The 57,671-nt window shown below is 61.1% G+C and carries 46 protein-coding genes (1 of these 46 running past the window's edge); 23 read left to right on the top strand and 23 right to left on the bottom strand.

Annotated elements, in window-relative coordinates:
• A protein-coding gene (locus ABD919_RS12055; protein WP_345236266.1) for a hypothetical protein crosses the window boundary here: on the bottom strand, window positions 1-393 show its 5' portion. 192 nt of this gene lie to the left of the window's left edge; 393 of the gene's 585 nt are visible here — the first part of the coding sequence; it begins with the start codon at window positions 391-393; its stop codon lies off the left edge, out of view.
• A gap of 103 nt (window positions 394-496) precedes the next feature.
• Here ABD919_RS12055 and ABD919_RS12050 point away from each other — a divergent pair, with 103 nt between their 5' ends.
• Together ABD919_RS12050 and ABD919_RS12045 are read left to right on the top strand one after the other, a co-directional pair.
• Window positions 497-970, top strand: coding sequence for a hypothetical protein (locus ABD919_RS12050; RefSeq protein WP_345236265.1), 474 nt, complete (start codon window positions 497-499; stop codon window positions 968-970).
• Between the two features lie 134 nt (window positions 971-1,104).
• Window positions 1,105-4,806, top strand: a complete 3,702-nt coding sequence (locus tag ABD919_RS12045) for an AAA domain-containing protein (protein WP_345236264.1) — start codon at window positions 1,105-1,107, stop codon at window positions 4,804-4,806.
• Window positions 4,807-4,960: 154 nt separating this feature from the next.
• Here the strand turns inward: ABD919_RS12045 and ABD919_RS12040 are convergent, their stop codons facing one another.
• Window positions 4,961-5,470 carry an FKBP-type peptidyl-prolyl cis-trans isomerase gene (locus tag ABD919_RS12040; protein WP_345236263.1) on the bottom strand — a complete coding sequence of 170 codons (510 nt, stop codon included), beginning with the start codon at window positions 5,468-5,470 and terminating at the stop codon, window positions 4,961-4,963.
• 114 nt (window positions 5,471-5,584) lie between these two features.
• Entirely contained in the window at window positions 5,585-7,864 is a 2,280-nt protein-coding gene (locus tag ABD919_RS12035) for an efflux RND transporter permease subunit (RefSeq protein ID WP_345236262.1), read from the bottom strand.
• Window positions 7,865-8,350: 486 nt separating this feature from the next.
• Between ABD919_RS12035 and ABD919_RS12030 the strand changes: the two genes are divergently transcribed.
• The 3 genes from ABD919_RS12030 (at window position 8,351) to ABD919_RS12020 (ending at window position 10,338) form a co-directional block, all read left to right on the top strand.
• Complete coding sequence (locus ABD919_RS12030) at window positions 8,351-8,752, top strand: ankyrin repeat domain-containing protein (protein WP_345236261.1); 402 nt, start codon at window positions 8,351-8,353, stop codon at window positions 8,750-8,752.
• Window positions 8,753-8,846: 94 nt separating this feature from the next.
• Window positions 8,847-9,104: a hypothetical protein gene (locus ABD919_RS12025; protein ID WP_345236260.1), complete on the top strand. Its 258-nt coding sequence runs from the start codon at window positions 8,847-8,849 to the stop codon at window positions 9,102-9,104.
• 118 nt (window positions 9,105-9,222) lie between these two features.
• Window positions 9,223-10,338: a type I restriction endonuclease gene (locus ABD919_RS12020; protein WP_345236259.1), complete on the top strand. Its 1,116-nt coding sequence runs from the start codon at window positions 9,223-9,225 to the stop codon at window positions 10,336-10,338.
• A 220-nt stretch (window positions 10,339-10,558) separates the two neighbouring features.
• Here the strand turns inward: ABD919_RS12020 and ABD919_RS23985 are convergent, their stop codons facing one another.
• Window positions 10,559-10,639: a PID-CTERM protein-sorting domain-containing protein gene (locus ABD919_RS23985; RefSeq protein ID WP_425556413.1), complete on the bottom strand. Its 81-nt coding sequence runs from the start codon at window positions 10,637-10,639 to the stop codon at window positions 10,559-10,561.
• Window positions 10,640-10,825: 186 nt separating this feature from the next.
• Entirely contained in the window at window positions 10,826-12,535 is a 1,710-nt protein-coding gene (locus ABD919_RS12015; protein ID WP_345236258.1) for a T9SS type A sorting domain-containing protein, read from the bottom strand.
• Window positions 12,536-13,295: 760 nt separating this feature from the next.
• Between ABD919_RS12015 and ABD919_RS12010 the strand changes: the two genes are divergently transcribed.
• Both ABD919_RS12010 and ABD919_RS12005 read left to right on the top strand, forming a co-directional pair.
• Complete coding sequence (locus tag ABD919_RS12010) at window positions 13,296-14,090, top strand: thymidylate synthase (protein ID WP_345236257.1); 795 nt, start codon at window positions 13,296-13,298, stop codon at window positions 14,088-14,090.
• 87 nt (window positions 14,091-14,177) lie between these two features.
• Window positions 14,178-14,822 carry an energy transducer TonB gene (locus ABD919_RS12005; protein WP_345236256.1) on the top strand — a complete coding sequence of 215 codons (645 nt, stop codon included), beginning with the start codon at window positions 14,178-14,180 and terminating at the stop codon, window positions 14,820-14,822.
• Here ABD919_RS12005 and ABD919_RS12000 read toward each other — a convergent pair.
• From ABD919_RS12000 to ABD919_RS11975, 6 genes are all read right to left on the bottom strand, one after another.
• A complete protein-coding gene (locus tag ABD919_RS12000; RefSeq protein WP_345236255.1) occupies window positions 14,788-15,606 on the bottom strand; it encodes an aminotransferase class IV in 819 nt (272 codons plus the stop codon). The two genes, ABD919_RS12005 and ABD919_RS12000, sit on opposite strands and share 35 nt — an antisense overlap.
• 93 nt (window positions 15,607-15,699) lie before the next feature.
• Window positions 15,700-18,078 carry a T9SS type A sorting domain-containing protein gene (locus tag ABD919_RS11995; RefSeq protein ID WP_345236254.1) on the bottom strand — a complete coding sequence of 793 codons (2,379 nt, stop codon included), beginning with the start codon at window positions 18,076-18,078 and terminating at the stop codon, window positions 15,700-15,702.
• 487 nt (window positions 18,079-18,565) lie between these two features.
• Window positions 18,566-19,465, bottom strand: coding sequence for a hypothetical protein (locus tag ABD919_RS11990; RefSeq protein WP_345236253.1), 900 nt, complete (start codon window positions 19,463-19,465; stop codon window positions 18,566-18,568).
• On the bottom strand, window positions 19,462-20,409 hold the full coding sequence (locus tag ABD919_RS11985) for a hypothetical protein (RefSeq protein ID WP_345236252.1): 948 nt from the start codon (window positions 20,407-20,409) through the stop codon (window positions 19,462-19,464). The genes ABD919_RS11990 and ABD919_RS11985 overlap by 4 nt, the downstream gene beginning before the upstream one ends.
• A 26-nt stretch (window positions 20,410-20,435) precedes the next feature.
• Complete coding sequence (gene dprA, locus ABD919_RS11980; RefSeq protein ID WP_345236251.1) at window positions 20,436-21,557, bottom strand: DNA-processing protein DprA; 1,122 nt, start codon at window positions 21,555-21,557, stop codon at window positions 20,436-20,438.
• Between the two features lie 149 nt (window positions 21,558-21,706).
• Window positions 21,707-22,069 carry a MerR family transcriptional regulator gene (locus ABD919_RS11975; RefSeq protein ID WP_345236250.1) on the bottom strand — a complete coding sequence of 121 codons (363 nt, stop codon included), beginning with the start codon at window positions 22,067-22,069 and terminating at the stop codon, window positions 21,707-21,709.
• 175 nt (window positions 22,070-22,244) lie between these two features.
• On the opposite strand from ABD919_RS11975, the gene ABD919_RS11970 reads away from it, so the two are divergent.
• The 6 genes from ABD919_RS11970 to ABD919_RS11945 all read left to right on the top strand — a co-directional run bounded on the left by ABD919_RS11970 (window position 22,245) and on the right by ABD919_RS11945 (window position 30,939).
• Window positions 22,245-22,880 (top strand): hypothetical protein, encoded by a 636-nt coding sequence (locus ABD919_RS11970; protein WP_345236249.1) that lies wholly within the window; start codon window positions 22,245-22,247, stop codon window positions 22,878-22,880.
• A 167-nt stretch (window positions 22,881-23,047) separates the two neighbouring features.
• The gene (gene alaS / locus ABD919_RS11965; protein WP_345236248.1) at window positions 23,048-25,732 is read left to right on the top strand and encodes an alanine--tRNA ligase; all 2,685 of its coding nucleotides are present in this window, start codon (window positions 23,048-23,050) and stop codon (window positions 25,730-25,732) included.
• A 63-nt stretch (window positions 25,733-25,795) separates the two neighbouring features.
• Window positions 25,796-26,503, top strand: coding sequence for a TonB family protein (locus ABD919_RS11960; protein ID WP_345236247.1), 708 nt, complete (start codon window positions 25,796-25,798; stop codon window positions 26,501-26,503).
• Between the two features lie 553 nt (window positions 26,504-27,056).
• Window positions 27,057-28,034 (top strand): LIC11966 family surface protein, encoded by a 978-nt coding sequence (locus tag ABD919_RS11955; RefSeq protein ID WP_345236246.1) that lies wholly within the window; start codon window positions 27,057-27,059, stop codon window positions 28,032-28,034.
• Between the two features lie 113 nt (window positions 28,035-28,147).
• The gene (gene gatB / locus ABD919_RS11950) at window positions 28,148-29,605 is read left to right on the top strand and encodes an Asp-tRNA(Asn)/Glu-tRNA(Gln) amidotransferase subunit GatB (protein WP_345236245.1); all 1,458 of its coding nucleotides are present in this window, start codon (window positions 28,148-28,150) and stop codon (window positions 29,603-29,605) included.
• A gap of 212 nt (window positions 29,606-29,817) precedes the next feature.
• Window positions 29,818-30,939 carry a redoxin domain-containing protein gene (locus tag ABD919_RS11945; protein WP_345236244.1) on the top strand — a complete coding sequence of 374 codons (1,122 nt, stop codon included), beginning with the start codon at window positions 29,818-29,820 and terminating at the stop codon, window positions 30,937-30,939.
• Between the two features lie 199 nt (window positions 30,940-31,138).
• On the opposite strand, the gene ABD919_RS11940 is transcribed toward ABD919_RS11945, so the two are convergent.
• The 6 genes from ABD919_RS11940 to ABD919_RS11915 form a co-directional block, all read right to left on the bottom strand.
• A complete protein-coding gene (locus ABD919_RS11940; RefSeq protein ID WP_345236243.1) occupies window positions 31,139-31,858 on the bottom strand; it encodes a hypothetical protein in 720 nt (239 codons plus the stop codon).
• Window positions 31,859-31,895: 37 nt separating this feature from the next.
• Window positions 31,896-32,639 carry a hypothetical protein gene (locus tag ABD919_RS11935; protein WP_345236242.1) on the bottom strand — a complete coding sequence of 248 codons (744 nt, stop codon included), beginning with the start codon at window positions 32,637-32,639 and terminating at the stop codon, window positions 31,896-31,898.
• A 56-nt stretch (window positions 32,640-32,695) separates the two neighbouring features.
• A complete protein-coding gene (locus ABD919_RS11930) occupies window positions 32,696-33,214 on the bottom strand; it encodes an acyl-CoA thioesterase (RefSeq protein WP_345236241.1) in 519 nt (172 codons plus the stop codon).
• A 159-nt stretch (window positions 33,215-33,373) separates the two neighbouring features.
• Entirely contained in the window at window positions 33,374-35,596 is a 2,223-nt protein-coding gene (locus ABD919_RS11925; RefSeq protein WP_345236240.1) for a M43 family zinc metalloprotease, read from the bottom strand.
• A 246-nt stretch (window positions 35,597-35,842) separates the two neighbouring features.
• The gene (locus ABD919_RS11920; protein ID WP_345236239.1) at window positions 35,843-38,041 is read right to left on the bottom strand and encodes a M43 family zinc metalloprotease; all 2,199 of its coding nucleotides are present in this window, start codon (window positions 38,039-38,041) and stop codon (window positions 35,843-35,845) included.
• A 101-nt stretch (window positions 38,042-38,142) separates the two neighbouring features.
• Window positions 38,143-38,802 (bottom strand): protein-L-isoaspartate(D-aspartate) O-methyltransferase, encoded by a 660-nt coding sequence (locus ABD919_RS11915; protein WP_345236238.1) that lies wholly within the window; start codon window positions 38,800-38,802, stop codon window positions 38,143-38,145.
• Window positions 38,803-38,962: 160 nt separating this feature from the next.
• On the opposite strand from ABD919_RS11915, the gene ABD919_RS11910 reads away from it, so the two are divergent.
• The 8 genes from ABD919_RS11910 to ABD919_RS11875 all read left to right on the top strand — a co-directional run bounded on the left by ABD919_RS11910 (window position 38,963) and on the right by ABD919_RS11875 (window position 47,150).
• Window positions 38,963-40,429: a sugar transferase gene (locus ABD919_RS11910; RefSeq protein WP_345236237.1), complete on the top strand. Its 1,467-nt coding sequence runs from the start codon at window positions 38,963-38,965 to the stop codon at window positions 40,427-40,429.
• Window positions 40,430-40,758: 329 nt separating this feature from the next.
• Window positions 40,759-41,931, top strand: coding sequence for a tRNA 2-thiouridine(34) synthase MnmA (mnmA, locus tag ABD919_RS11905; RefSeq protein WP_345236236.1), 1,173 nt, complete (start codon window positions 40,759-40,761; stop codon window positions 41,929-41,931).
• 198 nt (window positions 41,932-42,129) lie between these two features.
• Complete coding sequence (locus ABD919_RS11900) at window positions 42,130-42,900, top strand: hypothetical protein (RefSeq protein ID WP_345236235.1); 771 nt, start codon at window positions 42,130-42,132, stop codon at window positions 42,898-42,900.
• A gap of 130 nt (window positions 42,901-43,030) precedes the next feature.
• A complete protein-coding gene (locus ABD919_RS11895; protein WP_345236234.1) occupies window positions 43,031-44,710 on the top strand; it encodes a S8 family peptidase in 1,680 nt (559 codons plus the stop codon).
• 148 nt (window positions 44,711-44,858) lie between these two features.
• Window positions 44,859-45,191 (top strand): hypothetical protein, encoded by a 333-nt coding sequence (locus ABD919_RS11890; protein ID WP_345236233.1) that lies wholly within the window; start codon window positions 44,859-44,861, stop codon window positions 45,189-45,191.
• 167 nt (window positions 45,192-45,358) lie between these two features.
• The gene (locus ABD919_RS11885; protein WP_345236232.1) at window positions 45,359-45,949 is read left to right on the top strand and encodes a riboflavin synthase; all 591 of its coding nucleotides are present in this window, start codon (window positions 45,359-45,361) and stop codon (window positions 45,947-45,949) included.
• Between the two features lie 82 nt (window positions 45,950-46,031).
• Window positions 46,032-46,778: a hypothetical protein gene (locus tag ABD919_RS11880; protein WP_345236231.1), complete on the top strand. Its 747-nt coding sequence runs from the start codon at window positions 46,032-46,034 to the stop codon at window positions 46,776-46,778.
• Between the two features lie 177 nt (window positions 46,779-46,955).
• The gene (locus ABD919_RS11875) at window positions 46,956-47,150 is read left to right on the top strand and encodes a hypothetical protein (protein WP_345236230.1); all 195 of its coding nucleotides are present in this window, start codon (window positions 46,956-46,958) and stop codon (window positions 47,148-47,150) included.
• An 83-nt stretch (window positions 47,151-47,233) separates the two neighbouring features.
• Here ABD919_RS11875 and ABD919_RS11870 read toward each other — a convergent pair whose 3' ends face one another.
• Entirely contained in the window at window positions 47,234-47,833 is a 600-nt protein-coding gene (locus ABD919_RS11870) for a phosphatase PAP2 family protein (protein WP_345236229.1), read from the bottom strand.
• Between the two features lie 55 nt (window positions 47,834-47,888).
• Window positions 47,889-48,815 (bottom strand): oxygen-dependent coproporphyrinogen oxidase, encoded by a 927-nt coding sequence (gene hemF, locus ABD919_RS11865; protein WP_345236228.1) that lies wholly within the window; start codon window positions 48,813-48,815, stop codon window positions 47,889-47,891.
• Window positions 48,816-49,156: 341 nt separating this feature from the next.
• Between hemF and ABD919_RS11860 the strand changes: the two genes are divergently transcribed.
• On the top strand, window positions 49,157-51,292 hold the full coding sequence (locus ABD919_RS11860; protein ID WP_345236227.1) for an alpha-ketoacid dehydrogenase subunit alpha/beta: 2,136 nt from the start codon (window positions 49,157-49,159) through the stop codon (window positions 51,290-51,292).
• Between the two features lie 52 nt (window positions 51,293-51,344).
• On the opposite strand, the gene tamL is transcribed toward ABD919_RS11860, so the two are convergent.
• The gene (gene tamL, locus ABD919_RS11855) at window positions 51,345-53,990 is read right to left on the bottom strand and encodes a translocation and assembly module lipoprotein TamL (protein WP_345236226.1); all 2,646 of its coding nucleotides are present in this window, start codon (window positions 53,988-53,990) and stop codon (window positions 51,345-51,347) included.
• Between tamL and ABD919_RS11850 the strand changes: the two genes are divergently transcribed.
• Complete coding sequence (locus ABD919_RS11850) at window positions 53,981-54,739, top strand: TrmH family RNA methyltransferase (protein ID WP_425556410.1); 759 nt, start codon at window positions 53,981-53,983, stop codon at window positions 54,737-54,739. The genes tamL and ABD919_RS11850 overlap by 10 nt on opposite strands.
• Before the next feature lie 60 nt (window positions 54,740-54,799).
• On the opposite strand, the gene ABD919_RS11845 is transcribed toward ABD919_RS11850, so the two are convergent.
• Genes ABD919_RS11845 through ABD919_RS11835 form a run of 3 tightly spaced genes read right to left on the bottom strand, consistent with a single transcriptional unit; the run spans window position 54,800 to window position 57,498 of the window.
• Entirely contained in the window at window positions 54,800-55,939 is a 1,140-nt protein-coding gene (locus tag ABD919_RS11845; RefSeq protein WP_345236224.1) for a porin family protein, read from the bottom strand.
• Window positions 55,940-55,959: 20 nt separating this feature from the next.
• The gene (locus tag ABD919_RS11840) at window positions 55,960-56,946 is read right to left on the bottom strand and encodes a hypothetical protein (RefSeq protein ID WP_345236223.1); all 987 of its coding nucleotides are present in this window, start codon (window positions 56,944-56,946) and stop codon (window positions 55,960-55,962) included.
• 12 nt (window positions 56,947-56,958) lie between these two features.
• A complete protein-coding gene (locus ABD919_RS11835; protein ID WP_345236222.1) occupies window positions 56,959-57,498 on the bottom strand; it encodes an RNA polymerase sigma factor in 540 nt (179 codons plus the stop codon).
• Window positions 57,499-57,671: the final 173 nt, after the last annotated feature.

The following is a 57,671-nucleotide window of genomic DNA, read 5'->3' as shown; positions in this document are numbered from 1 at the left end:
TTTCACTTTCTGGTTGTTCAGGTCGTTCTGCACTTCGTAGAGGCGCTGGGCGGTCAGGTTGCGGTCGTCGCGGCTGCTGGCTTCCAGGTGGGTGGTTGTGGCCGCCAGCCGGGCCGAGGTGTACTGCGCTTCCTTGGCCGTGCGGTTGAGCACGTCCACGATTTCCTGGTCTTTGTCGACTATGCCCTGCAGGGCGTCCACCACTTCCTGGAGGTCTTTTTTTGAGGGCTTGTTGCCGAACAGGCTGTGGCGCTGGGCCCGGGCCTCGGCGTAGCGCTGGGTAAGTACTTTGCGCTGGGCCAGGAGCCGGGGCAGGGGCGAGTCGGGGGTGACCGCCGCTGCCTGGGCCAGGGCGGAGGTGGGGAGGAGTGGGGTTGCTGCCCAAAGCAGCATGCCCAGAAGTAACCGGACACAAGAAGGCATAAGCTTTTGCGTTCCCGATGTAGTCAATGTCGGCTGCGCTGGCATCCAAGAGGTACTAATGTTGATAAATGCCATGAAGAATAGCTTACTGTGTGCCTGGGGAGTTGTGGCCCTGCTTTGCGGCTGCGCCAGCCAGCGCCCGGCAGCCGCGCCGCCCTTGCTGGGTTCCACCTCACTTCCCGGTGCCTACTACGAAAATGCGCGGCAGACGGTGACGCCGTTCGTGCTGCAGGAAGTAAGCACTGACGAAACCTACGGCTACTCCCCGAAAAACCCGGTAAACGTGGGCGGCGTAGCCGAGTCGGGGGCCCGCAACCAGCAGCGCTACCTCAACGCCCTGCGTGGGCCCGAAGGACAGCCCGTGACCTACACCCGGCGCGGCAGCTGCTGCCCTTTCAAAACGCCTAATGGCTTTATCGACAACATTGGCATGCTCGATGCCTACAGCGTGAGCTGGGCAGGCCAGGACAAGCCCGTGGTGCTGTACCTGAACTTCTACGACGAGGGCTGGCTGAAGGCTCCCAAGGGCTTTACCCTGGCGAAGTAAGCCCGGTAGCGCGGAATTTCATTTCGCCGCCAAAGCCGGGAGGCCGCGCAGGCAAGAGTTGCCGGCAGCAGGCTGGAAGGGCAGGATTTGGGCAGAATAACTTACTTTTAAGTTGCGCTTACCTCTACCGCTTCATGTCTGCCCCATTCTTTGCCCGCCTTGCTGCCCTGGCCACCGACCCGGCCGCCACACCCGCCGACCAGCTGCCGCGCCTGCGCAAGCTGCTCGAAGCCATGCTCCGGGACGAGCACAAGCGCCGCGGCCTTGCCTTTGCCAACCTCAGCCAGGCCATCAGCCTTGTCGCCTACGACCGGCAGCTGACGCCCACCCTGCGCCGGCAGCTGCAGCAGCTGCGCCTCAACGCCAACCTGGTGCTGCACGAAAGCTACCACGGCACGGCCGCCGAGGTGGCCGCCGGATTCAGCGCCGTTCGCCAGCTGCTGGAGGTACTGAGCGGCCAGCGGTACGAGGGGCCTGCCTTGGAACTGCCGGGCACGGAAGCCGGCGAGCTGGGCTTTACCCAGCTGCCCACCCCTGCCGTCGCTGCTGCCGAGCCTGCTGAGCGCGTGCCTGCCAACGTGCCGGTCGGCGCAGCCCCGGAGGCCTGGCGGGTGAACGTGCTGCGGGCCAGCCCAGCCAGCGGGGAGCTGACCGTGGAGCTACACCAGCCGGCCGATGGGCGGCCCAATGGCCCGTTTGAAGTGCGTGTTCCCGAAGCATACCGCGACATCCTCCTGCTGGCCCAGGCCCTGCACCCGACACTGCACCTGATTGCGCCCACCGTGCTGGCCGACGGCCGCGTAACGGCCCGCCGCATCGTGCTGGAGCCCGACTACCTGGTGAGCGTGACTACCGTAGCGGAGTGCGCGCAAAAAGACGGCACCATCCCGGAATGGGCTCTGATTAATGCATTTCTGCCCGATGAGGTGTCGCGGCCGCTGGTACTGGGAAACCTGGTCAACATCCTGCTGGACGAGGAGGTAAGCCATGCAGCGCGGCATGAGGAATTAAAAATTAAAAATGAAAAATTAAAAATTAAGGCTGTTGATGCCGCGCCTGCTTTTTCGGAGCAGCACTCCGAAAGTGGTGCTGCGGGGTTATACTCCGTGTCGTTGAGCGAAGGAGTGAGAGCCGCCGCTTTTGCCGGTACCGCGGCAGGTGCTGCCGACACAGCAGTAGGGGGCCAGCAGCTAGTAACCCAGGATTTCGACCTGGAGCATTTTCTGCGCAAGCGCCTGTTCCGGCTGGCGCCGCTCTCGCTCAGTGCCCTGCCCGAGTTTCAAACCCGCAACGGCGTGCCCGAGCTGCTCGACGACCTGCGCCGCCACCACCGCACCCTGCGTGAAACCCAGCGCCGCGGCTTCGTGGCCGACAGCCGCACCGGTTACCAGCAGCAGCCCCTGCAGGTGGCCGACTGCTTTCTCGAACCTACCTTTCTCTCCGCAACCTACGGCCTGCAGGGCCGCCTCGACCTGCTGCACGAAAGCGCCACGGGCTACGACCTGGTGGAGCTTAAAAGCTCGAAGTCGGTGCCCGGCGGGCCGCCCTGGACCAACCACACGGCCCAGGCCCAGCTCTACCGCCTGCTGCTGGAGTCGGTGTACGGGGCCGATGGCGAAACTGCCGGGCGTGGCCGCACCAGCATCCTGTACTCCAACGCGGCCGTGGGGCAGGCTGCCGTGCGCCGCGTCGACCAGGACCCGGAAATGGTAGACCGGCTGCTGATGGCGCGCAACCAGCTGGTGGGCACCGAGCTGCTGCTGGCCCGCGCCAGCGGCCCCCGCCACGTAGAGCAGCTGCTGGCGCCGGTGCTCAAGCCCAACCTGGCCGGCCTGCCCAGCTTCGGCCGCGCCAAGGCCGAGCACGTGGCCAACGCCTGGGCCGCCGCCGACGCCTGCGAGCGGGCCTACTGCCTGGAGATTATCCGCTTTACCGCCCGTGAGATGCGCCTGACCCTGCTCGGCGACGAGTCGCGCCCCGGCGATGCCGCCGGGCAGGCCGGGCTGTGGCTGCTGCCCCAGGCCCGCAAGCACCAGAACTTCAGCCTGCTCGACGAGCTGGAGCTGGTAGAAGACCACAGCAATGCCGAAGACGAGTCCGGCGACGGGCTGGGGCCCCACTTGGTTTTCCAGCGCCCGCCCGGTGGGAGGGAAGTCAACTTCCGCGCCGGCGACACCTTGATTTTGTATCCCCGCCGCCGTAAAGCCCAAAACTTTACGGAAAAGGATGAAAACCCAAGTCCCCAAGCCCCCAAGTCTCTAAGTCCCCTAGACAGCCAGGTGGTGAAGGTGGTGCTGGCCGAAGACCTGGGCGCCGACGGCCGCGTGGTGCTCAGCGTGCGCAACCGGCGCATGGCCCCGCGCTACCTGCACGGGCACAGCCACTGGGCCCTGGAGCCCGACACCTACGACACTTTCCGCCGGGAATGGGCCGGCCTGTCGGCTTTCCTGGGCCTGAACCCCGAGCGCCGTAAGCGCCTGCTGGCCCGCATCGGCCCGCGGGAGCCGGAAGGGTGGACGCCGACTGCGGCGCCTGCGAACACGGCGCCGGAAGTGGTGGCCCGCGCCCTGGCGGCGCCCGACTGGTTTGTGCTCTGCGGCCCCCCCGGCACGGGCAAGACCCGGGCTGTGCTGCGCGAGCTGGCCGAGCGCCTGTACCGCGAAGACAAGCACACCCTGCTGGCGGCCTACACCAACCGCGCCGTGGATGAAATCTGCGAGCAGCTGGTAGCGGCGGGCCTGCCCTTTATCCGGGTGGGCTCGCGCCTGGGGACGGCCCCGATTTACCGCCCCTACCTGCTCGATAACATGCTGCGCGACTGCCCCACGCGGCAGGCCGTGCGCGACCGGCTCAAAACCTGTCCGTTCTACGTGGGCACCGTAGCCAGCTTGCTGGGCAAGCCGGAGCTGTTCACCCTCAAGCAGTTTGAGCTGGCCGTGGTGGACGAAGCCAGCCAGGTGCTGGAAGCGCCCATGCTGGCGCTGCTGGCCAAGGTGCGCAAGTTTATTCTCATCGGCGACCACCGCCAGCTGCCGGCCGTGGTGGCCCAGGAGCCCGAAGCCAGCGCCATTGCGCCCGAAGCCGCCGAACTGCTGCAGCAGGAGCTGGGCCTCACCAACCTGCGCAACTCCTACTTCGAGCGGCTTTTCAAGAAGGCGGAAGCCCAGTGGCCGCACGCCCACGGCACCCTGGCCGACCAGTACCGCATGCACCAGGAGCTGGCCGTGCTGGTGAACGAGCCGTTCTATCAGAACCAGCTGCGCTGCCCCCTGCCCTGGCAGCAGCAGCCCCTGGAGCGCCGCGGCTGGCCCACTTGCACCGATGCGCTGACCCAGGCCCTGAGCCAGCGCCGGGTGGTATTCGTGCCTACTCGCCGCCAGCCTGAAGACCTGTCCATGAAGGAGTCGGCCCAGGAGGCCGACCTGGCCGCCCGCGCTGCGGCTTACGTGGTGCAGGGCTACGGCGCCAGTTTCAACCCCGAAACCACCTTAGGCATTATTGCCAGCTACCGCAACCAGGCCGCCCTCATCCGGGCCCGCCTGGCCGGGCTGGCGGCCGAAATGGAACTGCCGGCCCTGGCTCAGGTTAGTGTGGATACCGTGGAGCGCTACCAGGGCTCGCAGCGCGACGTCATCATCGTGTCGTTCTGCTGCCACCACGAGCACCAGCTGGAGCTGATGGTGTCGCCCAACGAGGACGGCACCGTGGACCGCAAGCTGAATGTGGCGCTTACCCGGGCCCGTCAGCAATTATTGCTGCTCGGCAACGAAAGCATTTTGAGCCGGGCTCCGCACCATGCCGGGCTGCTCCAAAAAATAACCCCGGTAGTCTGCTGATTGCAGGCCACCGGGGAACAGAGTTGATTTTGAGTCTGGGTATGGAGTTAAAAGTTGAGAGTTAAAAAGCAGAACGTCCTTTTAACTTTTAACTCTCAACTTTTAACTTCTTCTAAATACAACCTGGAAAATGCTGTAGGTGAGGCAGGCCGACTTACTGCACATCAACCAGCTCCACTTCAAAGCGAAGCACGGCATTGGCTGGAATGGAAGGAGGGGAGCCGGGCTTGCCGTAGCCCAGGCCCGAGGGGATGAGTAATACTCCTCGCTCGCCTTTGCGCATGAGGGCAATGCCTTCGTCCCAGCCCTGAATCACCTGGCCGCGGCCGAGCATGAAGGAAAACGGGCGGTTGTTGCGGCGGGAAGTCGCATCGAACACCGTGCCGTCCATCAGCATGCCGGTGTAAAGCACTGACACGGTGCGGCCCGCCGTGGCCCGGGTGTTGTTGGGCAGGGTTGTAACCGGCACGTAGTACAGCCCGGAGGGCTGCTTCTGGGCGTTGGTAATCATGTTGTCGGCCAGGTATTTCTGGATAATGCTTTCGTCTACCTTGGCATAGTCGGTGGTGTCTTCTTTCTCGCAGGCGCTGCTGAACAGGCCGGCGGCCAAGAGCAGGGCCAGGGTAAATAAGCGGGTAAAGAATGGGGCGGGTATATTCATCATAAAAGGGGCTTTTGCTGTAAAAATACGCAGTGCCTTCGGCTCATCAGGGTTCGGGTGCCTTTCTTCTCCTTTTGGGAGGTTTGGGAGTGAAGCCGGCACCCATGCAATGGCTTACTACTCCACCAGCTCAGCGGGCTTGCGCTTGTAGAAGTACAGAATAAGCAGCGGCAGCAGGGTAAGCTCCGCTACCACCCCGAAAAGCAGGGTTAGCCCAATCAGGAAGCCCACGTAGAACGTGCCGTCGAATGAGGAGAAAAGCAGGGTGGAAAAGCCGCCCACCAAAATTAGGGAGGTGACGATGACGGCCTTGCCGGCCATGAGGTAGGTGCGGCGCACGGCCCGGAAGATGTTGGGCTCCTGGGCCAGCGTGAGCCGCAGCTTGCTGATGAAGTGAATGGTGTCGTCGACAGCAATACCAAAGGCGATGGTGAAGATGATGCTGGTGCTGACTTTCATGTTGACGCCGGCCAGTCCCATTACGCCAGCCACCACCAGAATAGGCACTAGGTTGGGAATGAGCACCACCACCACCATGCGGCCCGAGCGGAACAGCAGCAGCACAATCAGGGCCACCATGGCCACGTCTATGACCATGCCGGTAATCATGTTCAGGGTCAGGTCCTCGTTGTTTTTGTCGATGAGGTTGGACGAGCCCGTGAGCCGGGTGCGCAGCACGGTGGAATCGACGGAGCTGCGGATAAACTGTCGCAGGCCGGCATTGAGCTCCCCGGCCCGTATGCTGCCCACGTCGGCCATGCGGCCGGTGAGGCGGCCCGCCTGCCCGTCGGGCGTGGCCAGGGCCCGGAACTCGGCTTTTTTGCGAAACAGCTTGAGCTTGCTGCGCAGGCGGCGCAGCTCCAGGGTGTCGGCGGGCAGGCGGTATTCGGCCAGCCCGCCGCCGTTCAGGGCTTTGCGTACCGACTTCACCAGGGTAACCGGGGAGGCGGCAAAGCGCAGGCCGTAGGTGCTGCCCAGGTAGGTTTCGATGCGCTCGGTCTGGCGCAGCACCTGCAGGTCGTAGATGCTGCGCCCGCCCTGGGGCTGCAGCTCCAGCTCGAAGGGGCGCACGCCGGCGAACTGCTTCTCGAAAAACGCAAAGTCCAGGCGCACGGGGTCGTTTTTCGATAGGTCGTCGAGCAGGGCGGAGTTGATGCGTACCCGCGTGGAAAAGCCAATGGCCGCCAGAATAACCAGGGCGCTGACGGCAAACACTACCCGCCGCCGGCTCAGCACCGTGCGAAACAGGCGGCCCAGCACGCCGTCCCAGCTGTGGCCCTGCGCGCGCGGCACCCGCAGCTCGGGCTTGCGCAGCAGGAAGAGCAGGGCCGGCAGCAGGGTGAAGCTGAGCACAAAGGCCAGCAGCACGGCGATGCCCGTGAACAGCCCGAAGTTGAAAATTGGCCGGATGTTGCTCGTCATCAGCGTGAAGAAGCCCAGGCTGGTGGTGAGGGCCGACAGCCCCGAGCCGAAGCCCGACTCTTTGAGGGTGACCAGCAGGGCCTGCTTTTTACTGGCCCCGTAGCCCAGCTCGGTCACGTAGCGCGTGATGATGTGCACCGTGTCGGAAGTGCCCACCACGAACATCATCACCGGCAGCAGGGCCGTCATCAGGTCGATGCTGACGCCGCAGGCGCCCATCACGCCCAGGCCCCAGAGAATGGCGCCCAGCACCACCACCAGCGGCATCACCACGCCCCACCAGGTGCGAAACGTAAACCAGAGCAGGCCCGTGACCAGCAGCACCGACAAGCTCATGAACAGCGCCAGCTCAAACTGCAGGCGGTCGACAAACACCGACTGGGCCACGGCGCGGCCGGCGAAGTGGTAGCTGCCTTCGGGAAACTGCAGCCGGGCCAGGCCGCCGCGCAGCACGGCCAGCAGGGAGTCGCCGGGCGGCTTGCGCAGGTCGGGGGTGGTTTGAATAACCAGCGTCACGGCCCGCGCATCGGGGCTGAACACATTGCCCACCAGGCCGGGGGTGCGGTAAATCAGAACCGAGTCGGCGGCCCGACGCCCGGGCTCGTCGGGGTGCAGGTAGGGCAGGTTGAAAAAGCCCAGCCCCTCCACCACGGGGTTGGCGAGGGTAGTGGGTGACGTCACCGACACGACGTGCCGCTCCTGCCGGGCCAGCCGGGTAAGCGCATCCACCCGGCGCAGAAAGCCGGGGTCGAACACGGTGCGGCCGGCGGGGGCTTCCAGGCCCAGCAGCAGGTAGTCGTTGTCGTTGCCGAAGCGCCGGGTGTAGCCCTCGTAGTAGTCCAGGTCGGGGTCGCCGGCGGGGTAAAAGTCGTTGAAGTTGTAGTTGAAGCGCAGCTGCGCGACATAAAACACGCTCAGCAGCGATAGCAGGCCTAACGCAAGTAAGGTGAGATGAGCAAGGCGGCGAAGTGGCATGAGGGGCAGGCAACGAAGCCCGGGATTTTAGAGGCCGGGGGTGAAAGTCGACCCCACCGGCTGCCAGGCCACTGCAACAGCAGCGGCGCAGCTACCAGCAACGCCCTGATTTCGCCAATTGTTTCGGAAGCATCGACAGGAATCAGGAAGCAGGAGTGCCCCGGATGCTTTCGCTCCTCCATTCCCCAGCGCAAGGGCAGTGGCAGCAGCTGAAGGCTTGCGCCTGTGCGGCGCACGTCAGCGGAGCGCTTGCCTGGCAGGGGTGTAACAATAGCCTGGGTGGTTTCAGGCCCAAGCCTTATATGACAAAACGCTGCTGGCAGTAGTAATATGACTTTTAGAACAAGTACTTATACTTAGCTCAGCAATTGCGCAGCAGGTATGGGGAACAGCGCTTAGCCGGGTAATATTTGTGTTGAGATTCACTAAAAGGGACTTTTTTATACAATGAAGCGCATACTATTTTTTACGGTTACCCTCTTTTTTATGGGCCTATCCACCCAGGCCCAGGGCCTGTCGAAGGCTATGCTGAAAAACGATATTCCAGCTGCTGAAACCCTGCTGGCGGGGGGCGCCAACCCCAACGCCCCCATTGAGATTGTACCCGGCTTCCCCACTACCTGCCTTATCACCGCGGCTTCCAATAACAACATCGAACTGGTGAAGGTCCTGCTCAAGTACAAGGCCCAGGTAAACCAGCCCGACGGGTTCAAAGCCACCGCGCTAATGGCCGCCGCCGGCAAAGGCAGCAAAGCCATGGTGGAGCTGCTGCTGAGCAGCGGCGCCGATGCCAAAGCCAAGGACGAAGACGGCAAGGATGCCCTGGCCATGGCCAAGGAAAGCGGCAACAAGGAAGTGGTGGCCCTGCTGGAGCAAAAGCTGAAGTAGGCAGCTCCCGCTGCCCGACATAGGCCGTATTTGTGTATCTTAGGGCCTGCTAACGAAGCTTTCCCTCTTTTATCCCCTTCATTTCACCACCATCATGAAAAAGACCCTGCTCGCCCTCGCCCTGCTGGCTTTCACCGGCTCCGCTGCTTTCGCCCACGAAGGCCACGACAAAGAAGGAAAGAAAGGCAAGAAGAAAGAAGCCTGCTCGGCCGAAGCCAAGGCGCATTGCAGCAAGGAAGGCGCTGCAGCCTCTCTTGGGGCTACGCCCAGCTGCTGCGCCAAAAAAGCAGCTAAGGCCGAAGCCGCTGTTACGCCGGCTCCCGCTGCTGCTCCGGCTAGCAAGACGATGTAGTTCCTGCAACTCTAAGAATCAAAATAGCCGCCCTGCAAGGGGTGGCTTTTTGTTTTATTAGTTATTACTCCTACTTTGCATATCATTGTCTATCAACTTTTTTCTAATAGTTTTTCTCATGGAAATAATTGACCAATTAAGCAACTTAGCTTCAAGAGCGCAGAAGCAGGTGTCTTTCATTCAAACAGAAGAGGCAACGAAGACGGCCTTGGTTATGCCGTTTATCAACTCTCTGGGTTATAATGTGTTCGACCCAACCGAAGTAGTACCAGAGTTTATATGTGATATTGGTACAAAAAAGGGTGAGAAAATAGACTATGCCATCATGCGCGACGGCAAACCAATTATCTTGATTGAATGTAAGCATGTTGGAGCAGAGTTAAATGTCAATCATGCAAGCCAGCTGTTTCGCTATTTTCATGTAACTGAGGCAAGGGTGGCCATCCTAACCAATGGCATTGTTTACCGTTTGTTTACTGATTTAGAACAGCCCAATAAGATGGATGAGCGGCCATTTTTGGAGTTTGACTTACTGAGTTTTAACGAACATGATGTTGCTGAAATCAAGAAGCTTAGCAAGCCTTTCTTCAACATAGATGACCTGCTTTTTGCCGCATATAACCTTAAGTATATGCGGGCCTTCAAGAAGTATTTTGATGAGCAGTTCACTCAGCCCTCAGCTGATTTTGTTCATTTTATATCCAAACAGGTTTACGATGGAGTGTTGACTACGAAGCTTAAGGAACAGTTCAGTGCCTTGGTTCATCGGTCATTTCATCAGTTTCTGAATGATAAAATAACCATGCGCCTTCGGTCAGCAATGATTGATACAACCGGACAAGGCCCTTTAGTTGCTGAAGTACCCGTTCATTCAAGACCTGAAACTTTGGTAAGTACGGATTCTGAAGTGAGGGATAAGGACATAGAAACGACAGTCGAAGAAACAGAAGGCTTCATGATTGTCCGGGCTATTCTTCGTAAAACAGTTGCTGTGAATAGGGTCGTGATGAGGGACGTACAGTCTTATTGCGGCATTTTGCTGGATGATAATAACCGCAAGCCTATTTGTAGGCTTCACTTCAATGGTAGCAAGAAATTTGTTACTGTGTTCGACAGCGAAGGCGGTGAAAGAATCGACATTACGTCATTAGACGACCTTTATGGAATGGCTTCTCGGATTAGAATGGCTGTTCAGAAGTATGAAAATAAAGTTGTTGCATCCCCTGCGGTTTAAGAATACTGCGGCCTTGAAAGCCGCCCTGCAAGGGGCGGCTTTTTTGATTTTTACTTATGGTGTGGTAGCTAGCGCCACTGCTACGCGTGTTCTTCAATTTCGCGTCTCAGACAGGACGGGATAAGAGTACCTGCCTCTTGCCTTATAGGTCAAGAATTCGAGTTTTGATGATTAAGTCGATGGCAGTGAAGGCCAGAGGCCCTGTTCGACGAGGAAGTAGCTAGAGTTGTCGGCGGCGCCGTAACCGGTTCAGGCCATAAGCCACGCCGCCAGCAAGTAGAAGGCTCACGCCTCCATCCACGGGCACAGGCGTGGCTCCCCCTGGAGTGGGCCCTCCGCCGTCCGGCTGGGCCAGCGTCTGTTGAGCCAGCGCCAACGAGAGTATAAGAAAGAGATATTTCGTACGTGTAAAACCAGATGATGAAAAATGGGCCGAAGCCCCGGCCCCTCCCAGCTTAGGGTGCAGGGCCGGGGCAGACTGGAAAAACTACTCAAGCACCACGCGCTTGGCCACCGGCTGGCCATCAATGGTCATGCGCAGGGTGTATACCCCGGCGGCGAGGCCACTCAAGTCCACCCGCGTCTCGGCGGTGGGGAGAGCCAGCAACCGTACCGTCTGCCCAAGGCTGTTGAGCAGCACGGCGGCCGTTGCCACGCTCCCTTGGGGGCGCAACACCGTAAGCTGGCCATGTGCTGGGTTGGGGTAAGCTATTACCTGGGCAGCCAGGGCCAGGGATGTGGCCAGTGGTGCCGCGGCCGGCGTCAGGCTTACCCAGAAGCGGCCAGGGGCAGTGGTGCCGGCCAGGGTGAAGAGGTAGCTGGTGCCAGACGTCAGGGCGGTGCGGGTGCTGGTGAGGTTGTCTACCAGCTCGGCGCGGGTACCGGCGGGCAGGTTGGCCAGCTCACTGGCCGAGAGGGTGTAGCGGCCGGCGGCCGGCACCTCTACCAACAGCGGAATGGCAGTGACCTGTGTGAAGGCTGGGCGGCCGTCGATGGCCAGCTGCTGACCAGCGGTGGTCAGCGACGCCAGGTTCAATCCGTTAGGGTTGGGCCTCTTCACCGCATCATACTCACGGTCGAAGGCCGGGCTGGCGCCGGGCTGGGCGTACAGGGTCAGCACGTCGCGCAGGCCATTGCCGGCCAGCGTGAGCTGCAGCTGCGGGCGCTGGTCGGGCGCGTCCCGGCGCACGGGCGGCTGGTTTACGCCGGAAGATTCGCGGTTGGTGTTGTCGAGCGTGAGCGAGCCGCTGGTCTGTCCATCGCTCACCCGCACAAAGAAGGCCTGGCCCATGCCGATGTTTGGATTGCCCACGCCGTTGACGTAGCTGCGGTAGCTGCCGCCATACCGCGAGGTGCTTTCATAGACATAAAAGGCCGCGTCCATGTTAGTGCGCTGCCCTGCTGTGATGGTATTCAGTCTCAGGGGCGAGGCGTAGGGATTGCCGATAAAGTTCCAGCCTGACTCGGCGGCCGTGGCCCCCACGTTGCGGGTCAGCGGAATGGTCTGTGTGCCGTTCGCGACCGTGCCGGTGAAGCTCAGGGTGGTTCCGCCGGCCAGCTGCACCGTATGGCCCATAGCCAGAAGGGCTGGCTCACTAAGGCTGGCCGGCGATTCCCACCCTTTATCGAAGGCGGAGACGGAGGTTGCTGGTGATGTTGTCAGCCGCGCCTGGTTGTAACGAAACACGGTGGGGAAGGGCGTCACCTGCCCCGGTGCGGTCGAGGTGTTGTAGGCGCTGTTGACCACCATTGGCGTGCCACCTGTGCCGAAGCTCGCTACCGTAGGGCCGGAAACCGGAGCCACCAGGTGACGGTAGCCCAGGCCAGGGTTCATGGAGTCGTCGATGTAGCGCTGCGCCGTTAGGTTGCCTACTACCGCACCCGTGCCGATGTGAGCCACCATGGCGGTTTCCATCGCATTGGATACCAATGTGACGGTTTGCCCATTGGTGTCAATATTGCCCATGTCATACACGCCCAGTCTGCCAAGTACGTTCACATTTTGGGAGAAGCGTAGCGTTCCGGCATTCTGCTTACCCACGGCAAGTACCGGAGAAGGAAGTCCTGAGCCTGTAATCTGGTCGCCCGCGTTGCCATAGGTGTAGGAGCCGCGATTAGAGAAGCTGCGCGTACCGGTTACCTGCACGTCGCCCGTGGCGCCGCTGGCGCTGATGCCCAGCGGGGAACAAATGCCCAAGAAGCCATTTTGTGCAATTTCTACGCTGCCTGGCCCGCTTATCGTATAACATGTTCCTCCGGCAGATGTCAAGGTCACAAAACCACAGCCGGCCTCTACACGCAGCACGCCATTCACGGTAATGTTACCGAGTAGGTTCGCAAAGCCGCCATTCTGCACGGTTATGTTGTTGTAGGTTCCGGCAAATATCTGGGTCGGGTTTGGCCCGGTAATCACCAGGCTTGGCTGAGCCTGAGCGAACAGTGGCGCTAATCCCATCATCAGCAGGGCACCAACCAAAGTGGAGCGGTGTCGCGGCTTGAAAGGAGAAGAGGAGAGATGATTCATAGAGTTCAAAATGGTTAGAGGAATTATTAATTACAAGTTGAATGCTAAGGCGAGTCAGCCGGCGGCCATCAGAATGGTGACGCTTATCCCAGCCCATTAAAAGGCTGGGTAAAATCAGATGGCCGAGCAGAAGGCAGACCGAAGCTACCGAGTCCCCTTTCACGGTTTTGTTCAATTCGCTGAACTAAGGGAATTCAACCGTGAAAGGCCATAATCAGGACTTCGGTCTGTGGGCGCAGTACGTCTGCGCCGTCATTTCCTGCTTGCATAGGGCAGGCTGCGCACGCGGATAGCAGGATGGGCATCACAAGGGGGGCGGTAGGCGTGCGCCTGGAACACGTGCAAGCATGGGGACAGCGGAGGATGGTATGGTTCTTACCTTTGGCCAAGCCAAACCTACCGGCATTGCCCACCTAGCATCCCGCATCCGTCTATGCGTCAATACCACGACCTTCTCCGCCAGATTATTAGCACCGGCACCGTCAAGACCGACCGCACCGGTACGGGCACGGTGTCCATCTTCGGGCCGCAGATGCGCTTCAACCTGGCCGAAGGCTTCCCGCTGGTTACTACCAAAAAGGTGCACCTGAAAAGCATCATCCACGAGCTGCTGTGGTTTTTGCAGGGCGACACCAACATTGCCTATCTGAAAGCCAATGGCGTGAGTATCTGGGATGAGTGGGCCGACGAACACGGCAACCTTGGCCCGGTGTATGGCTACCAGTGGCGCTGCTGGCCCGATGGAAACGGGGGCCACATCGACCAAATCAGCCAGATTATTCAACAGCTGAAGACGCAGCCCGACTCACGCCGCATGGTGGTGAGCGCCTGGAACGTGGCCGACCTGCCGGCCATGAAGCTACCCGCCTGCCACGCCCTGTTTCAGTTCTACGTGGCCGATGGCAAGCTCAGCTGCCAGCTTTACCAGCGCTCGGCCGACGTGTTCCTGGGGGTGCCCTTCAACATTGCCTCCTACGCCCTGCTCACCCTCATGGTGGCCCAGGTAACCGGCCTGCAGCCCGGCGAGTTCATCTGGACCGGCGGCGACACCCACCTCTACAGCAACCACCTGGAGCAGGCCGAGCTACAGCTCAGCCGCGAGCCGCGCCCGCTGCCGCAGATGCGCATCAACCCCGAGGTAACGGACATCTTCGGGTTTAAATTCGAGGACTTTGAGCTGCTGAACTACGACCCCTGGCCGGCTATTAAGGCGCCGGTGGCCGTATAAGCACATCGGGCAACTTACCTCTGTGGGCCTGACGAGGAAAGCTATTAAAGAAAAAAACAAGTGTTACACTGCCGGGCAGTTTGTTTTGTGTTGTGCGTCCTGGGCCTGGTACTGGCCCGCGAGGGCGGGGCGCAGGGGGGCGTAACTTCCCCGCCGCGTGAAAAAAGCAAGAAAGCAGCCCGCCCGGTGGGCCCGACGCCCACGTCTGCACCGGCACCGGCACCGGCTGCTTCTACGGGCATGATGCCTTTGCTGCCGCGCTTCTGGCAGCTAGCTGATTCGGCCGAACGGACGGACGCGGCAGACGTTTTCAATCACTACATCCGACACTTTATCAGCTACCCCGCCCTGGCGCTGCAGGCAGGCATAGGGGGCACCATATACGCCCGGCTCACCGTGCAGCCCGATGGGCGCGTGGGGAGCATCACCATCACGCGGCGCGACTTGAGCAGTAGCTCGCCTCCCGTAAAGGCGGTGATGGCGCTCGACGCCGAGCTGCAGCGGGTGGCGTGGCGGCTGCGTTTTAAGCCGGCCGCGCCAGTAATTGATAGCGTCGCCATGCGTGCTATTGCGGAGGCCGATAGCATCGCCCGGGCCGAGGCCCTCACGAGCACCATTGCCGAAGCCGACAGCACCGAAGTCAGCATCTTCATTCCCGTCGAGGAGGTCAGGGCTCCGGTTATCCGGGCCGATACCGTCACCATTTTTCATCGGTTTGTGCCACAACCCTAGCCAGGAAGGGTGGTAGCGCCCCGGCAAACGCCACCCAACCGATGTGGCGCACCAGCCGAACAGCTGCTGCATTCGCCGTGAATACGGCATTGGCTGCCAGCAGCACTTCCTCCTTGAACAGGCCTTGGTGGCACTTCACGCCGGCTGCCCGCGCCGCCCGCAGCACCTGTGCCCGGCGCACGCCCGCCACGCAGCCGCTTTCCAGGGAGGGGGTGTAGAGCATGCCGTCTTTCATCCAAAAAATGGCGGCTGCACCTGCCTCTGCTACGTGCCCGGCAGTATCGCAGAGGATAATTTCATCGAGCCCGCGCTGCTGCCGCTCGTGGGCGGCCCGCACGTAAATCCAGGCCTGGGGGCCTTTGCAAAAGCTAAGCGGAGAGTAGATGGAGTGGGTTTGCCGGGCGAAATCTGCCTGCATTATCAAGCTGTCATTTGCCACATACGGGGCGGCGGTGGCCAGCCATTCGGCCGCGCTGCTTTCTGGGGTGTAGAGGCCTGCGCCGGCCCGCCAGACATGGAGGCGCAGGCGGGCAGCCCGCAGTGTATGGACTTCAGCCAGACGCGCTAGCTGTTTCTCCAGCTTTTCGGCTGAGTCCAGGGCGTCGGGCAGCTCCAGGTAAAGCGCGGCGGCGGCCTGCTCCATGCGGGCCCAGTGGTCGGCGGCCAGGCGCAGGCGGCCGTTCTCCACTATCAGGGTTTCAAAAAAACCGTCGCCAAAGGTGAAGCCACGGTTGGGTAAGGGCAGGGACTGCGCCGCTAGCAAGGTTCCGTTGAGAAGCAACATGGCTGCAAGGTAGGCGGAAGAGGGAATGGCCCGGCCAAAAAAAGGGGACGAACCACTAGGCTCGTCCCCTTTCTGCCAGGTTTCCGGCTGGGTTTATTGCACCTGAATGCGGCGGGTAACTACGCCTTCGCTGTAGGTGACGCGCAGCAGATAGATGCCGGGCTTGATGTTGTCGAGGGGCAGCGTTACGGTGGCGGAGCCCAGCAGCGGCTGTTGCAGCACGGGGCGGCCTAGAGCGTCGAGCAGCTCCACGGCCTGGGCCTGGGCGGTGGGGGCGGGAGCAAGGTTCAGGCTGCCCTGGGCAGGTACGGGCCAGGCCTCGGTGCGGGTGGCAACGGCCTGGGGCGCGGCCATGTGCAGCACATTGGTGGCGGTGATGCGGGCCAGGCTCATGCTGGGCTGGCCGCTCAGGGCAGTAAAGCTACCACCCAGCACAATTTTGCCATCGGCCTGTACCAGCATGGTTTGCACCGCGCCATTGGGTGCGGCCGTCGCGGCAAAGGACACATCGGCCTGACCGGTAGTCAGCACCCGGGCCAGGTTGCTGGGCAGATTGGGGCTAGTGAATGCGCCACCCAGCAGAATCCGGTTGTTAGGCTGGATAACCACCGAGTTAATCAGACCTTCAATTGCGGGCGGGGTAAAGCTGAGGTCTTCACCGCCGGCGGTAGTCAGGCGTACAAGCGCGGGCAAGGGCATCCCACTCGGGGCTGCGAATGAGTTACTACCTACCAGAATCTTTCCGTCAGACTGCAGCGCCAGCGAGCGGGCCTCTACCTCGGGCGAGGTGAAGGTAGCATCGGGAGCGCCCGAAACTTCCAGGCGCTTTATCGAAGTGCTTTCGCCCACCAGTAGTTTGCCATTGGCTTGCTGGGCCAGCGAAAACACAGCGCCGATTCGCTGCGGCTGCGTTGTGGCGGTGCTAAAGGTGTTATCCACGCTCCCATTGCTTAATAGGCGGGTAATGGGGGACGTAAGCAGAGTCCCGTTTTGGAAAACCGAGTAGCCGGCGAGCACAATACGACCATCTGCCTGCAACAGCATTTTGGTAAGGAAGCTATTGGTGTAGGTAGGCGGAGTAAAGCTGTTATCCGCACTGCCATTAGCCAGCAGGCGCTGCACCGACTGTGGGATTACAACCAGGAGGCGTCCATCAGGCTGCAGGGCCAGGCTCGCGATGCTGGTCGTATTGATAGTGGGCGGGGTAAACGTAGCATCGATGCTTCCGCTGGGATTAAAGCGGGTCAGCCGCCGCACGATTTGTCCATTAATCTCCGAAAAGTTGCCGCCAGCTACATATTTGCCGTCGGGCTGCCGCTGCAGCGAAGTAATGTTGCCTACGTTTTGGATAAGGGGCTGAAACGAGGGGTCGATAGTACCGGAGCTGTTCAGCTGCACCAGCGTGCGGTCGAGGGTGGTATTGAAGGTGTTGAAAAAGCCGCCTACCAGAATCCGGCCGTTAGCCAGTAGCTTAATGGTCGCTGGACTAATATCGGGGCCACTACCTACCTGAAACGACGTGTCGAGCGTGCCGTCGATGTTTAAGCGAGCTACGCGGGCCGCGCTGGTATTGGGAACACCCGCGCGGTTAATAAAAAGAATTTTACCATCAGGCTGTACCTGCATGGCATTCCCGGAATAAGTGGAAACGGCAAATGCGTTAAGGGCAGGAGGCGTAAATCCAGGGTCAATGGCACCGGATGGAAGCACGCGAGCCAGGCTCTGGGAGCTGGAACCCGCTCCAAAGCGCATAGTACCGCTCAGCAGGATTTTACCATCCGGCTGAACCGTCATGTTGATAATATAGGAGTTGCTGACCAGGGGGCTGGTGAAAGTAGGGTCGAAGCTGCCGTCGGCGTTCAGGCGGGCCAGCCCGTTGCAAGGAGTGCCATTAAACGAATCAAATTCCCCCGCAATCATGTATTTGCCGTTGGGCAAGGCCGTGATAGAGGTGATTTCGGAATAGGGCCCGCCAGTCCCGGTGCCAGTGTTGAAGGTTGGGTCTACGGCGCCCGATGCCGTTAAGCGGACAATGCAATTAGCGGGAACGCCATTGAAAGATTCAAACGCGCCTACCACAATCGATTGGCCATTGGCCAGGGGTAAAACGTCGTCCAGGTAGTAGAATGACTGCGAAGCCAGCCCGTTCCCGGCATTAAAGGATGTATCGCCCGTGCCATCGGCATTCAATCGCAACACGCCCGTTCGGGTTATCCCGCCTGCCGTTATGGGAGTAGATAGCTCGGTGCTTAAGTAAATCTTGCCATTAGGGGCCAGCGTAACTTCAAAAGGCCGGGTGGCGGTACCTACATTTTGCTGAAACGCCGCATCCAGGCTGCCGTTGGTATTGAATCGGCTGACGTGGTAGGCCGGGCTACCATTGATGCGAAAGAAGTTGCCAACAACCAGGAGCTTGCCGTCGGGCTGCTCAGCTACCGACTCCACCCCGCCCGGGGCGTAAATAGTAGACACCGTGAATCCAGGGTCCAGCGCTTGCGCAACTACTGTTCGCTCTGTTACTGACAGCAGAAGCAGACTCGCTACAATTAGTATAGGCTTTTTCATTGGAAAAATTTGGAAAAAGATAGAAGATAACAAATCTAGTTTGAAAAATCGGGCCAGCACTATCCCTTTATTTGCTAAGAGAAAGAATTGGTAATTTCTTAATTGAAGGCTGCCAAAGCACACTCGGGTAACAGGCTATTCGATAAATACTTTGCCTGGAAAAGAGAGGAGCGTCATGCACAGCATGACGCTCCTCTCTTTTCCAGATAAGCTCTAAGTGGTGAATAGTGGAGGCTGCTACCCACGCCTGCTCAACATGGGTTGCAGCTAGCTGATAAACGAATGACCGGCTGACCAGGGGCACATGGAGCTCTTGACAAATCGAAGCCACGGATGCCCAGAACAAGGCTGCATCTTGAAAAAGCCAGTGGCCGGATTAGGGCCTGGGCTTACACTAGCGGCGGGCCACCCGGTAGTTAACCAGCCTTTGAAAAGTAGTGTCACGGCCATTGATGCGAAAGCGCATGGAAGCCTTCCAGGTAGCGCGGCCGGGCTGCATTGGGGCCCGAAAGCTCACCCGACCAATGCCGTCGGGGCCCATTTCTACTGGCTGCCCATTGCAATACATCTGAGCGTTTTCAATTACTAGTACTCTGTCTATAAACAGCTTTGCCCGATACAGTTCGCCGGGAGCTACTAGGTTGGATTCGGCTGAGGCCATAATTTTCAATCTGCCAAGCAGCTGTTTGGTCCCAACACGTTTGGCCAAATCCTGCTGAAACCGTCTTTCACGGGCCAGCACATCGGCTTCCAGCTGGGAGAAGGCGGCCAGGGCAACCACAACGGTAACGGCCTGAAGCGAGGGAAAGGCCAGCTGCGCAGTGTCGGTCGGGTAATACTGCCGGGTGCGGGCTTTATAACGGGCTATATCCTTGTGTATTTGCTGGGCGGCAGCGGTGCCGGGACCTAAGTATCCTTTAACTTGGTCGGTAGCGTTGCGATGGCGGAGCAGGAGGGTGCCGGGGTTGTTACCCGTTGCACGAAGCAGGTCTTCGCGACGGGCATGCAACACCTCGCACAATGCCTTGGTCTGCTGGCGCAGGCTTTCTGCGCCATGAAGCACGGTTAAGTCACTGGCCTGATTCTGGTTTTTAACCACGGATGCCTGAATGTTTCTTAACTGGTGTTCCGCGGCCTGGTCGTTGCGCTCATTGCGCTCCATTAGCGTGTAGTCCAGCTCCTGCAGCTGTAAGTCCAAACGCTTCTGCAGCTCATACTGCTGGTAGAAAACATACGCTGCAGCGCCTATAATGGCCAACGGCAAGGCCAGTACCAGGTAAGTCCGGAGGCTCATCGCGCAGCTGGAATGATGATGAAGTATGGCACAGTCAGCCGCCAGGCAGTATCGTACGGAAAGTCCCTGGCCCGAATGACGCCCTGCCATTGTGCTCGTAAAGTATCGGGCTGGCCTGGGTTAAGCTGGGGAGTACGAAACGCAACCTTGGCATGCCCGGGGTAGAGCAGCTCAACTGATTTGCCATTAACCGTGGCTTCGGAAAAGAAGACATCAGAGATGGACTGGCTTAGAAAAAGCTGGCTGCGATAGGTGCCGCCCGGCACTACGGTATTGGATTCGGCCACGGACTGCAAAGCAATTCTATCAAAGCAAAAGCAGCAGCTGCTGCCGACTTTCTGGGCGTTGTTGCGCAAGGCCTCTTCACTGTAGCGTCTAATCTGCGCCTCCAGCCGGGTATACGTTGTAAGTACCGCCGCCACGGGCAGCTTTTCAAAGTAAAACGCACTGAAGGCCTCGCGCATGGGCTTGGTAAACGGGTCTTTCGTAAGCGGCACGGCATCCGGGACTGATGTCCGGATGAAAGCGACGTACCGGTCCAGGTGCCTGCTTAGCTCATTCACAACAGCAGGTTCCACAGTGGTACTTGAGTAGTAACTGTTTGGAAAGGGAGCCAATGGGCGCGCACTACTAAGCTGCCGCCGCAGGGTCTGCAGGGTGTCCGTCAGGCTAAGTGTGCGTAAGCCGATTTGTTCGGCCATGCGCAGTACCTCCATGTCGCGGTGGTGTTGGCGATTTCGATTCACCGCTTTCCTAATCCCCAAAATAGTGGCTTTGTCTTGCCCACTCATTAGCTGGTTGTTAGCCGTTGCCCGGCGCTCCAGCGCTAGCAGTTGCTGCACTGTAGCTTGCTGGCGCAGCTGCCCTTGATGGTAAAACCAGGCTGCCGAGCCGAGAGCCACTATCAGAAGGGGGAATACGAAAAGCATATTAGCACGGCGCATAGCGGCGGTGGGGCAGGATGTAGTCTTTATATCAGCACGAACTTCTTCCCCGGCAGCGCCTTCACTACGCTGCGAAACTCCAGCCCCAGCAGCAGGGAAGCCACGGCGTGTATCGGAAGCTGGGCTTTCCAGGCCAGCTCGTCCATGTGCATCTCTTTCACGGCTGCCAGCACGGTAACCAAGGCAAACTCATCGGCCGAAAAATCATCGGCCGAGTAGGAGGGAGCGGGCTTGAACTTGCCCGACTGGTGCAGGGCGGCGTCCCAGTTCAGCAGCTCCTCCAGGTCGCGGGGCTCGGCATATAGCGCGGCTTTGTTGGCTTTTATCAGCGCGTTGCAGCCCTCGGAGGCCGCCGAGCCCAGGTTGCCGGGCACGGCCAGCACGTCGCGGTCGTAGCTCAGGGCCAGCTCGGCGGTAATGAGGGCGCCGCCCTTGCTGGCGGCTTCTACTACCACCGTGCCGTCGGAGAGGCCGGCAATTATGCGGTTGCGCTGGGGGAAGTTGTAGCGGTCGGGCGCCGTGCCAAACGGAAATTCGGTTAGCAGGCCGCCTTGCTCGCGCATCTTCTCGGCGGTTTTGCGGTGGGCGGCGGGGTATATAATATCGAGGCCGGTGGCCATAACGCCCACCGTTTCCAGGCCTTCCTGCAGGGCTGCGCGGTGAGCGGCAATGTCGATGCCATAGGCCAGGCCGCTCACCACCAGCGGGCGGTGCGGCAGCAGGCCTTTCACGATGCGCTCGGTTTGCTCACGGCCGTAGTCGGTAGCCTGCCGGGTGCCCACCAGGGCCACAGTTTTGGGCGCGTTCAGGTCGGCCGTGCCCTGGTAGTAGAGCAGGGCCGGCGCATCGGGAATGAGCTTGAGGCGGCTGGGAAACTGCTTGCTGGTGTAGAACAGCAGCTGCACGCCTTCCTGCTCGGCTTTGCGGATATTGGCTTCGGCCGTCTTCAGCGCCGTGGTCCGCTCCGGACCGGTCAGGGTTTTAATGGTGGCCTCGCCCACGCCGGGAATGCGCCGGAGCTTGCCAGCGGGTAGGTGCAGCACGTTCTTGGCCGAGCCGCCGTAGCTCATCAGCTGCCGGGTGAGCTGGGGGCCGATGCCAGGAAAGAGAGTAAGGGCGAGTTCGTGGTAGAGGGTTTCGTCGTTCATGCGGGTAGCCCCACCCCCGGCCCCTCCCCGGTAGGGAGGGGAGCCAGACGACAGTGGGTAGAATGCGAAAGGAAATTTTATTAGCCCGCTTACCGTCAGGCTCCCCTCTCTTTTGGAGAGGGGCCGGGGGTGAGGCTTGCGCGAGTGGCCTACTCAGAATCAGCTTTACCACTCACTTCCAGCTCCTTTTTCAAGCTGACGAGGAAGCCGCGCACCTTTTCCAGGCTTTGAATCACGTCAATCTTGTCCTTGAGCTGCCCGCCTTTCTGCTTGAGCATGTCGCGGGCGCCGGGGATGGTGTAGCCGCGCTCCTTCACCAGGTGGTAGATGGTGCGGAACACCTCAATGTCCTGGGGCGTGAACAGGCGGTTGCCTTTCTTGCTGCGGCGCGGGCGCAGCTCCTCAAACTCGGTTTCCCAGAAGCGAATCAGCGACTCGGCCACCTTGAACTGGGCCGCCACCTCGCCAATGGTAAAATACTGTTTTTCAATGCTGCGCTCCTTGTAGGGCATATGTGGTGGGGTTGTTTCGGGCGGCAATGTCGGTAGCACCCTGTACATTAGACTCGAAAAGTACCAAATAATCCGCAGCCGGACCTACGCTCAGGGGCTGGCTCCCAACACCGGGCTGTGCGGCAGGGCCATTCGTTTACTCAACGCTGCATGCCACCCTATGCCTCTGCGGAATTTGCTCTCGGCAACCCCATCGTCGATTGCTGGCTTTAAGGCGGGCGAATTGCCGGGGCTTTCATGGGGTACTATTTGGTGGGGGCTGGTGGGCGCAGTAACCGCGCTGCTCCTGTACCTGGCCGGGAGGCTGTGGTGGCAATGGCGGGATGGCCGCAGGGCTGCGGCCATGGGCGAAACCCGGGTCTACTTCGCCATTGGCCGTGCCTTGGGCTGGGGCGCAATTGGGTTGGGTGTAGTAATGATGGGGCTTTTCATGATGCAGACCGCCGCCGATAGCCTGATGCTGCTGGTGTCAGGCGCTGCCCTCGCGCTTGCTGGCGGTGTAGTCATGTTTTTCGAGCTGCGCCGGCTTCTCAACCGACGGCCGCAGCTAATTATGAATGCCCAAGGCATTCAATGGCAGGCCTTTCCGTTACGGCCCTGGTCCCAAATCCGACACGCACGGGTAGAGCTCGTTGAGGGAAGCAGCGACGAGATGGAGTCGTCCTTTCACCTGTGCTATACCGTTACCCCCGGCCTGCCTGAGAGTTCCTTCGAAATGTCAGTTGACCTGAAGCTCCTGGCCGTCGACCCAATTCAGCTGGAGCAAGACCTGCGGCGGGCGAGGGGCTCCAAAGCATCGCGCGAAGCTTAGCCAAGGCGCAGTGCCGGGGCGGTGATGCCCGGTGCTCAACCCCGGAGCCGCAGTAGCGGGCACCGTGGCCGTTTCCAGCTACGGGACAGGCTGCCTACCTTTGCCCTACTCTGAAATTACCTTAAAACGCCCGGGCTTCTTTTGGAGCTTGTGGCTTTCCCTGCCTAATGTCACTCCCCACCGCTTCGCACGTTCGCCAGCAGTTTCTGGATTTCTTCGCTTCCAAAGGCCACCACATTGTGCCCTCGGCGCCCATTGTGGTGAAAGACGACCCCACGCTGCTCTTCATCAACAGCGGCATGGCTCCATTTAAAGACTACTTCCTGGGCAACAAGCCGGCGCCGTTCAAGCGCATTGCCGACACCCAGAAGTGCCTGCGCGTGAGCGGTAAGCACAACGACCTGGAAGAAGTAGGCTACGACACCTACCACCACACCATGTTCGAGATGCTGGGCAACTGGTCGTTTGGCGACTACTTCAAGAAAGACGCCATTGCCTGGGCCTGGGAGCTGCTCACGGAAGTATACAAGCTGCCCAAAGACCGGCTCTACGTGACTTACTTCGAGGGCGACCAGGGCGATAAGCTGGAGGCCGACACCGAAACCCAGGGCCTGTGGCGCCAATACACCAGCGACGACCGGATTCTGCCCGGCAATAAGAAGGACAACTTCTGGGAGATGGGCGACACCGGCCCCTGCGGCCCCTGCACCGAAATCCATATCGACCTGCGCGACGAAGCCGAGCGCCAGCAGAAGGCCGGCGCCGAGCTGGTGAATGCCGACCACCCGCAGGTGGTGGAAATCTGGAACAACGTGTTCATGGAGTTTCAGCGCATGGCCGACAAAAGCCTGGTGAAGCTGCCCGCCCAGCATGTAGATACCGGCATGGGCTTCGAGCGCCTGATGATGGCAGTATCCGGCGTTAAGTCGAACTACGACACCGACGTATTCCAGCCGCTGATTCAGTTTATCGCCAAGGAAGCTGGCGTGGAATACCACGGCACGGCCCCGGCCACGGTAAACGACCAGCCGGCTACGGAGAATGAGAAGACGGACATCGCCATCCGCGTCATTGCCGACCACATCCGCACCATCGCCTTTACCATTGCCGACGGGCAGCTGCCCTCCAACGTGAAAGCGGGTTACGTAATCCGCCGCATCCTGCGCCGGGCCGTACGCTACGCCTTCTCCTCGCTCAACCAGAAGCAGCCTTTCCTCTACAAGCTGGTGCCCGTGCTGGCCGACCAGATGGCCGGCATCTTCCCCGAGCTCAAGCAGCAGACGGCCTTCGTGACCCGCGTGATTGAGGAAGAGGAAATTGCTTTCCTGAAGACGCTCGAAACCGGCCTGCGCCGCCTCGACGCGCTGGAGGAAAGCGCCCGCGCCAACGGCAGCCGCATCGACGGCAAAACGGCGTTCGAGCTCAGCGACACCTTCGGCTTCCCCCTGGATTTGACGGCCCTTATTGCCCGGGAAAAAGGGCTGACCGTGGACGAGGAAGGCTTTAAGGCCGCCCTGGCTGAGCAGAAAAACCGCAGCCGCAACGCCCAGGAAACCGAGCAGAGCGACTGGACCATCGTGGCCGACGCCGAAGAGCAGCCTGCCTTCGTGGGCTACGACAACGAGGACGCCCCGGCCCGCCTGCTGCGCTACCGTAAAATCGACAAAAAGGGCAAAACCGAGTACCAGGTGGTGCTCGACCAGACCCCGTTCTACGCCGAAAGCGGCGGGCAGATTGGCGACACCGGCTACCTGGAGTCGCCGCTGAGCAAGGTGCGCGTGATTGATACGAAAAAGGAAAACGACCTCATCGTGCACACCGTGCTGGAGCTGCCCCAGGATTTGGAAGCTGATTTTGCGGCCCGTCCCGACACGGCCCGCCGCAACCAGATTCGCAAAAACCACTCCGCCACGCACCTGCTGCAAGCCGCCCTGCGCGAGGTGCTGGGCAGCCACGTACAGCAAAAAGGCTCTTTAGTAAATGAAAAGCTGCTGCGCTTCGACTTCTCGCACTTCACCAAGGTAACCGACGACCAGCTGCGCCAGATTGAGCGCATGGTAAACCAGAAAATCCGCGAGCAGATTCCGCTGGATGAGCGCCGCAACGTGCCCATTGCCGAAGCCAAGGAGCTGGGCGCTATGGCTCTGTTTGGTGAGAAGTACGGCGAGTTCGTGCGCGTCATCACCTTCGGCCGCGACTACTCGGTGGAGCTCTGCGGCGGCTTGCACGTGCCCAACACCGGCAGCATCGGCTATTTCAAAATCACGGCTGAAAGCGCCGTGGGCGCCGGCGTGCGCCGCATTGAAGCCGTTACGGCCGACGCGGCCGAAGCCTTCGTGGACCAGCAAATTGACTTGCTGAACCAGGTGCGCGAAACCCTGGGCAACCCCCAGCACCTGCTCACCACCCTGGAAAAGCAGACCGAGGAAATTGCCACGCTGCGCAAGCAGATTGAGCAGTTCGCCCAGCAAAGCATCAACCAGCAAAAAGACCAGCTGCAGGGCCAGGTGCGCGAGCTGAATGGCGTGAATTTCCTGGCCGCCGTGGTGCAGGCCAGCAGCGCCGAGGGCCTGAAAACCCTGGCCTTCAACCTGCGCCAGGCCGTGCCCAACCTGGTGGCCGTGCTCGGCGCCGAAATTGACGGCAAGCCCCAGCTGGCCGTGATGCTGGACGATGAAATTGCCAAAGCCGGCAAGCTGAATGCAACTACAATGGTGCGCGAGCTGGCCAAGGAAATCCAGGGCGGCGGCGGCGGGCAGCCGTTCTTCGCCACGGCTGGCGGCAAGAATGCGGCCGGCCTGGCGGCGGCGGTGGCTAAGGCCACAGCCTTAGTTGAACAAGCTAATTCTTAGCCTTATAAGCGTATGCGGTTAAATAAACTTCTTCTGACTGGGTTGCTGCTGGGGGCTACTATAATGGCCTCGGCACAAGAAGTGCGCACCTACCCGTACAAAACTACCGAGTATGTGTCCGGGGACGGCCGTCTGCTGCCGGGGCCGGAAGGTGCGCATCAACGCCTGGAATACACTTATCGCGACAGCTTATCGGGTACAGTGCGAATGTATAATGCTTCCGGCAAGCTGGTGAGCAACACGCCGTATGCGCATATGGCGTCCCAGCTCAAGTTTGGCCCCGAGACCACCTACTACGAAACTGGTGAGCTCCGGACCAAGGACGATTACGTGAGCAACATGCGCAATGGCGAGTTCCTGGTTTTCTACAAAGACGGCAAAATCAAGCGGCGCGAAATATATAAGGAGAACGTGCGCATTACGGGCGAATGCTACGACTCGGAAGGGAAGGTTTTGCCCTTTTCTGAATATGAAGTAATGCCCCGCTTCCGCGGAGGGGGGCTGCCGGAAATGGTGAAAGCAATTCACCACAACCTGCTGTATCCTCAAGATGCGCTGCGCCAGCAGATAGAAGGCAAGGTTTGGGTGAGCTTTGTAGTGGGTGCCGATGGCCAGATACAGGACGTGAAAATTGTTCGGTCCCTTTGGCCTTCGCTGGATAAAGAAGTTGTTCGCTCAGTCAGAAAACTGCGGGACATTATACCAGGAACTCAGGATGGGATGGCAGTTCCAGTATCTTATATTACACCAATAACTTTTGCTATTCAGTAATTAGCTCAATGTAACCGGCTATTCCACTCTGCTCTGTAGAAGGTTCAAAAGAATAGCCAGGGCGGGCTTTACGCTTACTTTCGCACGGGTACTTTACAGGCCCGTTCGCTATAATCTATGAAAAATTTGTATTGATTCATTTTTGCCTGCTAATTGAGTTTAAGCTGGAATAACTGAAGCAAGCAGATACCTATTAATTGTGTCAGGCATGAAATTTACTCTCGAAGTACCCGACCACGACGCGGAGTTTGTGCTGGTATAGTTGCGGGCCAGGCCCAGGCTTGTGGGAGTGAAGGCAGCTCCGATGTATTCTGGTGGAACCGCCGAGCTTATGGCTGTGCATGGCGGCTCCAGTACGGAGGAGTCATCGGCGGTGGAGTACTTGGACGCGGAGTGAGCTGCAACGCGAACAGATTGCAGCACTAAAGGAGCATGAACGTGCGGTAAAGACAGCGAAGGGAAAATTTTATAAGCCAGGACGATTGGCAGCTTGACAATAAGGCAAGTCCGATTACATTTAGGGCACTTGTCATCTTCGAAATCCAATTGTCTGATGTCCCTTTTTACTCGACTAAGCTTTGTAGGTATTCTTACCGCGGCTACCATTCAGGCGCAGGCCCAGGCCGTACCTACGTTCACCAATCCCACCGATTACAACAACTACATTGTAAATGAGCAGCGGCTGCTGCTAAAGAAAAACCTGCGCTACATCAGCAAGTCGGCCCATAGCGAGAATGAGCGCAAGATTGAGTCGCGCCGGCTCGATGTAGTGAAGCAAAACGAGCTTTCCCTGGCTAGGCTGGCCAAGCTAAAGCCGTTTGAAGGCGACGACGACTTCAAGGACAAAGCCACCGAGGCGCTCTACCAGCAGCTGAAAGTGTATTCGGAAGACTACAAAAACGTTGATTTCCTGGCCGCGACCCGCACCCGCAGCTACGAGAATATGGAGCAGTACTACCAGGCCATGGAAATGGCCGAAGCCAAGCTGCAGGCGGTAGGCGACAGCGTGGACGCTGCCCAGAAGCGCTTCGCGAAACGCCACAAGCTGACTATTTCCAAGGACCGTGAGATGGACGAGCTCGACAAATACATTGCGGCAGTGTCGGCGGTGAATGCCTACCAGCACAAAGTGTACCTGGCCCAGTTTCGCATTGAAAAAGCCAATGCCCGCGTGAGCGATGCCATGAGCGCCCAGGACGTGGCTGCATTCGCTGAAGCCCGCAAGCAACTGGCCGAGGATGCCAAGACGGCCCAGGCTGCCCTGTCGGCTATTCCGGCCTTCCGGGGCAAGGATACCCAGTACCGCGATGCCACCCGCAGCCTGGTGAACTTTTACGCCGGGCTGGCGGCCAACCAGTTCCTGAAGCTGGAAGGCCTGCTGGACCACAAAGACAGCCTGAGCAAGGAAGAGGTGAAGGAGTTTAATGGCTACATCAACTACTATAACGCCAACAGCCAGAAGTTTAGCCAGGCTTACAACCAGGCGGCCAATAACTTCCAGTCAACCTACATTCCGGTATTCAACGACTAGTAAGAGCGACGACGGAGGGCCTACCTTTGCGGAACGGAATGCAGCCGGTCCGCAATGGTAGGCCCTCTGCTTTTTCAATCTCGGGTACCCGCCGGGTACGAACTGCCAATTCAATGGACGACAACATCCTATCCAAATACCAGCCCGTTATCGGCCTGGAAGTACACGCCCAGCTGCTCACGCGCAGCAAAATGTATTCGTCGGACGAAAACGAGTACGGCGTGGCCCCCAACACCAACCTGAGCGTGATTACGCTCGGCCACCCCGGCACCTTGCCCCGCGTGAACCGCACGGCAGTGGAGTTTGCCATGAAGATGGGCCTGGCCACCAACTGCCAGATTCAGCGCGACAACCTGTTTGCGCGCAAAAACTACTTTTACCCCGACCTGCCCAAGGGCTACCAGATAACCCAGGACAAGACGCCCATCTGCTACAAGGGCCATCTGGAAGTGCGCCTGCCTGATGGTGGCAGCAAGCGCATCGGCATCACCCGCATTCACATGGAGGAAGACGCGGGCAAAAGCATGCACCTGGCCGGCGAAACGGAAACCCTCGTGGACCTGAACCGTGCCGGCGTGCCACTGATTGAAATCGTGAGCGAGCCCGACATTCGCAATGGCGAGGAAGCCTACGCTTACCTCACTGAAATCAAGAAGCTGGTAGAATACCTGGGCATCTGCGACGGCAACATGGAGGAAGGCTCGCTGCGCTGCGACGCCAACATCTCGGTGATGCTGAAAGGCGCCGAGAAGTTCGGTACCAAGGTGGAGGTGAAAAACATGAACTCCTTCCGCAACGTGCAGCGCGCCATTGCCTACGAGGTGGAGCGGCAGATTGCCATTCTGGAAGCCGGCGGCGAAATCGACTCCGAAACCCGGGGCTTCGACGCGGCCAGCGGCACCACCAGCGGGCAGCGCAGCAAGGAAACCCTCAACGACTACCGCTACTTCCCCGAGCCGGATTTGCCCCCGCTCATCATCGACGATGCCTGGCTGCACCGCATGCAGGCCGAGCTGCCCGCTCTGCCGCAGCAGCTCTACGCCCGCTTCACCGGCGAACTGGGCCTGAGCGACTACGACGCCTCGGTGCTTATCGACCAGAAGGACGTGGCCCTGTACTTCGACGAGCTGGCCCGCCTCACGCCCAACGCCAAGGCGGCGGCCAACTGGGTGATGGGCCCGGTGAAATCTTACCTCAACGAGCGGGCCCTCACCATGGAGGAATTCCCCCTGGACGCCGCCCAGCTGGCGGGCATCATCGAGCTGATTGACGCCGGCAAGCTCAACTACTCGGTGGCCAGCAAGCAGCTGTTTCCGCACCTGCTGGAGCACCCCACGGCCAACGCCACCGGCGCCGCCGAAAGCCTGGGCCTGCTGGTATCCACCGACTCGGGCGAGCTCGAAGGCCTGGTGCAGCAGGTGCTGGCCGCCAACCCGGCCAAGGTAGCCGAGTACAAGGCCGGCAAGAAGTCGCTGACCGGCATGTTCATGGGCGAGCTCATGAAGCTGACCGGCGGCAAAGCCGACCCCAAGCTGGCCAACCAGCTGCTGCGCGCGGCCCTGGACGCTTAGTGCCGGCACACTGAAGTTGCGCTTCGGCTTCGCTAGAGCAGTATTGTTCCGGCGGGGCCGAAGCGCAACTTTAGGGTGCTGGTGCTCGCACGACACTTTTTTCGTCCTTTGGTGCGTTCTTTGCCTACCCGCCGCTGCTGTGGTGGTTCTGGTTTCTATGCCCGTTACGGCTGCCCGGCTCTTGTAAAATTCACGCCATGCCACAATACTCTATGATTAAGCCCCTTTTCCTGGCCGCCACTGTGCTGGGTGTTGCCAATGCCTGCCAGAACGCTACTGCTGCCGATGGCTACGAAATCACCGGCCAGCTGAAAAATGCTCCCGCAGGAACCACGGTCACCTTGTCGCGGCTTACAGCCAATCAATTTGTGGAAAAGGGAACGGCTAAAACCGATGCCCAGGGCAAGTTCACCTTTAAGGACACCACCGCCCGGGCGGGTATCTTCCAGCTCAAAGTAGACGAGCCCAACCAGGTGCTGCTGATGCTGGACAACAAAACCCGCATGCAGCTAGATGGCGATGCCAAAAGCCTGCCCGCCACGTACTCTGTGAAAGGCAGCAAGGATACCGAGCTGCTGCAGCAGCTCACCCGCGTGCTGCAAGGCACCAAAGGCCAGCTCGAAAGCCTGGGGCAGCGCTACAATGCTGCCGGCCAGGCCGGCAAAACCGAGGAGATGCAGGCCATTGAGCAGCAATACTATGCCGCCCAAAACCTGAACAACGCCCGCGTGAAAAAGCTTATTCGTCAGAATGCGACTTCGGTAGCCGCCGGCTTTGCCGCCGGGGCTTTCCTCAACCCGGAGGAGGAATTTGTATTCGCCGACTCCATCGCCGGCATTCAGCGCAAAGCCAACCCCAACTCGCCCTTCACGCGGGAGCTGACGGCCCGCCTGGAGCCCCTGCGGGCCACGGCCCCCGGCACCGTTGCGCCGGAAATTAACCTGCCCACGCCCGAGGGCGGCAAGCTGGCCCTGAGCAGCCTGCGCGGCAAGTACGTGCTGATTGACTTCTGGGCTTCCTGGTGCGGCCCCTGCCGCAAGGAAAACCCCAACGTGGTAGCCGCTTACAACAAGTTTAAGGATAAAGGCAAAGGCTTCACCATCTACTCGGTGTCGCTGGATCAGGAGAAAGGCCGCTGGACCAAGGCCATTGAAGACGATAAGCTGACCTGGCACCACGTTTCGGACCTGGCCGGCTGGAACAGCGTAGCTGGTGCGGCGTACGGGGTGAAAGCCATACCGCAGTCCTTTCTGCTCGACCCCCAAGGAAAGATTATTGCCAAGAACCTCCGCGGCGAAGCCCTGGCGGCCAAGCTGGCCGAAGTGCTGAAGTAAAAGGCACTGTTAACGGGCTAGCCTAACCTGGGCGTCGCCCGGCCGCTTAAAGGAGCTGGGTAAGTTAAAAACGATGAAGCTGTTTAAAAATTCAGGAACACCAGCCTGGGTTTTTAAACAGCTTCATCGTTTTGGGCGAACTCAGGTTTCACATTCTATCCAATAGGGTAGTCCATTGCAAGGCCAAGGTGAAGGCTTATCACAGAGGGGCCGCTCTTACGCTGTCGCCCTGGTCAAAATGTAGCATCAGGGTGGAGTCGGCCCGGTGGCTGTAGCGGCGGTAGCGGGCGTTGAGGAGAAGCCGGTGGGTGAGGAGCTGGCTGCGCAAGCCACGGCCCAGGGGCCGGCTGGCTTCGTAGGCGTTGAAGGTGGTCGTCCACCGCTGCATCATTCGGGCTCCTGGGAGCTCATTCGCCGGAAAGTTTGCGTCCAGGCCGGTGTGCAGGAGCTGCACCTGCACAAGTACGTAGGGCCGGGTGGAGGTGGTGTTGAGGGCCTTTCCCCGCACCCACAGCAGGGAGTCTAATCGGCTTTGCTGCCGGGCGGCGGGACTTAGCTCGCGCCAGTGGGCCGGCCCTTGCACCAGGAGCTGGTCGCCCTGCCGGGTAGCGCCTATCAGTGCTACATAATCATAGCTGCGCTGCCAAATCCAGACGAACTCGCCCCGCCGGTCGCGTTCGGCATCGTCGTCGGTCAATCCTGCCAGCAGGCCCTCCAGGGCCAGGGTTTTGCCACGAAATTGCCGGTCAGCGGCTGCACTGTCCTGGGCAAAAGCCTGGCCGAGTGCGTAGCAGGTAATGGTGGCGGTGGCGGGCTGCAGCTCGGGGCTGTCGCTCCTGTTCTTCTGCCAGTAGCCTGCGTAGAGCAAGCCCAGCAGCCCGGCCAGCAGCACCAACAGGTGCCGTAAAGTACTCTTCATACGGCCCAAGATACTGCGGGGAAGCCCAGGCCCGGTATCAGCGCAGGAACATGGCTTGCAAGCCCGGCCAGAGCCGTTTTTTCAGGCTTACATCGTACTCCACCAGGTCAATTTCCGCCGAAGCCAGGTAGGAAAGGTTCAGACTCGGGAACTGCACCGGCTCGTAAATCTGGGTGTTGCGAATGGTGACGTCGAGCAGGTTTTTGCCAAAGGCAATGATTTGCGTGGCCGCCAGCTCGCGTCGCAGGTTCACCAGGGCCACCGGCAGGTGCGACTCCACATTTACCAGTACCACGTCGGCCATCACCAGGCCCAGGGCCTGCAGCATCTTATTCAGAAATACGTTGCGGGGCAGCTTTAGAAACTGCTCGTGGGGCAGGCGCACCAGCAGCAGCACCCCATCGGCCCGGCTGCCCTGGGTAGAGAAGGTTACCTGCATTACGGGCGGAACTGAGGGAGTAGCGGCGGGTGCCGCGGCAGCCGGAATCTGCACCGGGGCCGGTGCTGCTGCCTGAGGAGCCGGCTCGGCAGCTGCCGGGCGGGCGGGCATGGTGCCCAGGGAGGGCAGCTTAGGCGTTGCAGAAACAGGCGGAGCAGCCGCACCCGCAGCGGGCAAGGGCAGGGCTAAGGGCGCGGCAGTGGTTGGAGGAGCCGGCAGCTCAGCAGCCTGTTCGGCTACAACCGCCGGCGCAGATGCCCCTGCCGGCTCCGCCTCGGCCGGCACATACAGCGTGACGTCGGTGTAAAAGTTCTGCAGAAAAGCTAAAGTGTTTGAAGACATAAGCCCAGCGTATCGACAAAAAACTAACTACTCAGTACTTAACACCTGATACTATTTTACTCCAGCTCGAAAATGGCTTTCAGCTCCTGGGCTTCGGCGGGCTTCATGCGGCCGGCGAGTACCAGGCGCAGCTGGCGGCGGCGCAGGGCGCCTTCGTAGAGCTTAATTTCTTCCGGCGTCTCGGGCAGGGCCTCCGGCACATCAATGGGGCGGCCGGTCTGGTCCACGGCTACAAAGGTGAAGAAAGCCTCGTTGGTCTTCATCCGGGTGCCGCTGGGAATGTCCTCAGCCCATACGTCGATGTGTACCTCCATGCTGGAGCTAAAAGCGCGGGTCACCTGGGCCTGCAGCGTAACCACATTGCCCAGGCGAATGCTGTCGCGGAACGACACGTTGTCGACTGAGGCCGTGACGACGATGCGGTTGGAGTGCTTCTGGGCGGCAATGGCGGCGGCGATGTCCATCAGGTGCATCATCCGGCCCCCCATGAGGTTGTTCAGGGTGTTGGTGTCGTTGGGAAGCACCAGCTCGGTCATGATGACGAAGGAGTCGGATACGGGTCTCTGCTTGCGCATGGAAGGTCTGGTTTCAGGAAGGCAAGGGCAGAGCGACTGCCTTCCGATGTGGTATGAAAAGAGAGGCAAAGGTACGGCTGCAAGCCGCCGGCCCGGCAATAAAAAGCCCCGCTCGGTTGGGAGCAGGGCTTTTTTCGGGGTAGTAGCGCAGGAAACAGCTTAGTTCACCGTGAGCTTGCTGGAATACGTTTCGCCGTTCAGCTTGATGCGCACCACGTACAGGCCGGGGCTGAGGCTGGCAGCCGGAAGGCCGATGGCCTGATTGCCTGCGCCGTAGGTTTTGCTGGGCAGGCTCAGCACCTCGCGGCCAAGCAGGTCGGTCAGGCTCACCTGCACCTCGGTGCGGCTGTTCAGGTCCACGTGCACGGCTGTCTCATTGGTGAGCGGGTTGGGGTACACGCTGATGCCGCGCTGGGTTAGTGCCGTTTCGCGCGTGCCCAGGGGGCCGGCAATGCGGAACTTGTCCATGAAGAAGCGGTTGCCGGTAACGGAGCCCTGCACCATCTGGAAGCGCACTTTAAAGCGCGGGCTGCCCTGCATAGTGGCAGGTATCGGAATGTTGAGGTCCTGCCAGTCGGAAGGCGACTGGGGAGTGTAGCCCGCCTCGGGGGCGCCGCCCTGGGTAGCCAGCGCCGTGGCCGAGAAGGTGGTGCTGCCCAGCCAGGTTTGGCCGCAGTCGTTGCTGAACGATACGCGCAGCTGCTCGGTGGCGCCGGCAACCCGCGGGGCGTACGCCCGGGCAATGCGCACCACGCCGGAGGTGGGAACCATGCTCAGGTCGATGTTGGGGGTAATGAGCGTGCTGGTGTAGCCGGAGGCGTACACCAGGGGCACGCTCATGTAGGCAATGCCATCGGCGGCAGGCACGGCCGTGCCGCGCTGCCAGCGCGAAGGGGCCGGGTAGCCCGGCAGCGACAGCGCGCCCACGGTGGTTTCGCCGTAGGTTTCCCAGTTGTTCAGGGAAGGGTTGGGGAAAGGGCCGGGGAGGGCGCTATAGCCAGCCGCTTCAAACGACTCCATGTAGGGGCCCGTCTGCCCGGCAGCCGGCCCTTCCACCTTGATAATCTCAGTACGGGTTTCCACGCTGCTGCCCACGTTGTTGGTTACCGTCTCGGTGATGGTGTAAAACCCGGGGGTGTTGTAGGTAACGGTAGCCGTCTGGCCGGTAGCCGTGGCCGGGGTGCCGCCCGGGAACGACCAGCTATAGCTCAGCGTACCGCCGGCAGCCGTGAAGTTGTAGGAGTAGTCGCGTACCGAGACCGGGCTGCCCACGCACACCGTGGTAGGAGTGGGCACAAAGCGGGCAATGGGAGCGCAGGGCGGCGCCACGTACCCGTCGTTGGTGCCGGTGGCCACCAGGTTGGCCTGCGAAACCAGGTTGATGCGGCAGGGCAGGGTGGTAATGATGGTCCGCATCACTGCCCGCTGGCCCAGGGTGAACATCTTCTCACAGTCGGCATAGTCCATGTAGTTCTGCACGTTGGAAATGATGCGCTGGCCGTTGGCATCGGTGCAGGTGCCGAAGTTGGTGTTGCAGGGGCCCTGCGACTGGTCGTAGCCGGTCGTGTTGGGGGTGTCGGCAATGCCGTCGTCGATGCTGCAGTTGCTGGCTAGGCCGGGGGTATTGGAGCGGCCCCAGGTGTGGGGCAGGCCAAAGTAGTGGCCGATTTCGTGGGTCAGGGTGCGGGCACAGAGGTTGGAGCTGCACGAGCGCCCGCTGTTGCCAAACTGCGAGCTGTAGAGCACAATGCCGTCGCCGTTGGCGGTTCCCCCGCACAGGTTGCCGAAAGTGTAGCCGCCGGCTCCGCTGGCAATGCGCTCATTCACCCAGATGTTGAGGTACTTGCTGGGGTCCCACATAATGACGTTAATGACATTATTGGTAGCATAGTTCGACTCAAACGAGCTGGTGCGGGTAATGCCCGTGGTGCAGTTGCCGTTGGGGTCAATCTTGGCCAGCTTGAACTGAAAGCCTACGTTGGCAATAATAGGCCGAAACATGGGGATGATGTCCACCGTGTCGGGGTTGGTCTTGCTGAAGTCCCGGTTCACGATAGCAAGCGCATCATTTATTTGCCGGTCGGTGATGTTGCTGTTCGGCCCGGTGTGCAGCACGTGAATTACCACCGGAATGGTAACGTCGGGCGCAGCCAGCAGGGCTCCGCGCTGGGCCTGTGCCGGGTTGGCCTTCATGCTTGCCGCGGCCTGGCGCAGCAGCTCGTCGTAAGCGTGCTCCGCGCCGGGGTTCGCGTTGAAGTAGGCCCGCTGCTTGGCATCGAAGTCACAGCGGCGAATGCCGGGGTTGTCCTGGGCGTGGGCTTCTGGCCGGGTGCCCAGTAGCCCCAGAACCGCCAGAGCCAGAGTGGGTAAAAGTTTTTTCAACATTGAAATAGGTGGGAAGTAAAAAGCTGATTAAAAGAGGGAAGCGCAGCCAAAGAGTTGCAGGCCATAAAGATAATCGACACCTGGGGCTGTAGGCAAGCAAAGCTGGAGCATAAGTGCTGGCAAAGCCAGGGGCTTTGCTTGGAAATAGTAAAAAGACAAGTGTTAACAGTTAAAATGCAAACAGGCTGAATTTTAACTGTTAACACTCGCTTTTAAACACTGAGCAATGCCCAGCTATCCGCCTTACTGAACGAGGAGCTTGGTAGAAAGCTGCTGCCCCGCTGCCTGCACCCGCACCACATACACGCCGGCGCTGAGGCCGGCCGCCTGCGGCAGGGCCAGGGTCTGCCGGCCCGCAGGCAGGTGGGTGGCCGGCAGCGTCAGCACGGCCCGGCCCATCAGGTCCAGCAGCTGCAGCTGCACGGTGCCGGCCTTGGGCAGGGAAAGCTGCACGGCCGTTTCACTGGTTACGGGGTTGGGAAACACCCGCAGGCCATACTGCTCGGCTACGGCCCGCGTACCGCTGGGCATGGCCAGGCGCACATTATCGAGGTAAATGGGGTTGCCGACCCGGCTGGTAAGCTGAAAGCGCAGCTGGAAGCGGGGGCCGATATAGCTCGGGTCGATGGCCACCTGCAAGGACTGCCAGTCGGCAGCATCGGTGGGCGTATAGCCGTCGACGCGCAGCGTGCCCATGGTGTTCAGGGTGGAGCTGAAATAAGATGCTGCCGTAGTCCAGGTTACGCCGCAGTCGCTGCTGAACTGTACCTGCAGGTTTTCGGCTACCGGCGTGGTGCGCTGGGCATAGGCGCGGTCGAATACCAGCACCGGCGGGTTGCTGGCGCTGAAGCCGGCCAGGCTGATGTTGGGCGAAGCCAGCCAAGTGGTGGTTCCGGTGGGAATCAGGTTGCTGCGCAGGGCCACGCAGGCGCTGCCTTCGCTTACCGCCAGGCTGCCGGCTACCGCGGCCCGGCGCTGCCAGGCCGCCAGCGTAGTGGAAGCACTGGAAGTGGATACCCAGTTGCGCAGGTCAGGCGCGGCAAAATTGTTGGGGAAGCCCGGGTTTTCGAACGACTCCGCAATGGGTGCGGTCAGGCCGCTGTTGGGGCCCACCACCTGCACCAGCTGGCTGCGGGTAACCACGGCGTTGCCGCCGGCCGTCGTGATGGCCAGGGTTACATCGTACTGGCCACTGGCCGGGTACGTAACGGTGGGGTTACGCTGCGAGGACGTGGCAGGCTGCCCGCCAGGGAACGACCAGCTGTACACGGTGCCGGGGCTTTGCAGGTCGGCATTGTAGGAATAGTCGTTGAAGGTAACCGTGCCGCCCTCGCAGATTTTGGAGTCGGAAGGCCGGAAAACGATAACCGGGGCGCAGGGGCCGCCCATGAAGCCGTCGTTGGTACCGGTAGCCAGCAGGTTGGCCGGGGTGCTGAGCTGGGCGCGGCAGCCCAGCTGCAAAGCCGCCCGCATCACGGCCCGCTGGCCCGTGGTAAACATGCGGGCGCAGCTGGCGTAGTCCATGTAGTTCTGCACGTTGGAGAGAATCTGCTGGCCGCTGGCATCCTGGCAGGGCGAAAAGGCCAGGTTGCAGCCCGACGCGCCGATGGTGTTGGGCGTGTCGGCAATGCCATCGTCGAGGCCGCAGTTGGTGGCCAGGCCGGGGGTGTTGCTGCCGCCCCAGGTGTGGGGCAGGCCGAAGTAGTGGCCAATCTCGTGGGTAAGGGAGCGGGCGGCAAAGTTGCCGCCGCCGGCCTGGCCGATGCTGCCAAACTGCGCGGCCCGGATAACGATGCCGTCGCCGCTGCCGCCCGTGCAGGGCAGGTAAGCGTAGCCGCCGGCCCCGTTGGCGTTGGTACAAATCCAGATGTTGAGGTACTTGCTCTGGTCCCAGGTAATGAGTCGCTTCACCCGGTCGTCGCCGATGTTGGTATCGGTGGAGTAGGTGCGGGTGATGCCCGTGGTGCAGTTGCCGTTGGGGTCTAGTTTAGCCAGCCGGAACTTAAAGCCCACGTTGGCGTAGCGCCCCTGGAAGTCGGGGATGACGCTGGCCGTGTCGCGGTTGGTCTTGCTGAAGTCTTCGTTGATGATGCGCAGCGCATCCTGCACCTGGGCGTCGGAGATGTTGTCGGCCCCACCGGTGTGAATGATGTGCATCACCACGGGCACGGTCACGTCGGGCTGGGAAAGCAGCCGGCCCTGCGCGTTGCGGGCCTGCTGGGCTACTTCCCGCAAAAAGCTCTGGTAGCGGGCTTCCGAACCGGGGTCGCGCCGGAAGGCAGCCTGCTGCACGCTGTCGAAGGCACAGCGCAGGCCAAAGCGATGTTCCGGGTAAGTGCGGGTAACTTCGGCTGGAGTCTGGGCCAGGGCCGGTGCCGCTAGTGCCATGAAAAATCCGCAGCCCAAGAGGGCAGTACGCAGCGAGGGTAAGCTTTTCAACATAGAAGAAAACAAGAAAAAGAAAGTGCCGATGCAGCAGCGTAGCGACACAACCGGCCGGCAGGGCCGTTTTGTTCCGCTTAGCGGCCGTGAAGATAAATCAGTTAGCGGCCCCAACCGTCGGCGCCGAGCAAGGGGACGAAGCGGAAGTCGGTAAATTCTTCACGCACGAAAGCTTCCGGGCCCTCGCGGGTGATGCGCACCATGCGCTGCAGCTGGGCATCGCCCACGGGAATGACCAGCTTGCCCCCCAGGCTGAGCTGGCGCAGCAGGGCCGGGGGCAGGGCGGGGGCCCCGGCCGTCACCAGAATGCGGTCGAAAGGGGCCCGTGCGGGCAAGCCCAGCGAGCCGTCGCCACAATACAGCCCCGCGTGGCCGGCGCCCAGGCTGGCCAGCCGCTCCCGCGTCCGCTCAAACAGGACCGGGTTGATTTCGATGCTGCTCACCAGCGCCGTGAGCTGCAGCAGCACGGCGCACTGATACCCCGAGCCGGTGCCAACCTCCAGCACGTGGTGCCCGGCTTCGACGTCGAGCAGCTGGGTTTGAAAAGCGACGGTGTAGGGCTGGGAAATAGTCTGGCCCTCCCCAATGGGAAAGGCTTTGTCCTGGTAGGCATGGGCTTCAAAGGCCGGCTCAAAAAAGAAGTGGCGCGGCACGGCTTCCAGCGCTGTCAGCACCCGCTCGTCGGCAATGCCCTTGCTGCGCAGCTCGCGCACCAGGGTGCGGCGCTGGCCACGGTGGCGGTATGAGTCGGGAGCAGTCAATTAGGAATGAACAATTTGCGTGAGCAAGTAGCTGCTGCGGGCCGATGGAACCCACCTTGGGGCCAGCTGTGCGCATTAAACCGGGAATATGGAGGTGGTAGCTTGCTGCTCGTTGCGAAAAACGCACGGCAAACAGCCCCCGGCCCTACCTTTGCCCAGCGTGTTGAGCTACCTTGGCCGCGAAAATAATACGCTACACCTCGCTTTGCAGCTTATCCGTCGATTTCAATACATCAAGCTCGTGGCCGCCGACTTCGGTGCCGCCTTACTGGCCTGGTTTTGCTTTTTTCTGCTCCGCAAGTACCTGCTCGATGAGCTCACCGGCTACCGCTTCACCGAAGGCGTGCTGTTTGAGCTCACCGGCTCGGCGGTTTTCATCGCCACGTTCTGGACTATACTCTACGCGCTGATTGGCGAATACCGCGACATCTACCGCAAGTCGCGCCTGGCCGAGATTATCCGCCTGGCCCGGGCTTCGGTGCTGGGCACCGTGGTAATCTTTTTTGCCCTGCTGCTCGACGACCAGGGGGTGAGCAACTATAAGGCGTACTACAAGACGTTTACGGCGTATTACTTAGTGCATTTTATGCTCACGGCTTTTCTGCGGACTTTGGCCGTGAGCAGCATTCAGCGCCTTATCCGGCGGGGCACCATATCCTTTCCTACGCTGCTGGTGGGCTCCAGCGCCCTGGCTCTGGAAACCTACCACGAGCTGCGCCGCACCGGCCGCCACCTGGGCCTGCGCCTGGTGGCCTTCGCCCCGGTAGGCGACACCATCGACCCCGCCCTGGCGGCCGAGCTGCCCACCCGCGGCACCTACAAGCGCCTGCCGGCCCTGGTGCGGGCCCTAAAGATTGAGCAGATTGTCATTGCCATTGAGCCCAGCGAGCACCGCCTTATTCAGGACATCCTGGCCTTGCTGGAAGGCACGCCGGCCCGCGTCAGCATCCTGCCCGACCTCTACCAGATGCTGCTGGGCTCGGTGAAAGTAAACCACCTGTTTGGCACCCCGCTCATTGAAATCAAGCAGGACCTGCTGCCGGTGTGGCAGGTGGTGGTGAAGCGCATCTTCGACATCGTGGCTTCCAGCCTGTTTCTGATTCTGGCCTGGTGGGTGTATGCCTTCACGGCCGTGATGGTGAAGCTTTCCTCGCCCGGGCCGGTGTTTTACCGGCAGGAGCGCATTGGCCGCAACGGCCAGCCGTTCCGCATCATCAAGTTCCGCTCGATGTACATCGACGCCGAGAAGATGGGGCCGGCCCTGAGCTCCGACCGCGACCCCCGCATCACGCCCTGGGGCCGCTTCATGCGCAAGGTGCGCCTCGACGAGCTGCCGCAGTTCTGGAACGTGGTGAAGGGCGACATGAGCATTGTGGGTCCCCGCCCGGAGCGCCAGTACTTCATCGATAAAATCGTCAAGATTGCGCCCCACTACCGCCACCTGCACCGCGTGCGCCCCGGCCTCACCTCCCTGGGCCAGGTGAAGTATGGCTACGCCGAAACCGTGGAGCAGATGGTGGAACGCCTCAAGTTCGACATCCTCTACATCGAAAACATGAGCCTGGCCATGGACTTCCGCGTACTGCTGTATACGCTGAAGATTATTGTGGAAGGGCGGGGGAAGTAGCTTTTGATGTGCTGATGTGCTGATGTGCTGATGTGCTGATGTGCTGATGGGCTGATGGGCTGATGGGCTGATGGGCTGATGGAGGAAAAAAGAACTTTATGCTGAGCATTCCGCGCATCAAGCGGCGTCGCAGCGAAGGCTAAGCATCTCTGCCACGAGAGTAAACTCAATAGATTGGATTACTGCCACGGGCAAGATGCTTCACTGCGTTCAGCATGACGTGCTTATTACCTCATCAGCACATCAAATAATCAGCACATCAATCCGTCCGTATCTTTGCAAGCGCGGCCAGCCGGAACTTTCACTTCCCTGGGTGGTTTGCACGTACTATGAATACCGAATCAACCGGAGCGTCGAAAGGGCGCGTACTCGTCGCCATGAGCGGCGGCATCGACTCATCCGTAGCGGCCGTGCTGCTGCATGAGCAGGGCTACGAAGTGGTGGGCATGACCATGAAAACCTGGGACTATGCCTCGGCCGGCGGCTCGAAGAAGGAAACCGGCTGCTGCTCCCTCGACAGCATCAACGACGCCCGCACCGTGGCCGTGGAGCTGGGCTTCCCGCACTACATCATCGACATCCGCGACGAGTTCGGGGACTTTGTCATCAACAACTTTACCGACGAGTACCTGGCCGGGCGCACGCCCAACCCCTGCGTGCTCTGCAACACCCACATCAAGTGGGATGCGCTGCTGCGCCGCGCCGACCAGCTCGGCTGCCAGTTTATTGCCACCGGGCACTACGCCAACGTGCGCCAGGATGCCGAAACCGGCCGCTACGTGGTAAGCAAAGGCCTGGACGATAACAAAGACCAGAGCTATGCGCTGTGGGGCGTCAGCCAGGCCAGCCTGGCCCGCACGCTGTTTCCGCTGGGGGGCATGCGCAAAACCGAGATTTACGAGGAAGCCCGCCGCCGGGGTTTCCACGACCTGGTGAACAAGCCCGAGAGCTACGAAATCTGCTTTATACCCGACAACGACTACCGCGGCTTCCTGCGCCGGCGGGTGCCGGACCTGGAGGCGCGCGTGGCCGGGGGCAACTTCGTGACCAAAAGCGGGCGCGTTATCGGCAAGCACGAAGGCTACCCGTTCTATACCATTGGGCAGCGCAAAGGCCTGGGCGTGGCCCTGGGCTACCCGGCGTTCGTGCTCGAAATCCGGCCCGATACCAACGAGGTGGTGCTGGGCAACTACGACGAGCTGGCCAGCACCGCTACGGTAGTCGGTAAGCTCAATCCCGGCAAGCACGCCAGCCTGGAAGGGCGCGGCCTGGTACCGGCCTTCGTGAAGGTGCGCTACAACCACGACGGCGCCCCGGCCTTCCTGGAGCAGGTGGGCGACAAAATCCGCGTGTACTTCGAGGAGCCCGTGCATGCCATCACTCCCGGGCAGGCTGCCGTGTTCTACGACGGACGCGACGTGCTGGGCGGCGGCTGGATTGAGCGCCACGTTATCGGAGAAATTCCGCTACCTTTTCCGGCCAATGCCGTAGTGGAAGGCTAATAAATCGCTGTTTAACGGTGGCTGGCGAAGCACTGGCTTTGGTTTCTGGTTTCTAATTGTCGTTCTGACATGAAACCCGGAGCCAGCAACCAACAACCTGCTACAATGCGCCGCGCACCAGTTCGTGCGTAACAGCAGTAATAAAGTGCCTTTGCCGCCGTTGTTTTGATTTCTTCTATGAAAGTCCCGGTACGTTCCATGAGTCGCAGGTGCCAGGCGCTGGCATCGTCCCTGGTTTTGGCCGGGCTGCTGGCTGTCGCAGGCTGTGAAAACAACTCGGTGCCCATGCCCGACGCCGGCAAGGACTACTACCCGCTGGAAGCCGGCACCTACCGCATCTACAACGTTACCGATAGTACCTACCGGCAACATATTCTGCAGCCGGTGGAGCGCTATCAGATTCGGGAAAGCATTGCGGCCACCGACGCATTTACCGATGCTGCGGGCAACAAGGCGTACCGGGTAGTGCGCTCCAGGCGCATTCCTGCGGTGAGCATGAACTGGGAAGCCGACAGCGTGTATGTGCTGACCGGCACGTCGCAAACCGTATCCCTGGTGAGAAACAACCGCCGCACCGTGGAGCTCATTTTCCCGGTTCGTGAAGGCCGCACCTGGAACATGCATGCCTTTACCAGCAGCGGGGGCGACACCATCACCAACCAGAACCGGGTATTCCGTAACCTGGGGCAGTCCTTCTCGCTGACAACCGCGACCACGGGAGTGCCCGCCGTCACCAAGGTGTACCCCGAAACGGTAACCGTGGATGATACCGGCGACGAGCACACGGCCAACGACGCCTGCTACCTGCGTACCTACCGGCAGATTTTTGCCAAAGGTGTGGGGCCGGTGCTGCGCTACCGCCGCAACTTTTCCTATGCGCCGCCTACTACCGGGACGTGTGAGCGGTCGACGGGCCGGGTTTTCTTTGGCACCTCCCGGCACGAGGCCCTGGTAGAATACGGCCGTTGAGAAACTAGTTTGACGCTCGGCTTGTCCTGAGGCTGCCGGGCTTCTTGGTAGTACCCGCTTCGCTGGGTTACTTTTGGCGGGCAGCCCTCGCGTCATTCTGTCCGTCTGGCTTCTGTTATCAATCTGCGTAATGAAAAACCTTTTCTTTGGTGCGGTAGCGCTGGGCTTGCTGGGAACCCTGGCGGCAGCGCCCGCGGCCGCTCAGGGCACCGTGCGGCGCCACATGGTGTATTTCAACGATAAGAACGGTACCCCGTTTTCCGTTGCGCAGCCGCAGAGCTTTCTGTCGGCCCGGGCCCTGGCCCGCCGCACCCGGCAGAACATTGCCGTAACGGCCCGCGACCTGCCCGTGAACCCGGCCTACGTAACCCAGGTGCGCAACGTGCCCGGCGTGCAGGTGCGCTACCGCTCGCGCTGGTTTAATGCAGTGGTGGTAGAGTGCGACTCGGCCAGCCTGCGCAACATTGCTGCTCTGCCCTCGGTACGGACGGCCCAGACCCTGAACCGGGGCCCCCGCCCCGTGCCGTCGCCCAGCCCCTCGGCTCAGGTGCCGCCCACGCTGCAGCGCAGCACCCTGGGCACGCGCAGCCAGTACGGCCCGGCTTTTAAGCAGAACCAGATTATCGGCGCCATTGCCATGCACGATGCCGGCTACCGCGGCGAAGGCATGCACATTGCCGTGTTCGATGCGGGCTTCCCGGGCGTCGATCAGATTCCGGCCATGCAGCCGCTGTTTGCCCAGCAGCGCATTGTGGGCACCCGCAACTTTGTGGATGGCGGCACCTCCGTTTACCTGCGCCACAGCCACGGCACCAACTGTGTGTCGGCCATTGCCGCCGAGCAGGACGGGTTTTATATCGGTTCGGCCCCGCGGGCGAGCTTTCACCTCTGCATTACCGAAGATATCAACTCCGAACACCCCATTGAGGAAGCCAACTGGCTGGTAGCGGCGGAGTATGCCGACTCGGCCGGGGTAGATATCATCAGCTCCTCGCTGGGCTACACCACGTTTGACGCGCCCTCGCGGTCCTACACTTACGCCGACATGAACGGCCGCAACGCCATTTCTACCCGGGCAGCTACCATGGCCGCCCGGACTGGAATACTGGTGGTGAGCGCCGCTGGCAACGAAGGCGACGACCCCTGGCACTTCATCTCGGCTCCGGCCGATGCCGACTCCATCATGACGGTCGGGGCCATCGACTCGCTGGGCCAGCACGCCAACTTCAGCTCCTATGGGCCCACCTTCGACGGCCGCATAAAGCCCACGCTGGTATCGCAGGGAGTGGCCTCGGCGGTGCTGGCGCCGTCTGGCCGGGCCTTCCGCGGCAGCGGCACCTCCTACGCCTGCCCCATTCTGGCGGGCATGGCGGCGGGCTTCTGGCAGGCCAATCCCACTCTGACGGCCCAGCAGGTGATTGCAGCCCTGCGCAACACCGCCACCCTGGCTACCACCCCCAACAACATGCTGGGCTATGGTATTCCGCACTTTGTGCGGGCCTACAATGCGCTGAACCCCAACTCGCCTCTTGCCGCCCAAAGCGCAGCGGCGGGAGGCGCCAAGCTGGCCATCTTCCCCAACCCCAGCGGCGACGGCCCCCTGATGCTGGCCCTGCCGGCGGAGCTGCGCGGCCGCGCGCTGCGGGTGCGCATTCTGGATACGCGGGGTGCCACGGTGAGCCAGCAGCAAATTCCGGCTACTACGGCCGGCGAAGCGGCGGTGCGCCTGGGCAAGCTGGCCAAGGGAAGCTACGTATGCGAAGTAAGCGCAGGGGAGACCCGCCGCACGGCAACCTTTATCCAGCAGTAATAGCTGAGACTACACACTCTCAAGTAATTAAAAAGGAGCCTTAGGGCTCCTTTTTTTATGAATCAAAAAATGACCAATGCGTTTGCAATTGCTACTTTATTTAGCTAATTTTAAACCATCTTTCAATGCTAAAATTTTTGACAGCATCATGTTGCAACTCATGACCTCCAAGCGCATTGGGCGCCGCCAGTTTCACTTTACCGTGCAGGGCAACAACTTTCACGAAACGGTTGCGGAATACGAGCGCCTGAGCTTTTCCGACGTCGCCGCCTGCGGCATATGTGGCTCCGACAACCTGGACCTGACCAGCCGCGTGGCCCAGGGCAAGTTCAAGTACACGTCGGTGAAATGCCGCGACTGCCGTGCCGACGTCACCTTCGGCAAGCGCGAAGACGACGACCAGACGGTGTTCCTGCGCAAGAAGGAAGGCGGCCTGCCCGGGGAGCTGGACTGGCGCCCCTTCGAGAAAGGGGATAAGTAAGCTCCTGGCGTTTTCCGTTTTTGTAGGAAAAGTGAAGCAGTGATGAGCGTAGTCGCTCCGCGCTGCTTCACTTTTCGTTTAGGCCTGGTTACTCATAACTCAGGCTGGGCTGCCGTTCTTTGCAGTATCATTCGGTTTTACCCTTCACTCATTCTCACCTGCAGACTATGTTTACTGGCATTATTGAAGCGCTTGGCACGGTTGTCGGCGTCGAAACCCAAGGCAGCAACTGTCATTTCACGGTGCAGTCGCCCTTTGCCAGCGAGCTGCAGATTGACCAGAGCGTAGCCCATGACGGCGTGTGCCTGACCGTAGTGGCAGTCGATGCAGCCTCCGGTACCCACGTGGTAACGGCCATTGACGAAACGCTAAAGAAAACCAACCTGGGCCAGTGGCAGCCCGGTCGTAAAATCAACCTGGAGCGCTGCCTGGCCGCTAATGGGCGCTTCGATGGCCACATCGTGCAGGGCCACGTGGATGCCACGGCCGAGTGCGTGCGCGTAGAAGACCAGAACGGCTCCTGGCTGTTCCGCTTTCACCACGCGCCCGGGCCGGGCTTCCTCACGGTAGAAAAAGGGTCCATCTGCGTGAATGGCACCAGCCTGACCTGCTTTGAAAGCACCAACACCGGCTTTACCGTGGCTATTATTCCGTACACGTACGAGCATACCAGCTTCCATCAGCTCCGGGCCGGCGACACGGTAAACCTGGAGTTCGACATCGTGGGTAAGTATGTAGCCAAGCTTTTGGGCCGGTAGCAGCAGCGGCACGCTCCCAAGCTAGCTGTTGTTGCCTGAGCTCCTGCTGGGCACTGTTCCATAACCTGCGCTTGCTGCCACCATGATGAAATTGCCAGCCGTCCTTGTTGTACTGGCAGTCCTGTTAGCCAAGCCGGCTGCTGTTGCCCAGCGTTTTGAAGGGGTGTGGTACGGGCTGGGCCAGTACGGGCTGCTGGAGCTGGCAATAGACCACGACAGCCTCCGCATCCGGCAAGTGGACGTGGGGCAGCCTACCCTGAGCCTGGCAGCGCGCTATAAACACGGGGCCAGGCTTCCCATTGCGCAAGTCGTGGCTTTGGGCGAGCGGCATCTGCTTATTGTCCGGCAGGGCGTCGACAGCCTGCGCTACTCGGGCATTGTGCTGTTTGATTACGTGCCGGGCCACCATTTTCAGCTGGCCTGGAATGCGCCCGATACCCTGGCCCGCAGCCCACAGGCATTGGCGCGCCTGCAGGCCCAGGACCGCCGGGTGCTCTTTGGGGACTATTACTACAGCGCCCGCTTCATCAACGAGCTTCAGCGACTGAGGCCGATTGATGAAATGACCAAACCGGAGTTTGAGCGTTATTTTGCGCGGTATGCCGATAAAGTAAGGCAGGCCACGCGCCGCTTTGAGGCAAACGAGCCCAATTATCGGTATGTGTTTGCCAGCCAGCTGCCCGGCTACAATTTTGCCCTGGCCACGCAGGCGCTGTTGGAAGAAGGATTTTGCCCGCTGTACGACGAGTACGCGGTGCAGGCCCTCTACCGCCGGTTTTACAGCAGAAAAGCGCTGGATAAGAAGGTGAAGGCTATTCTGGGCAACTGAAGTCGCTGCCTACGGTCGCAGGGCATTCGGTTCCTGTCGCTGGGGCTGATGAAACAGTGAAGCTGCTGTCAGGCAATGTGGTTGAATTAAAATCCAGGCTTTTGAGTAGTTAGCTGGGCCATAACAACTACCAGCCGACCGGCGTAGGAATAGCATCTTCCACCTATTCATTCTGTCATGTCTAAACGCGAATTGATTGAGCCCCACGAGGGCGATAAGCGCTATGCCCGCCGCGACGAAAACGGACGGTTCAAGGAAATGGACGACCAGCACCGCTCCCTGTCGCAGGATGTGCGCAAGCCGGCCAAGAATAAAACCACGCCCGGACAGGGCGACCGGGGCGACCGTCAAACCGGAAAAGCCGCCCGCTAATAGAGTTTCTTCACGGCAATGTTAAACGCCCGGGTGGCCCTGCAAGCAGGGCCACCCGGGCGTTTAACATTGCCGGCAACAGCTCAGGCCTGTGGCGGCCTGGGCGCCGACAGCCGGTGGAAGGCCTTGGTGGCCCCAAAGGCCAGCAGGGCACCAACTAAAGCGCCGCCCAGCACATCAGTGAGGTAGTGAGCGCCCAGGTACAGGCGGCTGTAGGAAAGCAGCAGGGCCCAGGCAAACACCAGGAGCTGCAGCCACAGAAACCGGCGGGGCGGCAAGGCCAGCAGCAGAAACACGGCCAGGGCCATGGAGTTGGAGGCATGCGAGGACAGGAAGCCGAACTGCCCCCCACAGCCATCGGGCAGGTGCAGCAGCTCGCGCAGGCCCGGCTCGTGGCAGGGGCGCAGCCGCCCAAAATAAGGCTTGAACAAGCGGCTGGTAATCAGGTCGGCCAGCGAAACGGCTCCAATCAGCAAGGGCAGCAGAAACAGCGCCCGCTGCCGGTACAGGAAAATCAGGTAGGCAATCAGCAGGGCATAGAACGGGTACCACACATTGCGGTCCGAGGCAAAGGTCATTACCGCGTCGAGCAGGGGCGTATGCGTGCCGTTCACAGCCAGCACCACCGCGCGGTCGAGGGCCTGAATGGAGTTGAAGTCTACCAATGAAGAGCTTAGAGTCATGACATGGCGGCAGTGCGGGTGGTATGGCAGCAGAGGGGCTGGAGGACGCCACCTACTAGGCTGTAATCCAATCGACGCCCTTGCGCAGCCAGTCCAGGGTGCGGGCCTCGGCAGAGCCTGGGGCAGGCGGAGCCGGGTTATAGGCCCAGCCCGTACGCGGCGGCAGGCTCATCAGGATGGACTCGGTACGGCCGCCGGTTTCCAGGCCAAAGCGGGTGCCGCGGTCGAAGGCCAGGTTAAACTCGGCGTAGCGGGCGCGGCGCAGGGTTTGCCAGGCTTCTTCGGCCGAGCCAAAGGGTAGGGCGCGGTTCTCGGCCATGAGCGTGCAGTAGAAGGGGCCAAACAGCTCGGCTACGTCGCGCATAAAAGCGAAGAGCTGCTCGGCGCTGCCGTCTTTGCCCACGGTGAGGCGGTCGTAGAAAATGCCGCCCACGCCGCGGGTTTCCTGGCGGTGAGGCAGGTAGAAGTAGTCGTCGGCCCAGCGTGTGAAGCGGGGGTAGTAGGCGGGGTCGTGGCGGTCGCACACTGCCTTCAGGGCCAGGTGAAAGCGGCGGGCCTGGGCCTCATCTACATAGATGGGGGTTAGGTCGATGCCGCCGCCGAACCAGGCTTCGCCATTGCCGGCCTCGAAGTAGCGCACATTCATGTGAATGATGGGCACGCGCGGGCTGCGCGGGTGCAGCACCACGCTTACGCCGGTAGCGAAAAAGTGCGGGTCGGGCATGTGCAGCTGCCGGACGGCGGCTTCGCTCATCTCGCCCCACACGGCGGAGAAGCCGACGCCGCCTTTTTCCAGAACCTGGCCATTTTCGAGCACTTTGGAGCGCCCGCCGCCGCCGCCGGGGCGCTGCCATTCGTCGGTACGGAAGCGGGCCGGGCCGGCATCGGCAGCTTCCAGCTGCTGGCACAGGCGCAGCTGAAAGTCCGCCAGCCAGGCTTCGATTTCGGGACGCAGGGAGGGAAGGGGGGCTGTAGTAGGCAAGGTGCAGGAAGTTTTATCGAACCCAGAATTCCTGGAAGCCGGGGAATGGTGGCGGAAGTACCGCAGCATCGGGGCAGCAGGAGCTCATCAATCAGCAAAGCTACTGGCTGGCGTAGTTAAGCGCCTGGTCTGTCTGTTCGGCTATTTCGCCAAGTCAGGAATTCCTACGGGCCATTCTGCTTTTGTGTGGCACGAGCCCAGGGGAATTTATATGTGCCGAGCAGCCACCACAGGCGTAGCTGAAAAATTACGGTGAGCTAAGTGGCATTGATTTCAAGTAGCACGGGCAGATGCCGGGCGCGGGCGCTGCCGTACTTTTGCAGCCCCACCTGCCCCGACCTATGACTGCTGAAACTGCTGCTTCTTTTCCTGCCGAGGCCCCCGCGGCTTCGCCCGCTTCCCAGAACCTGACCCTGCTGCGCCGGGCTTACGGCCTGATGCTTACGGCTGCCGAGATGGCAGCCCTCTACGAAGACCAGAAGGCCACGGCATCGCGCTACGTGCACGCCACCGCCCGGGGCCACGAAGCCATACAGCTGGCCGCCGCCTTTCAGCTCACCGAAACCGATTTCGCCGCGCCTTACTACCGCGACGACGCCCTGCTGCTGGGCCTGGGCCTGCGCCCCTACGAGCTGATGCTGCAGCTGCTGGCCAAGGCCGACGACCCCTTCAGCGGGGGGCGCACCTACTACGGACACCCCAGCCTGCGCCGGCCCGGCGTGCCGGTTATACCCCACCAAAGCTCAGCCACGGGCATGCAGGCCATTCCCGCCACGGGCGCTGCGCACGCTATTGCCTACTTCGAGCGCCAAGGGCTGGCTCAGCCCCGGGCGGCCGAGGTGAAAGCTGATGGAACCGAGGCGCCGGTGGTGCTGTGCTCGATTGGCGATGGCGCCATGACCGAAGGCGAGGTGTCGGAAGCCCTGCAGATGGCTATTCTGCACCAGCTGCCCATTGTTTACCTGGTGCAGGACAACGACTGGGGCATTTCGGCCACCGGCCAGGAGATGCGCGCCATGGATGCTTACGAGTTTGCCGCCGGCTTCCCCGGTCTGTACCGCCTGCGGGTGGACGGCGCCGACTTCGAAAGCTCCTACCGCGGGCTGGAAGCGGCATTTGCCCACGTGCGCAGCCGCAAAGGCCCGGCCCTGGTGCACGCCAAGTGCCCCTTGCTGGGCCACCACACCAGCGGCGTGCGCCGGGAGTGGTACCGCGGCGACAACCTGGGCCACCACCAGCAGCTGGACCCGCTGCCCAAGCTGGAGCAGCGCCTGCTGGAGCTGGGCGTGCCGGCCGCCGAGCTGGAGCAGCTGGCTGCCGATGCGCGCCGCACCGTGCAGGCCGACTGGCAGCAGGCCCTGGCCGCGCCCAACCCCGACCCGGCAACCTTTGCCGAGCATGAGTTTGCCCCGGCCGCTGTGACCGCCGAAGCCGGTGAGCGCAGCCCCGCCGGCGCCGACAAGGCCCTGATGGTAGATGCCGCCCTGCACGCCGTGGATGACATCCTGCGCGAGTTTCCCGAAGCCCTGTTCTACGGGCAGGACGTGGGCGGTGAGCTGGGCGGTGTGTTCCGCGAAGCCGCCCTGCTGGCCAAGAAGTACGGCGACAGCCGGGTGTTTAATACGCCCATTCAGGAGGCCTACATCGTGGGCAGCACGGCCGGCATGTCGGCCGTAGGGGCCAAGCCCATTGTAGAAATTCAGTTTGCCGACTACATCTGGCCGGCCCTGAACCAGCTGGTGGAGGAGCTGTCCAAGTCCTGCTACCTCACCATGGGCAAGTTCCCCGTGCAGTCCCTGATTCGGGTGCCCATCGGGGCTTATGGTGGGGGCGGGCCCTACCACTCTGGCTCCATTGAGAGCACCCTGCTCACCATTCGCGGCATTAAAGTGGTGTACCCCAGCAATGCGGCCGACATGAAGGGCCTCATGCGGGCGGCCTTCCTCGACCCCAACCCGGTGGTGATGCTGGAGCACAAAGGCCTGTACTGGAGCAAGGTGCCCGGCACCGAGGATGCCAAAACCGTAGAGCCGGCTGCAGGCTATGTCATCCCCCTGGGCAAGGCCGCCGTGGCCCAGGAGGCCGACCTCGAGCAGCTACGCCGGGGCAACACCTGCCTGGTGGTAACCTACGGCATGGGTGTGTACTGGGCCAAAGCCGCCAGCAAGGACTACCCCGGTCAGGTGGAAATTCTGGACCTGCGCACCCTGAATCCCCTGGATTTCGATGCAGTAGCTACCGCGACGCGGCGCCACGGCAAAGTACTGGTGCTCACCGAGGAGCCCTTGCTGAACAGCTTCGCCGAAAGCCTGGCCGGGCGCATTCAGCGCCATTGCTTTGAGGCGCTCGATGCGCCGGTTTTCACCTACGGCGCGGCCAACCTGCCGGCCATTGCCCTGAACGTTGAGCTGGAAAAGCAGATGCTACCCAGCGCGGCCAAAGTAGCCGGGGTGCTTGGCGAGCTGCTTTCTTATTAGTGCCTGGTGCTTAGTGCCTGGAAATTTGCCAATCTACACCAAGCACCAAGCACTAAAATGGATAGCCTATGCCCAGGTTGAACGCCAGGCCATAGTTTCTTTCGGTGTAGAGCTTGTCGAGCACCCAGCGCCGGCCATCGAGGGCGGTTGGGTCGTAGACTTTAGCGGCCATGTCGAGGCGCAGAATCAGGAAGGAGAAGTCGAAGCGAATGCCGACCCCGCTGCCGACGGCTACGCCCAGATTGCTCAGGCTAAAGCGGGCCGCCTCCTGCCCGCCCGCCTGCAGCGTCCAGACATTGCCAAAGTCCGTGAACACGGCCCCTTTCACGAAAGAGTACACCGGGAACCGGTATTCTACGCTTCCTTCCAGCAGCAGCTCGCCGGGCTGCTCGGTGAGGCGGTCGCGCTCGCCGGTGGCGGCAATTCGGGTGGCATAGCTGCCCGTGCCCAACCGACGGGGCTGCCAGGCGCGTACGCTGGAGCCGCCCCCGGCAAAAAAGTACTTGTCGTAGGGAACAGCCCGCTTGTACTCCTTAAATTCCACGTTGTTGCTATCGGTACTGGTTACTTCCGAATACGCTAAAGCCGAAACAACGCCACCGTTGAGGCGGTACGCGAAATAGGTGCGGGGCGTAAGGCGGTAATACCGGCGGTAGTCGACGCTCAGGCGGGCAAACTGGTACACGTCGAGGTTAAACCAGGACGCGTCCTTGTAAAGGTTGCGGGTCAGGCCGCCCACTTCGGCCGTCACGCGGAAGTACTGAGCATTGCGGGTCTGGTTGAAGTCGTTGGAGTTATACAGCGAGGTAAAGGCCATGCTGGGCTCGTAGAGCTCCACAAAGCTGCGGTAGAGGGGGAAGCCTTCATCGCGCAGCTCGTAGAGGCGCTTGCGGTAGGCGTCGCTAACCCGGGCCGCATTAATTACATTGATAACAACGGGGGAAAAGACATACTGATGGAAGGCCGACTTCTGCCAGATATAGTCGTAGGTAAACTCCAGGTTGGTACGGGTGAACAAGGTCCGGTTGACGTAGGTCTCGGACAGGGTAAAGCGGGTTTTGGGATTGTAGCGGCTGAGAAAGCGGCTGCTGCGGAAAGGCAGCAGGAACTGGGGCAGCACCAGCGCCGCCGTCGCCCCAAACTGCACGCTGTAGGTATCCGTGTTGGGGGCACCTCCAACGGGGTTGAATTGCCCTTCCAGGCCAGCGCGTACGCCTACCTCCAGCACCTCGGCGCCCCCAAACGGGTTGCGCGTTTTCAGGCGCAGGTTGATGAAGGGCCCGGGAATATTGGCAACGAACGTACCGCCAAACTCGGTGGTTTCCTGGAACTTCTCCAGTGGCGTGGCGCTGATTATGGCATCGAGCTGCCCGGTGTTGGGGACTGTGGCGCTGCTATCGGCAGAGGCGGAGCCCTCAACTTTGCGGTAGCTCACTGTGTTAAAGCGGAACATGTCCAGGTCGGCCAGCAGGCGCTGGGTTTGCTGGGTGCGCTGCAGGCTGTACAGCTGCCCGGGCCGCAGCGAGATTTTGCGCGCCAGCAGCTTAGTGCTGAACTTTTGCTTGAAGGCGGCGAAGTGTACCGAGTCAGTTAAGGTGGTGTCGGTGCGGATGCTGAGGCGGGGCAGGGGGGCGCCGGGCTGGCCGGCGCGCCGCACGGTGTCGCCGGGGAGGGGGTTGAGGGTGCCCAGGGTGCCGGCATCGGTGACCATGCTTACCTGGCGCAGCGAATACTTGCGGTGGCCGCTCTCCTCGCTGGGGTTGGCAATGAGCGTGCGCAGCCGTACGGTGAAGGGCGTAAAGCTTGTATCGGCCTCCAGCGTGATGTACTGCTGACGAAAATCGTAGTAGCCCGCGTTTTTCAGCACGGTTTCGAGCCGGACCCGTTCCTGGCCAATGAGGCTTTCCTGGTAGCGCTCGCCGGTACGCAGCAAGGTTTCGCGCTGATGCTGGCGCAGCACCTGGGCCACGCCGGAGTCGGGTATGGTTTGCGTGAGCCGGCTGATGAGGAAGGGCCGGTTTTCGTTGATGGTGTACGTTACCGTGACGCGGCGGTGGGGGCGGATGGCGCCGGTAGAGTCGCGCCGGGGCCGCTCATTGCGCAGGCCCACCCCGTAGAGGAAGCCCCGCCACAGGCCCCGCTTGGTGCGGGCGGTGTCTGTGGCCTGCACCTGGGCCCGGAAGAAGCCTTCCGAGTGCAGAAAGGTTGTCATCTGCTCTACGGTTCGCTGGGTCAGGGCCGGGTTATACACCACGGGTGGCTCGCCCAGACGCATGATGGCGTTGCCCTTGTCGAGTGCCAGCTGCTTGCGCTTGATAAGCCGCTCGCGCCGGGCCAGCAGCCGGCCCAGCTTAGCGGAGTCGGTGCCGGCTTCCTCCATGCGCTTGTTGTAGGTAGTCCGGATGCGCTCCATCTTTTTCTGAATCTTGGTAGAATCGTAAAAGGTGTAGCCGAGCTGGTAGATGGCCAGTTTGGGCAGGGGCCAGTTGGTGTTGGGCTTTTGCTGGGCCAGGGCGCGCAGGCGCTCTTCATCGGCTTGGTCAACGCCCTTTATTTCCAGCTTGCTGAGCAGGCGCTGGCCCGGCCGGAGCAGCCGAATGGGTGAGCAGGCCGCCAGCAGCAGGCCCGGCAGCACCAAAAGCCACCAGCGCTTCCGACTTTTGTACCCCAGGGGCATTAATTGCAGCAATGATTTCAAAAGCTCAAGCGAAATATGTGCAGTCTCTGCACCAGAAAAAATACCGGCAGCGCCACGGCGCTTTTCTGGTAGAGGGAGGAAAAAGTGTATTAGAACTGCTAAGTTCCGGCATGGAAACGGAACAGGTGCTACTCACAGCTGAGTTTGCTGACCAAAACCGTGCCCTGCTCCCCTCCGGGCCGGCTTATACCCTGGCTACGGAAGCGGCCCTGACCCAGCTGGGCACGCTGGCAACCAACACCACCGCCCTGGCTGTGGCCCGCCTTCCCCAGGAGGCCGACCTGCTGCCTGCTTTGCCAACCAGCTCCCTGGTGCTGGCCCTGGACCAGGTGCGTGACCCCGGCAACGTGGGCACCCTTATCCGGCTCGCCGACTGGTATGGCCTGCCGGGGGTGGTGCTTAGTGAAACCTGTGCCGACCCGTATGCGCCTAAAACTGTGTCGGCTACCATGGGCTCCTTTGCCCGCGTGAAGGTGTGGAGCCGGGACTTGCCCACCTGGCTGCAGAGCCTGCCCCCCGAGGCCCTGGTTTACGGCGCCGACCTGCATGGCGACAATGTGCACCACCTGCCGCTGCAGCCCGCCGGCGTGCTGGTAATGGGCAGCGAGTCGCACGGCCTCACGCCGGAAGTGGAGGCCTGCCTTACCCGGCGCCTGCACATTCCGCGCGGGCCAGGTGGCCGGGCCGAAAGCCTGAACGTGGCCATCTCGGCAGCTATTCTGCTTGATAATTTTTTTCGGCAGGTCTAAGCAGGCAGCAAAAAGCCCCGTCCGGAACGGGGCTTTTTTTCGGTGACGGGGCCGCGGGTGCTAGTAGCCGATGAAGTTGAGGCCAAAGCTCAGGACCTGGGCCTGGGGGCCGCGGTTTTCATTGAACAAGCTGTTGAGGTTGTACTTGGCGAAGAAAGTCAGCCAGTGAAAGCCAATCTGGCCTTGCAGCCCGTACTGCCAGTCGTTGAGGTGAAAGCGGCCGGAAACCTTGTCTTCGCGCTCGTCGTCGCTGCCGGCCAGGGTGTACTCCACCAGGGAGGAGCTGCTCAGCCGGTAGCCGGCAAATCCGCCTGCCCCAACGGAGAGCGTGTTCTTACCCCGGGCGTTGCGAAGCCGCAGATGGAGCATGAGCGGCATGTTCAGGGTCGTTACCAGCATGCGGGCCTTGTCAACCTGCACGTCGTTGGGGGCCCGCTCGGCGAGGGTGCGGCCATTGCGCTCTACCCATACTTCATTGCCGCGCAGCTCTAAGTCGTTGAAGGAAAGCTGCGGGCCCAGGGTAAAGGCCATGCGGGTATGCTTGTGGGTGAACAGGGGAAACACATAGTCCAAGCCCACATTCACATAGTTGGAGCCCCAGGTGCTGAGGGAGGGCACGCCGCCGGTGGCATTGGTCTCGCGGTTTACCAGGGTGTTCAGGCCAAAGTCGAAGCGCAGCTCCACGCGGTGCTTCTCGCCTTTGTTTTTCTTGCGGGTCGTATCGGCCGGAGTTTTCGGCTTCTTGTCGTTGGTGTCGATGTCGATGTTATAAGACTTGCTGCCGCTGTCGTGATGCGTCACGTTCACGCCCAGGGCCTTGTTTAACGCCACGTCGACCCGGTTCGATTTCTGTTTCTTGTTGGCCGTGATGCGAATCTGCTCGGGCAGGTTCTGGCCCGGCTGGTCTTTGTCGGGATAAAATTCCATGGTCACCTTCTCGCTCGTGCCGGCCTGGGCAGCCGATTCGGCCTGTTTGATGTAGCCAGCCAGGCGGGTAGTCAGGGAGTCGAGGTGATAGGTGCTGAGCTGCCGCAGCTGGGCAGCGTCGCGTACCACCAGGGTGAGCGTGGCTTTGTTGGGCAGCCGCACCACGATAGTGTCTTTGGACAGGGGCTGGCCAAGGCGGCCGGCCTGGGCCCCTGGGCTGGTAACCAGGCCCAGCGAGAGGAGCAGAAGGAAAAGGTGAAAAGCGCGTTGCATGATTTCTGAGGGAAAGAAGATTATAATTCAATGGTTTTGCTGAGGGTGCGGTCGCCCAGCCGGGCATGCACCGTAACGTTGTCGGGCAAATTGGCTCGGTCGAGCAAGCCCTGCTTGGCATCGCGCACCGCCACAGTGGCGCGGTCCAGTAGCTTGCCCAATCCGCGGCGGGTCGGCAGCGGTGGGGCGTCAGCCCCCGGCGGCACATCGGCTACCGGCAATTCGCCACGGCGTACTTCCACTTCAATTACTCCCGCCGGACTGGCCGAGGCCGCAGCAGTAGAGGAGGGAGAAGCTACCGCAGCCACCACCGGAGCATCCCGTGCAGGCAGCTGCGGCTCCGGAGCCGGGGTGCCTGCGGCAGTCGGGCCCGACTGCCGGGGTTGCTGCTGGGCCAGCAGGCCGGCCGAAGCCTTGGCTGGTTTGCGAGTAGTTGCCTTGCCGGGCGCCGGGTAAGCTGTTGTGGCCGGTGCGAGGGGCCGGGCTGTGCTGGCTTCCGGGGCGCTAGATGAAGCACTGGCCAGGTCGGTTGCCTGTGCAGCCCGGTTTTTTTCAGCGAGCGGGCTTGCCGTGGCCAGGGCGGCCGGGCTGGCGGCGGCTTCGGCGCCAGGCGCTACCACACGGCCCTTGGAGCCGGGGGTATGGGTGCGGGCCAGCTCACCAGGGCCGGCGGGCTGCACGCGGCCGTTGAGCAGCAGGCCGGCGCCGCCGGCTACCAGCAGCAGGGCCACCACCGCCGCCACGGCCATGGGCCACCAGGCTGCTACCCGCCGCTTGCGGGGGCGCAGGTGCTCGTCTTCGAGCCGCTCCCACAGCTCGCGGCCGGGGGGCGTTACGTGGGCGCTGAGCTTGCTTTGATACAGGGTGTCGAGCCGCTCAATGGCTGGCTCGGCCTGTTCCGCCTGGGCCTGCTGGAGGCGAGCGAAGAGGGCATCCGCGGGTGGGGGCGTCGATGCGTGGTCGTCGAGCGAGCCGCGGAATAAGTTGTCAATATCTTCGGGGCGCATGATTTCTGAGCGTTAAGCGGTGACGGCAACCTGGCTGAGGCGGCGCTGCAGCATGGCCCGGGCCTTGCTGAGCTGCGACTTGCTGGTGCCTTCCGAGATGCCGAGCATCTCGGCAATTTCCTGGTGCCCGAACCCTTCCAGGGCGTAGAGGTTGAACACCGTGCGGTAGCCGGTGGGCAGGTCGGCCAGCAGGCTCATCAGGTCTTCGGCCTGCAGCTGGGTGTCGGCCGTGGCGGCGGTGGTGGCCAGGTTCTCGGGCTGGGCAAAGTCTTCCATCGATACGAGCATGCTTTCTTTCTGGCGCAGCAGCATCAGCGACTCGTTGACCATGATGCGGCGCACCCAGCCTTCGAAGCTGCCTTCGAACCGGTAGTTGGGCAGGGCCTTAAACATCTTGGCAAAGCCCATGAGCAAGGCTTCCTCGGCGTCTTCGCGGCGCTTGAGGTAGCGGCGGCACACGGTCAGCATCAGCCCCGCCAGTTGGTCGTAGAGCTGGCGCTGGGCCCGGTGCTCACCCCGGATACAGGCGGCGATAAGTTCAGCTTCGGTCACGTTAAAAGTTTGTCAACGACGGTGAGGGTAGGTTCTGGAGCGGCAGATGCACGGGGTTGCATGCAGGTTGCCTGGAAAATGAAAAAAAGTAGCTTGCAAACCCAAGTTGCGGGCTATAGGCCGGCTTGGTGGAGGGTGTGGGCAAAAATGAAGAGGGCAATTTTCAGGGCAAA

The organism is Hymenobacter saemangeumensis (genome assembly GCF_039541835.1).
GTDB lineage: Bacteria > Bacteroidota > Bacteroidia > Cytophagales > Hymenobacteraceae > Hymenobacter > Hymenobacter saemangeumensis.
Note: the sequence above shows the minus strand (reverse complement) of the source record. Positions and strands in the feature narration are given on the sequence as shown.

Bases quoted from the DNA above. Each gene is read 5' to 3' on its own strand.
- ABD919_RS12050 (WP_345236265.1), top strand. From the start codon at position 497: ATGAAGAATAGCTTACTGTGTGCCTGGGGAGTTGTGGCCCTGCTTTGC.
- ABD919_RS12045 (WP_345236264.1), top strand. From the start codon at position 1,105: ATGTCTGCCCCATTCTTTGCCCGCCTTGCTGCCCTGGCCACCGACCCG.
- ABD919_RS12040 (WP_345236263.1), bottom strand. From the start codon at position 5,470: ATGATGAATATACCCGCCCCATTCTTTACCCGCTTATTTACCCTGGCC.
- ABD919_RS12035 (WP_345236262.1), bottom strand. From the start codon at position 7,864: ATGCCACTTCGCCGCCTTGCTCATCTCACCTTACTTGCGTTAGGCCTG.
- ABD919_RS12030 (WP_345236261.1), top strand. From the start codon at position 8,351: ATGGGCCTATCCACCCAGGCCCAGGGCCTGTCGAAGGCTATGCTGAAA.
- ABD919_RS12025 (WP_345236260.1), top strand. From the start codon at position 8,847: ATGAAAAAGACCCTGCTCGCCCTCGCCCTGCTGGCTTTCACCGGCTCC.
- ABD919_RS12020 (WP_345236259.1), top strand. From the start codon at position 9,223: ATGGAAATAATTGACCAATTAAGCAACTTAGCTTCAAGAGCGCAGAAG.
- ABD919_RS12010 (WP_345236257.1), top strand. From the start codon at position 13,296: ATGCGTCAATACCACGACCTTCTCCGCCAGATTATTAGCACCGGCACC.
- ABD919_RS12000 (WP_345236255.1), bottom strand. From the start codon at position 15,606: ATGTTGCTTCTCAACGGAACCTTGCTAGCGGCGCAGTCCCTGCCCTTA.
- ABD919_RS11990 (WP_345236253.1), bottom strand. From the start codon at position 19,465: ATGAGCCTCCGGACTTACCTGGTACTGGCCTTGCCGTTGGCCATTATA.
- ABD919_RS11985 (WP_345236252.1), bottom strand. From the start codon at position 20,409: ATGCGCCGTGCTAATATGCTTTTCGTATTCCCCCTTCTGATAGTGGCT.
- dprA (WP_345236251.1), bottom strand. From the start codon at position 21,557: ATGAACGACGAAACCCTCTACCACGAACTCGCCCTTACTCTCTTTCCT.
- ABD919_RS11975 (WP_345236250.1), bottom strand. From the start codon at position 22,069: ATGCCCTACAAGGAGCGCAGCATTGAAAAACAGTATTTTACCATTGGC.
- alaS (WP_345236248.1), top strand. From the start codon at position 23,048: ATGTCACTCCCCACCGCTTCGCACGTTCGCCAGCAGTTTCTGGATTTC.
- ABD919_RS11960 (WP_345236247.1), top strand. From the start codon at position 25,796: ATGGCCTCGGCACAAGAAGTGCGCACCTACCCGTACAAAACTACCGAG.
- ABD919_RS11955 (WP_345236246.1), top strand. From the start codon at position 27,057: ATGTCCCTTTTTACTCGACTAAGCTTTGTAGGTATTCTTACCGCGGCT.
- gatB (WP_345236245.1), top strand. From the start codon at position 28,148: ATGGACGACAACATCCTATCCAAATACCAGCCCGTTATCGGCCTGGAA.
- ABD919_RS11945 (WP_345236244.1), top strand. From the start codon at position 29,818: ATGATTAAGCCCCTTTTCCTGGCCGCCACTGTGCTGGGTGTTGCCAAT.
- ABD919_RS11940 (WP_345236243.1), bottom strand. From the start codon at position 31,858: ATGAAGAGTACTTTACGGCACCTGTTGGTGCTGCTGGCCGGGCTGCTG.
- ABD919_RS11935 (WP_345236242.1), bottom strand. From the start codon at position 32,639: ATGTCTTCAAACACTTTAGCTTTTCTGCAGAACTTTTACACCGACGTC.
- ABD919_RS11930 (WP_345236241.1), bottom strand. From the start codon at position 33,214: ATGCGCAAGCAGAGACCCGTATCCGACTCCTTCGTCATCATGACCGAG.
- ABD919_RS11920 (WP_345236239.1), bottom strand. From the start codon at position 38,041: ATGTTGAAAAGCTTACCCTCGCTGCGTACTGCCCTCTTGGGCTGCGGA.
- mnmA (WP_345236236.1), top strand. From the start codon at position 40,759: ATGAATACCGAATCAACCGGAGCGTCGAAAGGGCGCGTACTCGTCGCC.
- ABD919_RS11900 (WP_345236235.1), top strand. From the start codon at position 42,130: ATGAGTCGCAGGTGCCAGGCGCTGGCATCGTCCCTGGTTTTGGCCGGG.
- ABD919_RS11895 (WP_345236234.1), top strand. From the start codon at position 43,031: ATGAAAAACCTTTTCTTTGGTGCGGTAGCGCTGGGCTTGCTGGGAACC.
- ABD919_RS11890 (WP_345236233.1), top strand. From the start codon at position 44,859: ATGTTGCAACTCATGACCTCCAAGCGCATTGGGCGCCGCCAGTTTCAC.
- ABD919_RS11885 (WP_345236232.1), top strand. From the start codon at position 45,359: ATGTTTACTGGCATTATTGAAGCGCTTGGCACGGTTGTCGGCGTCGAA.
- ABD919_RS11880 (WP_345236231.1), top strand. From the start codon at position 46,032: ATGATGAAATTGCCAGCCGTCCTTGTTGTACTGGCAGTCCTGTTAGCC.
- ABD919_RS11875 (WP_345236230.1), top strand. From the start codon at position 46,956: ATGTCTAAACGCGAATTGATTGAGCCCCACGAGGGCGATAAGCGCTAT.
- ABD919_RS11870 (WP_345236229.1), bottom strand. From the start codon at position 47,833: ATGACTCTAAGCTCTTCATTGGTAGACTTCAACTCCATTCAGGCCCTC.
- ABD919_RS11860 (WP_345236227.1), top strand. From the start codon at position 49,157: ATGACTGCTGAAACTGCTGCTTCTTTTCCTGCCGAGGCCCCCGCGGCT.
- ABD919_RS11850 (WP_425556410.1), top strand. From the start codon at position 53,981: ATGATTTCAAAAGCTCAAGCGAAATATGTGCAGTCTCTGCACCAGAAA.
- ABD919_RS11845 (WP_345236224.1), bottom strand. From the start codon at position 55,939: ATGCAACGCGCTTTTCACCTTTTCCTTCTGCTCCTCTCGCTGGGCCTG.
- ABD919_RS11840 (WP_345236223.1), bottom strand. From the start codon at position 56,946: ATGCGCCCCGAAGATATTGACAACTTATTCCGCGGCTCGCTCGACGAC.